This is a genomic window from Sphingomonas chungangi (assembly GCF_013778325.1).
Classification (GTDB): Bacteria; Pseudomonadota; Alphaproteobacteria; order Sphingomonadales; family Sphingomonadaceae; genus Solisphingomonas; species Solisphingomonas chungangi.
Genome location: NZ_JACEIB010000003.1, coordinates 1 through 54,208, shown reverse-complemented (window position 1 = coordinate 54,208; position 54,208 = coordinate 1). Strand labels below are relative to the sequence as shown.

Genomic DNA, 54,208 nt, shown 5'->3' with positions numbered 1-54,208 from the left:
CCCTGCGGGTTCGCCTGGGTCGGCTTGCGGTGGCGGGTGGCGACATTGACGCCGCCGACGATCACCTTGCTCTCGGCAGGCATCGCCTTGGTGACGGTCCCGGTCTTGCCCTTGTCCTTGCCGGACAGGACGACGACCTGGTCACCCTTCTTGATCTTCAGAGCCGACATTTCACAGCACCTCGGGCGCGAGCGAGATGATCTTCATGTGGTTCCGGGCGCGAAGCTCGCGAACGACCGGGCCGAAGATGCGGGTGCCGATCGGCTCCTCGTTCTTGTTGACGAGGACGGCGGCATTGCCGTCGAAGCGGATGGTCGAGCCGTCCGCGCGATGGATGTCCTTGGCGGTGCGGACGATGACGGCGCGGTGCACGTCACCCTTCTTCACCTTGCCGCGCGGGGCGGCTTCCTTGATGGACACGACGATGATGTCGCCGACCGTCGCGAAACGACGCTTCGAGCCGCCGAGCACCTTGATGCACTGGACGCGCTTGGCGCCCGAGTTGTCGGCGACGTCGAGGTTGGACTGCATCTGGATCATGGTTCAGCCCTTCCTTACGCTACGTCGGTGGGGACCGGGACGGCGATTTCCGCACCGATGCGGTCGATCACGGTCCAGGTCTTCAGCTTCGAGATCGGCTTGCACTCCTCGATGCGAACGGTCTCACCGGTGTGATACTGGTTCGTCTCGTCGTGAGCGTGATACTTCTTCGACCGCTTGATGATCTTGCCGTAGAGTTCGTGCTTCACACGACGCTCCACGGAGACGACCACGGTCTTGTCGGTCTTGTCGGAGACCACCGTTCCGGTCAGCACGCGCTTCGGCATGGCTGGCTACTCCTTACGACTTCGCCGCAGCGGCACGCTGCGTCTGGGCGGTCTTGATGCGGGCGATGTCCTTGCGGACCTCGCGCACGCGGCTCGGTTTCTCGAGCTGGCCGGTGGCGGCCTGGAAGCGCAGGTTGAACTGCTCGCGCTTCAGCTCGGACAGCTGGGTGCCCAGCTGGTCGTCGGTCTGGCCGACGGTATCGATCTTCTTCGCCATGGCTCAGTCTTCCCCAGCGAGGTGAGTGGTATCGCCGAGGCGGGCCACGACCTTGACCTTGATCGGCAGCTTCTCGGCCGCGCGGCTGAACGCCTCCGCCGCGAGCGGGCCGGCAACGCCTTCCAGCTCGAACAGGATGCGGCCCGGCTTGACGCGGGCGACCCAGAATTCCGGCGAGCCCTTGCCCGAGCCCATGCGGACTTCGGCCGGCTTCGACGAAACCGGCACGTCCGGGAAAATCCGGATGTGCAGGCGGCCCTGGCGCTTGATGTGGCGGGTGATCGCGCGGCGAGCCGCCTCGATCTGGCGAGCGGTGATCCGCTCGGGCTCCATGGCCTTCAGGCCATAGGCGCCCTGGTTCAGCGTGGTTCCGCTCTTGGCATCGCCGTGGATGCGGCCCTTGAAGGCCTTGCGGAACTTGGTGCGCTTCGGTTGCAGCATGTCTTACTTACCTTCTGACACCGTGACGACGGTCGATCAGGCAAGCTGAAAGGGGATGATCCCTATCAGCGCGCCGGACGAACTCCGGACGTCTGAGCTTCCATCATCAGCCGATCCTGCGCGAGCGGATCGTGGCCCAGGATCTCACCCTTGAAGATCCAGACCTTGATCCCGCAGACGCCATAGGCGGTGTGCGCCTCGGCCTCGGCATAGTCGATATTGGCGCGGAGCGTATGGAGCGGCACGCGGCCCTCACGATACCACTCGGTGCGCGCGATCTCCGCGCCGCCCAGACGGCCGGCGCAGGTGATGCGGATGCCCTCGGCGCCGAGGCGGAGAGCCGACTGCACCGCGCGCTTCATCGCGCGGCGGAACGCCACGCGGCGCTCCAGCTGGTCGGCGACCGACTGCGCCACGAGCTTCGAATCGATCTCCGGCTTGCGGATCTCGACGATGTTCAGCGAAACGTCGGCCGAGGTCATCTTGCCGAGCGCGCGGCGCAGCTTCTCGATGTCCGCGCCCTTCTTGCCGATGATCACACCGGGGCGGGCCGCGTAGATCGAGATGCGGCACAGCTTCGCCGGACGTTCGATCACCACCTTCGAGATCGCGGCCTGCGGCAGCGACTTGAAGATGTACTGGCGGATCCGGAGATCCTCCAGGAGCATGTTGCCGTAATCGGCGCCGTCAGCGTACCAGCGGCTATCCCAGGTACGGTTGATCTGCAGGCGCATGCCGATCGGATTGGACTTGTGACCCATTATTCGGCCTCCTGCTCGCGCACGACGATGCGCAGCCGCGAGAACGGCTTGATGATGCGGGCCGAGCGGCCACGGGCGCGGGTGGCGAAGCGCTTCATGACGAGGCCCTTGCCGACCGACGCTTCCTTCACGACCAGCGCGTCGACGTCGAGATTGTGGTTGTTCTCGGCATTGGCGATCGCGGAGGCGAGGCACTTGCGCACATCGACGGCCATCGCCTTGGTCGAGAACTGAAGGATGTTCAGCGCGTCGCCGGCCTTCTTGTTGCGGATCAGGCCCGCGACAAGATTGAGCTTCTGCGGCGAGCCGCGGACGGAGGTGGCGACCGCAAGGGCCTCCTTCTCACCGACCTTGCGGGGGGATGCAGGCTTCGACATCAGCGCTTGCCCTTCTTGTCGGCCGCGTGGCCGGGGAAGTAGCGCGTCGGCGCGAACTCACCCAGCTTGTGACCGACCATGTCCTCGTTGACGGTGATCGGCACGAACTTGCGGCCATTGTACAGGCTGAAGGTCAGGCCGACGAAATCCGGCAGGATCGTCGAGCGGCGCGACCAGGTCTTGATCGGCGCGCGCGTGGAATTCTCCTGCGCGGTCTGCGCCTTGCGGAGCAGGCTGAGGTCCACGAACGGACCCTTCCAGACGGAACGAGCCATCTCGATTACCTCTTCTTCTTCGCGTGACGCGAACGGATGATCATCTTGTCGGTCGACTTGTTGTGCCGGGTCTTGGCACCCTTCGTCGGCTTGCCCCACGGGGTCACCGGATGGCGGCCGCCCGAGGTCCGGCCTTCACCACCGCCGTGCGGGTGGTCGACCGGGTTCTTGGCGACGCCGCGGGTGAGCGGACGATAGCCGAGCCAGCGGTTGCGACCGGCCTTCGCCAGGTTGGTGTTGCCGTTGTCCGGGTTGGACACCGCACCGATGGTGGCCATGCAGTCCGAGCGGATGAAGCGCTGCTCGCCCGAGTTCAGGCGGACGATCACCATGCCGCGATCGCGACCCACCACCTGCACGTAGGTGCCGGCGGCGCGGGCGATCTGGCCGCCCTTGCCGGGCTTCAGCTCGACATTGTGGACGATCGTGCCGACCGGGGTCTGGCCGATTTCCATGGCGTTGCCCGGCTTCACGTCGGTCTTCTTGCCGGCGACGATGGAGTCGCCCGGCGCGAGACGCTGCGGCGCCAGGATATAGGCCAGCTCGCCGTCCTCATACTTCACCAGAGCGATGAATGCCGAACGGTTCGGATCGTATTCCAGACGCTCGACGGTCGCGGGCTGGTCCCACTTGCGGCGCTTGAAGTCGACGATGCGATACTTCTGCTTGTGGCCGCCCGCGATGCCGCGCGCGGTGGCGTGGCCCATGTTGTTGCGGCCGCCCGACTTGCGCAGGCCCTCGGTGAGCGCCTTGACCGGCTTGCCCTTGTGGAGCGCCGAGCGGTCCACGAGGATGAGGCCGCGCCGCGCCGGCGAGGTCGGGTTGTAATGCTTGAGTGCCATATCAGCGCACCCCTTCCGTCACGTCGATCGACTCGCCTTCGGCGAGACGGACGATTGCCTTCTTGAAGTCCGAACGCTCGTAGGGCGCACCCTTCCAGCGCTTGGTCTTGCCCTTGACGACGATCGTGTTCACGCTGAGCACCTTCTTGCCCCAGAGCGCCTCGACGGCGGCCCTGATGGCAGGCTTGGTGGCGTCCTTGGCGACCTTGAAAACAACGGCGTTGTTCTCGGACACCAGGGTGGCCTTCTCGGTGATGTGCGGGCCGACGATCACGTCATAGTGACGGATGTCGATCGCGCCCTGCTCCTGCTTCTTAGCCATGGAAGCGCGCCTCCAGCTTCTCGACAGCGGCGCGCGTCAGCACGAGCGTGTCATGGTTCAGGATGTCATAGACGTTGGCGCCGATCGCCGGCAGCAGGTTGACACCCTTCAGGTTGGACGAGGCATGCGCGAACGAGATGTTCAGCGCCTCGCCGTCGATCACCAGCGCCTTCTTGCCGAAGCCGAGACCAGCGAGCTGGCCAGCCAGCGTCTTGGTCTTGCCCTCGGCGACGTCGAGCGCCTCGACGATGATCAGCGAGCCGTCCTTGGCCTTGGCCGACAGCGCCATCTTCAGGCCCAGTGCGCGAACCTTCTTGTTCAGCGACGGGTTGAAGTCACGCAGGCGGGCACCGTGGGCCTTACCACCGCCGATGAAGACGGGGGCGCGGCGATCGCCGTGACGAGCGGTACCGCCGCCCTTCTGGTTGCCCAGCTTCTTGCCCGAACGCGCCACGTCGGCGCGCTCACGGGTCGGGCGGGCGGTGCCACGGCGCTTCTCGAGCTGCCAGGTCACCACGCGGTGGAGGATGTCGGCGCGCGGCTCGAGGCCGAACACCGCATCGTTGAGCTCGATGTCGCCGGCAGAGCTGGCGTCGAGCTTGAGAACCTTGATCTTCATGGTGCTCAGCCTTCCTTGCTCTCGTCGGCATCCTTGGCGGCATCCGCCTCGGAACCGATCTCGGCGTTGTTCGCCTCGGCCTGCGCCTCTTCGGCGGCATGCGCATCGGCCTCGGCCACCGCGGCCGCGACTTCCGCGTCGCTCGGCAGCGCGGGGATCTCGTGGATCGCGCCATCATCGACCATGCCGGCCGGCGCGTGCTCGACCACCGGGGCCTTGCGATCGATCAGGGCGGCGGGGAACGGCACGCCCTCGGGGAGCGCTTCCTTCACGGCGTCCTTCACGAACAGCCAGCCGCCCTTCGAGCCGGGCACCGAGCCCTTGACGAACAGCAGGCCGCGAGCGGCGTCGGTGCGCACGATCTCGAGGTTCTGCTGGGTGCGGTTGCGGTCGCCCATGTGGCCGGCCATCTTCTTGTTCTTGAAGACCTTGCCCGGATCCTGGCGGTTACCGGTCGAACCGTGCGAACGGTGCGAGACGGACACGCCGTGGGTGGCGCGCAGACCGCCGAAGCCCCAACGCTTCATGGCGCCGGCGAAGCCCTTGCCCTGCGTGCGGCCCTGGATGTCGACGAGCTGGCCCGCGACGTAATGGTCGGCCGAGATTTCGGCGCCCACGTCGAGCAGGTTGTCCTCGGTGACGCGGAATTCGCACACCACCGCCTTCGGCTCCACCTCGGCCTTGCCGAAATGGCCGCGCTGCGGCTTGGCGACGTTCTTCGCCTTGGCGGCGCCGGCACCGAGCTGGACGGCGGTGTAGCCGTCATTGTCGGCGGTGCGGCGCGCAATAACCTGAAGACCCTCGAGCTGCAGGACGGTGACGGGCACATGGCGCCCATCCTCCTGAAACAGCCGGGTCATCCCCATCTTCTTCGCGATCACGCCAGTGCGCATGACCAACTCCTCAAACAGAGGCTCCCCGATTGCCGCCGGGGAGCGTGCCAACGAAAAAGGCCTTCCGTCTCCGGAAGACCTCCAGCCCATGATAGCCTGCCCCCGCCCGGGCTCGGTTTTTCGCATCACTGCGAAAGGCGGGGACCAGGACAACGGCACCCCGGATAAATCCGGGGGGATACGCCGTTCGGTATCCCTTAGCTTTCCCGTCTCGACCGGCTGAATCAGCCGGGAAACGAATCTCTCAGACGACGATTCGACGTCTGCGAGGCCGGCCCTATACGGGGCTTTGCCCCGGATCGCAACACTTCCGTCACCCTTTTTGCGGGGCGACGGAAAGCAGGATCAGGCCAGCTTGATCTCGACCGCGACACCGGCCGCGAGATCGAGCTTCATCAGCGCGTCGACCGTCTGCGGGGTGGGCTGCACGATATCCAGGAGGCGCTTGTAGGTGCGCACCTCGAACTGCTCGCGCGACTTCTTGTCGATGTGGGGGCCACGGTTGACGGTGAACTTGTCGACGTGGGTGGGCAGCGGGATCGGACCGCGGATGAGCGCGCCGGTGCGGCGGGCGGTGTCGGCGATTTCGCCAGTGGCCTGGTCGAGCACTCGGTGATCGAAGCCTTTGAGACGAATGCGGATGTTCTGCGTGTCCATGATGTCCTGCCGTGTGAAAGAGCCAACCCCATGCCGTTTCCGGCGTTACGCGGGGCAAAAGGAAGCCGCCCGGTCCCTGTTGGGGGACCGGGCGGCCGGTAACGCGGATTACTTGGTGATCGTGCCGACGACGCCGGCGCCGACCGTACGGCCACCTTCGCGGATCGCGAAGCGCAGGCCCTGGTCCATGGCGATCGGCGCGATCAGCTTGACGCCGATCGAGACGTTGTCGCCGGGCATGACCATCTCGGTGCCCTCGGGCAGCTCGACGGTGCCAGTCACGTCCGTGGTGCGGAAGTAGAACTGCGGGCGATAGTTGGCGAAGAACGGCGTGTGACGGCCACCCTCGTCCTTCGACAGCACGTACACCTCGGCCTTGAACTCGGTGTGCGGCTTGATCGAGCCCGGCTTGCAGAGCACCTGGCCACGCTCGACCTCTTCACGGCCGACGCCGCGGATCAGCGCACCGATATTGTCGCCGGCCTGGCCCTGATCGAGCAGCTTGCGGAACATCTCGACGCCGGTGACGGTGGTCTTGCGGGTGTCGTTGATGCCGACGATCTCGACTTCCTCGCCCACCTTGACGATGCCGGTCTCGACGCGGCCGGTCACCACAGTGCCGCGGCCCGAGATCGAGAACACGTCTTCGATCGGCATCAGGAACGCCTTGTCGAGCGGACGCTCCGGCTGCGGGATCCAGCTGTCGACGGCCTGCATCAGCTTCAGGATCGCGTCATGGCCGATCTCGGGGGTCTTGTCCTCGAGCGCCGCCACGGCCGAGCCGGGGATGACGGGGATGTTGTCGCCGTCGAAGTCGTACTTCGAGAGCAGCTCGCGAATCTCCAGCTCGACGAGCTCGAGGATCTCGGCGTCGTCGACGAGGTCGACCTTGTTCATGAACACGACGAGCTGCGGCACGCCGACCTGGCGGGCGAGCAGGATGTGCTCGCGAGTCTGCGGCATCGGGCCGTCGGTGGCCGACACGACGAGGATCGCGCCGTCCATCTGCGCGGCGCCGGTGATCATGTTCTTCACATAATCGGCGTGGCCCGGGCAATCGACGTGCGCATAGTGGCGCGCTTCGGTCTCATACTCGACGTGCGCGGTCGAGATGGTGATGCCGCGCTCGCGCTCCTCGGGAGCCTTGTCGATGTTGGCATAGCTGGTGAAGGTCGCGCCGCCGGTCTCGGCCAGGACCTTGGTGATGGCGGCCGTCAGCGACGTCTTGCCATGGTCGACGTGGCCGATGGTGCCGATGTTGCAGTGCGGCTTGTTCCGCTCGAATTTCGCCTTCGCCATTAGTTCCTACCTTCTTTCGAATCTGTCCTGCGGGATTCGCCGCCCGGAAGCGGCGCCCCATAACGGAAGTTTTTTGGTTACGCCAGCTTCGCCTTGACCTCGTCCGCCACATTCTGCGGGACTTCGTCATAGTGCGAGAACTGCATGCTGTACTGTGCGCGGCCCTGGGTGAACGAGCGCAGCTGGTTCACGTAGCCGAACATGTTGGCCAGCGGCACCATCGCCTCGACCACCTGCGCGTTGCCGCGGCTGTCGGTGCCCTGGATCTGGCCACGGCGGCTGTTCATGTCGCCGATGACGTCGCCGAGATAATCTTCCGGCGTCACGACCTCGACCTTCATGATCGGCTCGAGGATCTTGATGCCGGACTTCTCGGCCACTTCGCGCATCGCGCCGCGGGCGCAGATCTCGAACGCCAGCGCCGACGAGTCGACGTCGTGGTAGGCGCCGTCCGTCAGGTGGACCTCGAAGTCCACGATCGGGAAGCCGATCAGCGCGCCGGTCTCGGCGGTCTCACGGAAGCCCTTCTCAACCGACGGGATATATTCCTTGGGAATATTGCCGCCCTTGACCTCGTCGAAGAACTGGTAGCCCGAGCCGCGCTCGCCGGGGATCACCGTCACCTTCACGCGGCCGAACTGGCCAGAGCCACCCGACTGCTTCTTGTGGGTGTAGTCCACGTCGACTTTCTTCGCGAGATATTCGCGATAGGCCACCTGCGGCGCGCCGACATTGGCCTCGACCTTGAACTCGCGACGCATGCGGTCGACGATGATCTCGAGGTGGAGCTCGCCCATCCCCTTGATGATCGTCTGGCCCGATTCGTGATCGGAGGTCACGCGGAACGACGGGTCCTCGCGGGCGAGACGGTTGAGCGCGACGCCCATCTTCTCCTGGTCGGCCTTGGTCTTCGGCTCGACCGAGAGCTCGATGACGGGCTCCGGGAATTCCATCCGCTCGAGGATGATCGGCGCGTTCTGCGCGCACAGCGTGTCGCCGGTCGTCGTGTCCTTGAGGCCTGCGAGCGCAACGATGTCGCCGGCGAAGGCCTCCTGGATGTCCTCACGCGAGTTCGCATGCATCAGCAGCATGCGACCGACCTTCTCCTTCTTCTCCTTGACGGAGTTCAGAACCTGGGTCGCGGCCTCGAGCTTGCCCGAATAGATGCGCGCGAAGGTGAGCGTGCCGACGAACGGATCGTTCATGATCTTGAACGCCAGCGCCGAGAAGGGCGCCGCGTCGTCGGACGGACGCGAATCCTCGTCGCCGTTCGGCAGGATGCCCTTGATCGCGGGCACGTCGAGCGGGCTCGGCAGGAAGTCGACCACCGCGTCGAGCAGAGGCTGCACGCCCTTGTTCTTGAAGGCCGAACCGCAGACGACCGGCACGAACGCCATGCCGAGGGTGCCCTTGCGGATCAGCTTCTTCAGCGTCGCGACGTCGGGCTCGTTGCCCTCCAGATACGCTTCCATCGCCTCGTCGTCCTGCTCGACGGCGAGCTCGATCAGCTCTTCACGCGCCTTGGCGGCCTTGTCGGCCATGTCCGCGGGGATGTCCTGATATTCGAACTTCGCGCCCAACGACTCTTCGAGCCAGATGATCGCGCGGTTCTCGACGAGATCGACCAGGCCCTTGAAGCCGCCCTCGATGCCGATCGGGAGATACAGCACGGCCGGCTTGGCGCCGAGACGCTCGATGATCGAGTTCACGCAGAACTCGAAGTTCGCGCCGGTGCGGTCGAGCTTGTTGATGAAGCACATGCGCGGCACGCCGTACTTGTCGGCCTGGCGCCACACGGTCTCGGACTGCGGCTCGACGCCGGCAACGCCGTCGAAGCAGGCGACCGCGCCGTCGAGCACGCGCAGCGAACGCTCGACCTCGATGGTGAAGTCGACGTGGCCCGGCGTATCGATGATGTTGATGAGGTGCTCTTCGCCCTTGCCTTCCTCGGCGCGCCACTTGCACGTCGTGGCGGCGGACGTGATCGTGATCCCGCGCTCCTGCTCCTGCTCCATCCAGTCCATCGTCGCGGTGCCCTCATGGACCTCGCCGATCTTGTAGGACTTGCCGGTGTAATAGAGGATGCGCTCGGTCGTCGTCGTCTTGCCGGCGTCGATGTGCGCCATGATGCCGATGTTGCGATAACGATTGAGCGGATGGCTGCGGGCCATGATCTTGAACTCCGCCCCTGACTGCCGAGGCGCGCAAATTTCCAGAACCGTTCGGGCTGAGCCCGTCGAAGCCCTGTCCTTCTTTTCTTACAGAAAGGAGACAGGGCAGCCCTTCGACAAGCTCAGGGCGAACGGTAATTTGGGGGCAGGCGCCGAAACGCCTGCCCCCATATAGGCATTACCAGCGATAATGCGAGAAGGCGCGGTTCGCTTCCGCCATGCGGTGCGTGTCTTCGCGCTTCTTCACCGCGTTGCCGCGATTGTTGGCGGCGTCCATCAGCTCGGCCGACAGGCGCGCATCCATGGTGTGCTCCGAACGGCCGCGCGCGGCGGTGATCAGCCAGCGGATCGCGAGCGCCTGGGCGCGCTCGGGGCGCACCTCGACCGGAACCTGGTAGGTCGCACCGCCGACGCGGCGCGAACGGACCTCGATGCCCGGCTTCACGTTGTTGAGCGCATCGTGGAACACGCCGATCGGGTCACGCTTGGCGCGCGCCTCGATGACGTCGAGCGCGGAGTAGATGATGCCTTCGGCGACGGCCTTCTTGCCGTCCAGCATCACGGAATTCATGAACTTCGAGAGGACGATATCACCGAACTTCGGGTCCGGCAGGATCTCGCGCTTCTCGGGGCGACGACGACGGGACATTGTTGTTTCCTTCTCACTTCAGCCTGGGTGGTCACACGCGATTGGGTGACCGGCTTACTTCGGACGCTTGGCGCCGTACTTGGAACGGGATTGCTTGCGGTCCTTGACACCCTGGGTATCGAGCACGCCGCGCAGGACGTGGTAGCGCACGCCGGGAAGATCGCGAACACGGCCGCCGCGGATGAGCACCACCGAGTGCTCCTGCAGATTGTGGCCTTCGCCCGGGATGTAGGAGATGACCTCGCGGCTGTTGGTCAGGCGGACCTTGGCCACCTTGCGAAGAGCCGAGTTCGGCTTCTTCGGGGTCGTGGTGTACACGCGGGTGCAGACGCCGCGCTTCTGCGGGTTCTGCTCCATCGCAGGGACCTTGGACTTGGCCTTCTGCGGGTCGCGGCCCTTGCGGACCAGCTGGTTGATCGTCGGCATTGAAGTCTTCACCTTGTCTGCGGTTACTTTGCCGTGCCCGGAATCGCTGAAATGCAAGAAGGCTCTGGCGGCGTTAAAGCCCACCCGAGCCTTTTTACGAGCATCGGCAATGTTCAAGCAGTCGCGAGCCGCTCGGGCCCGGACCGGCGCGCGCTATAGCGGGCGACTCAGACACGGTCAACCGGGTGCAGCTGTCGCTAGAGCGCCCCGCTCAATGCCTGGATCAGCGCGATCTGGAAGCGCGCCGGGTCCTCGATCTGCGGAACATGGCCCAGCCCCTGCAGCGGCACGAAGCGCGCATCCTTCATCCTCGCCGCCGCCTTGTCGCCCAGTGTCGAGGCTTCGGGCAGCTGGTTCGCCACTTCGGGCGGCGCCCAGTTCCTGCCGAACACATTATGGTCGAGCGTGCCGACCATCAGGATCGTCGGCACCGTGATCCGGCCGAACTCGTAGGCGGTCGGCTGCGTCTCGATCATCTCGGTGGTGCGCGCCTGCGCGTCGATCACGGCGTCGCGGCCGGGGCCCGCGTACATGCCCGCCATCATATCCACCCAGCGATCGTAATCGCGGCGCCAGACGCCGTGATAATAGCTGCTGAGCTGATAGGTCTTCATCGACGCCGGCGTCTTTCTCCGTTCCAGGTCCGCGGCCTTGTCGATGGTGATGTAGGGAACGCCCTGCGCCATCCGGTCTGCGAGGCCGAGCGGATCGACCAGGATCATCTGATCGACCAGCTGCGGTTGGGCGATGGCGAGTCGCTCGGCGATCATGCCGCCGAGCGAATGACCGACCAGCGTCGCCTTCGTCACACCGCGCGAGCGCAGCAGGTCGGCGGTCATCGTCGCCATGCCATAGAGGCTGTACTGGAAACCCGTCGGCTTGGACGATTTGCAGAAGCCGATCTGGTCCGGCACGATCACGCGATAGCCGGCCGCCGCCAGCACGCGCGCGGTGTCGCCCCAGGTCGCGCCGCAGAAATTCTTGCCGTGGAGCAGCACGACGGTACGGCCGTTCGACTTGGCGGGCGCGACCTCCATATAGGCCATCTCGACCGACTGGCCCTGCGCGACGGTGCGATATTCACGCACCGGGAAGGGATAGTCGAAGCCTTCGAGGCGCGGGCCGTAGGTGCGCGCGCCAATTGGCGAGGCCGACATAGCGACCTTCGCTGCGGCCGGAACCGGCTTGTCGGGAGCGGTCTTGGGGGCCGGCGGGGTCGCGGCGATGGAGAGAGCGAGGAGCGGGGCGGTGATCACGCGGCGCAAGGGGCTAGGCTCCGGTCAGGGTGTCGCGTTAACCATAGCTTTCGGTTTGATATAAAGCGACCCGATTTCGGGCCATTGCCTGCGCAAATCCGCCTCGATCTCCGCGATCATCCGCTCGACCGCGCCGGCCGGCACGGCATCGACGAAATCGACGTCGCAGCCCACGAAGACGGAGCGCGGGCCGAGATGGAGCGTCACTACATCCCCCACCCGCGTCACCTCCGCGCGGCGCGCGATGCCTGAGCGGATCGCCTCGATCAGTTCGGGCTCGGCCCGCTCGCCGATCAGCAGCTCCTTGCTCTCCCGCGCGAGCAGGATGGCGACCACGCCGAGGACGCCGCCGATCGCGATCGAGGCGACGCCGTCCCAGCGGCCGTCATGGGTGATGTGCGAGAGCCAGATGCCGATCCCCGCGATGATCAGGCCGGCCATCGCGGCGCTGTCCTCGAACAGCACGATGAAGGCGGGCGGATCCTTGGATTTGCGGATCGCCTCCCACCAGCCCTGGCTGCCCTTGGACTGGGAGAAGGCGCGCATCGCCGTCCACCAGCTGCCGCCTTCCAGCGCCATCGAGACGAGCAGGACGATATACGCCACCGTCGCATCCTGCGGCGGTTCGGGATCGCGCAGGTGGGTGATGCCCTCGTACATGGAAAGGCCGGCGCCGGTCGCGAAGATCAGGATCGCGACGACGAAGCTCCAGAAATAGAGCTCGCGGCCGTAGCCGGCGGGGTGCATCTCGTCGGCGGGGCGCGCGGCGCGCTTCTGGCCGTAGAGCAGCAGGATCTGGTTGAGGCTGTCGACGACCGAGTGAAAGCCCTCGGTCAGCATCGCAGCCGATCCGGTGATGCCGGCGGCGACGAACTTGGCGACGGCGATGCCGAGATTGGCCGCCAGCGCCATCAGGAGGACGAGCTTGCTCTCGCCGTGCGCAGAGTCCGCGCTCATTCGCCCCCTTCGGATAAGCGAAGGGCCGACGGTTGGTCTGCCGCCGGCCCTTCGGGAATTACATCGCGTTGGAGGCGTTGTCCGTCGGCGCCATGGCGCTGTTGTCCATCGCCATGTTGTCGGTGGCGCCCATCGCGTTCATGTCGCCCATCGACGCATTCTCGTCGGCCGGGATCAGCATGTTGTCTTCGGCCGACACGTTCGCCGAATTGGTGGTGTCGGACTTGTGGCAGGCGGCGGCGCCGAGCGCGAGAGCCGCAACCGCAGCGATCGTGATACCCTTCTTCATACGATATTCTCCTATCCGTTTCACACGCGGACGTTCGGCAACGCAACACGGCCGCAACCGGCCTGAGAGAGTCAGCAAAACGCCCGAACGTCAAGCCTTCATTTAGAAATGGAGCGCCCGGCCGTATGCCGAGAGCACGCTTTCATGCATCATCTCGCTGAGCGTCGGGTGCGGGAACACCGTCTCGATCAGCTCTGCCTCGGTGGTCTCCAATTGTTTCGCCACCGTGTAACCTTCGATCAATTCCGTCACTTCCGCGCCGATCATGTGCGCGCCGAGCAACTCGCCCGTCTTCGCGTCGAACACCGTTTTGACGAAGCCCTCGGCCTCGCCGAGCGCGATCGCCTTGCCGTTGCCGATGAAGGGGAACTTGCCGACCTTCACCTCATAGCCGGCCTCCTTGGCCTTGGCCTCGGTGAGGCCGACCGACGCGATCTGCGGGCGCGAATAGGTGCAGCCAGGGATATTGCGCACGTCCATGGCGTGCGGGTGCTTGCCGGCGATCGCCTCGGCGGCGATCACGCCCTCGTGGCTGGCCTTGTGGGCGAGCCACGGCGGCGCGGTGACGTCGCCGATCGCCCAGATGCCCGGCACGTTGGTGCGGCAGGCGCCGTCGGCGTCGATATGGCCCCTGGTGGTCTTCACGCCGAGCGCCTCCAGCCCGATATTCTCGGTGTTGGGCACGATGCCGACCGCGACGATGACGTGGCTGTAGTCATTGGTCTCGGTCTTGCCGTCGGCAAGCTTGATCGTCGCCTTCACGCCGGTCTTGGAGGCATCGAGCTTCTCGACGCCGGCCTTGGTCAGGATCTTGAGGCCCTGCTTGGTCAGCGCCTTGGTCATGAAGTCGGAGACCTCGGCATCCTCCACCGGCACGATCCGGTCGAGCATCTCGACGATCGTCACTTCGGCGCCCATGTCGCTGTAGAAGCTGGCGAACTCGACGCCGATCGCGCCCGATCCGATGACGAGCAGCTTGGTCGGCATCTCCTTGGGCGTCATCGCGTGGCGATAGGTCCAGATCCGCTCGCCATCCGCCTTGGCGAAGGGCAGCTCGCGGGCGCGGGCGCCGGTGGCGACGATGATGTCCTTCGCCGCAAGCTCGGTCTTCTTGCCGTCCTTCTCGACGGTGAGCTTGCCCTTCCCCGTGATCGTGCCGAAGCCTTCGACGACGGTGATCTTGTTCTTCTTCATCAGGTGGGTGACGCCCTGGTTCAGCTGCTTCGCGACCCCGCGCGAGCGCTTGACCACCGCCTCGATGTCGGCGCCGATCTTTTCCGCCGTGAGGCCGTAATCTTTGGCGTGCTGCATGTAGTGGTAGATCTCCGACGAGCGCAGCAGCGCCTTGGTCGGGATGCAGCCCCAGTTGAGGCAGATACCGCCGAGCAACTCGCGCTCGACGATCGCGGTCTTGAGGCCCAGCTGCGCGGCGCGGATCGCCGCGACATAGCCACCGGGGCCGGAGCCCAGCACGACGAGATCGTAGGTGTCAGCCATTCCAGTCCTTCCTGATGGTCATCGAGTGGGCGCGTGCGCCCCGCTATCTCGTTTCGGTCAATTTGAACGAGGCCCAGGCGATCAAGGTCACGATGCAGAAGATCAGCCAGCTCCAGTGCAGCTCGATCCCGCCGCCGATCGGAATGCGGACATATTCCCCGGAAAGCAGCCCGGCGACATCGACGCCCGTCCGTTCGGACATCCACGGGATGACCACCGCCGCGATCGCTCCCAGACCGACCGCGGTGGTGAGCGCCATGGTTCAGGCGGCCTCCTGTCCGTCGTTGGAGGTGGGCAGCGGCGGCACCCGGCGCGGCTGGCGATCCTCGCCCACCGCGACGAAGGTGAAGGTCGCCTGCGTCACCTTGTAGCTGTTCTCGTCGTGCCGGGCACGGCGCCACGCCTCGACCTCGATCTTCATCGAGGTGCGGCCCGTCGCGATCAGCGTGGCGTAAACCGACACCTCGTCGCCGACGAACACGGGACGCAGGAAGGCCATGCCGTCGACCGCGATGGTCACCGCCCGCCCGCTGCTGTGCCGCGACGCGACCGATCCGGCGGCCGAGTCCATCATCGAGAGCAGCCAGCCGCCGAAGATGTCGCCATAGGGATTGGTGTCGGCCGGCATGGCGACGACCCGGACGGTCGGCGCCTGCTCGGGCGGCTGATCCTCGAGCGGCTTCATCAGGCGAGCATGCCCAGCGGGCTCTCGACGAGACGCTTGAACGCCGCCATCAGCTTGGCGCCGTCCGCGCCGTCGATGGCGCGGTGATCGAAGCTGCCGGTCGCAGACATGACGGTGGCGACGGTCAGCTCGTCGTTGACCACGTAGGGCCGCTTCTCGCCGGCGCCGATCGCCAGGATCATGCCCTGCGGCGGGTTGATCACCGCCTCGAACTGCTTGATGCCGAACATGCCCATGTTGGAGAGCGAGGCGGTGCCACCCTGATACTCTTCGGGCTTCAGCTTGCCGTCCTTGGCGCGCGCGGCGAGATCCTTCATCTCGTTGGCGATGGCGGACAGGCTCTTGGTGTCGGCGCCGGTGATGATCGGCGTGATCAGGCCCGACGGGATCGAGACGGCCACCGAGATGTCGGCGCGGCCGAAGGTGACGAGCTGGTCGCCCGCCAGCATCACGTTGCAGCTCGGCACCTCGATCAGCGCGACCGCCAGCGCCTTGATCAGCATGTCGTTGACCGACAGCTTCACGCCGCGGCTCTCAAGACCCTTGTTGAGCTCGCCGCGCAGCTTGAGCAGCGCATCCAGCTGGATATCGACGGTGAGATAGATGTGCGGGACGGTCTGCTTCGATTCGGTGAGCCGGCGCGCGATCGTCTTGCGCATGTTCGAGAGCTTCACCGCCTCGTGCGGGATGTCGGGGATCTGCGCCGGAGCGGGTGTTGCGGCCGGCGCCGACGGCGCGGCGGCGGGCGCCTCGGCCTTCGCGGTGGAAGCCGCGCCACCGGCCTTGGCGCCGTCCAGATCGGCTTTCACCACCCGGCCGTTCGGGCCGGAGCCCTCGACGGAAGAGAGATCGACGCCCGTCTGCTCGGCGATGCGTCGCGCGAGCGGGCTCGCCTTGACGCGATCGCCCGACGAGGCCGCCGCCGCCTTCACCTCGGGCTCGGGCTTCGGCGCGGGCACCGGCTCGGCCTTCGTGATGGGAGCGGGCTCGGGGGCCTTGGCGGTTTCCTTGGGCGCCTCTTCCTTCTTCGCGGCCGGGGCGGCCTTGGCGGAGGCGGCATCCTCGCCCTCGCCGGCGATGATCGCGATCGGCGCGCCGACCTTCACGCCGTCCGTGCCTTCGGCGACGAGGATCCGGGCGATCGTGCCCTCGTCCACCGCCTCGAACTCCATCGTCGCCTTGTCCGTCTCGATCTCCGCCAGGATGTCGCCCGACTTGACCTCGTCGCCCTCCTTCACCAGCCACTTCGCCAGCGTGCCCTCCTCCATCGTCGGGGAAAGCGCGGGCATCTTGAGTTCGATCGGCATGTCGGCGCGGGCCTTTCTGGCTGAGGTCCTGTTTCTGCGCCCATTTCGGCCCGAAGACAGCGCCGGTCAAGGCTTACGCTTGCGTGAACCGCATGCATAGCGCACGCTGATGACCGATGGACGACGCAATCCTGCCCCGCACCTACCTCGTAGTCCTCGACGGCAGCGCCGAGGCGCGGGTGGCGCTACGCTTCGCCGCGCGCCGCGCCGCCAAGACGCAGGGACGCGTCGAGATGCTGGCGGTGGTGGAGCCGGCCGAGTTCGTCCAGTGGGGCGGCGTGCAGGACGCGCTGGAGGAGGAAGCACGGCTGGGGGCCGAGGCGCTGCTGCACCAGTCGGCCGGCGAGATCATCGAGGAACTGGGCGTGAAGCCGGAGATCACGATCCGCCAGGGCGATCCGGTGAAGGCCGTGCGCGCGCTGCTGGAGGAGCGGCCGAACACAGCGGCTTTGGTGCTGGGCGCGCAGGCATCGGGCGGACCGGGCCCGCTGGTCGCCTATTTCGCCGGTGCGGAGGCCGGGCACATGCCCTGCCCCGTGATGATCATTCCGGGTTCGTTGGGTGACGAGGCGCTGGACCGCCTGAGCTGAAGGGAACCGGCGGCCGGCACCGTCCGTAGTCCAATGATGCGGACGATCGCCCAGATTTCCGACCTGCATTTCGGCGCGCACGATCCGGCGATCGTGGCGCATCTCCACGCCGCACTATCCGCGATCCGGCCGGACCTGATCGTCGTCTCCGGCGATCTCACCCAGCGCGCGCGCAAGGAGCAATTCGCCGAGGCGGCGCTGTTCTTCGAGCGGCTGGAGACGGAGGGGCTGCGGCTGCTCGTCGTCCCCGGCAACCACGACGTACCGATGCACAAGCCGGTGCAACGCCTGTTCTGGCCGCTACGCCGCTACACCCGCTTCATCGCGCGAGGTCGATCGGGCTGGTATTGCGATGCCGAGCTGGCGGTGCTGGGCCTCGCGTCCGCGCACGGCCTCACCGTCAAGGACGGTCGGCTGACGCGGGTGCAGATCCGGTCGATCGGCGACCACTTCGCCGCTGTTCCGTCCAGTGCCGCGCGCATCCTCGTCACCCACCATCCGCTGGTGCCGTTGCCCGGTGAAGAGAAGGGCGAAATCGAGCCGGCGCTGCGCGGCGCCAGGCGGGCGCTCAAAGCCGTGAAGGCGGCGGACGTGCATCTCGTCCTCGCCGGCCATCATCACGTCCCCGGCGTCAGCCTGTCGGGGCCGACCCTCTCGATCGATCCGGGTGTGATGGTGGTTCAGGCCGGCACCGCCACCAGTTGGCGGCGGCGCCGTACCCCCAACAGCTTCAACCTGCTCATACTCGCCTCCCCAAGCGAGGTTCAGGTCGAAGAGTGGATCTCCGAAGGCGGGGCGTTCAGCTGCCCTGCACCGCGCAGGTCGTTTTCACGCAGCGCGGGTGATAGCGGCGGATGGGCTTCCACGCCCGCTGCCTGACCGCGACCTTGCGGTAGACCGTGCGATACTCGGTGGTGGTCGTCGTGGTGGTGACGGCCATGCCCGGCGTCACCGTCACGACCGCGCCGCCGCACGCGCCGCAGCCGCCGGTGGAATAGACCGCCGGCGCACCGAGCGGTGTCACCGTGGTGGTGACGGTGGTGTCCGGGCCGGCCTGGTAGGTGCGCGTGCCCGGCATCGGATAGCCCGGCGGCGGATAGGCGCCCGGAGGCGGACCATAGCCGTACCCATAGCCCGGGCCACCGGCATAGCCGCGCGCCTGATAGCCGCCGTCCCAGTTCACGCCGTAACGGCAATCGACCACGCGACCGTCACCATCGACCAGCAGCGCGTCGTCATAATAGCGGATCCAGGCCATGCCCGGCCCCGGCTGGCCGAAGCCCCAGCCGCGCCAGTCGGCCACGACATAGGAACGGTCGCGATAGTGGTGCGGCACCTTCCAGCCCGGCATCGGGCGATGATAGTCGCCGCCGCCATGCCACGCGCCCGGAGGCGGCCCCATGTGCGTCATCGGCGCCGGGGCATAGCCGGGACCGCCGGTCATCGGCGCGGGGGTGTAGGCGACGGGCGGCGGGGCGGCATGGCCCCAGGCGCTGCCCGCCTGCATCGGCACGCCGGCGGTCGCGCCCGCCTGCGCGGAGGCCGCCTGCGGCGCCAGCGCGAGGATCGCCGCTCCCGCCATGATGCCCAGTGCACGCATATCCTGTCCCCTTCTCGCCGCGCCGGAAGATGGCGCGCGGACCCATGATCGGGGAAAGTCTTATCATCCTCGCGGGTTGCGCAGGAAGCGCGGAGACTCGGGAGTGAGTCCCGTTATGGGTCAGGCGGCCAGACGCTCCGAAAGCAACGCGCAGAGCCGTTCGGCCCACACCGCATCCTCGGCGGTGAAGCGCGCGAGGGTTGGGCTGTCGAGATCGAGCACGGCTTCGACACGCCCCGCGATCACGATCGGCACCACCAGTTCGGAGGCAGATGCAGCATCGCAGGCGATGTGGCCGGGAAAGGCGTGGACGTCCTCGACCAGCTGCGTCCTGGCCGTAGCGGCGGCGCTGCCGCACACGCCCGAGCCCAGCGCGATGCGGATGCAGGCCGCGCGCCCTTGGAACGGTCCGAGCACCAGCTCGCCGCCCACCATGCGATAGAAGCCCGCCCAGTTGAGATCGGGCACCAGCTCCCACAGCAACGCCGCGACGTTCGCCATGTTGGCGATGGGGTCCGGCTCGCCTTGCGTCACGCCATCGACGGCGGAGAGCAGGTCTTCCCAGACGGTGGCGGCATCGGCGCCGGCCTGTTGCTTGAAATCGAACATAGGTCGCTCCGATCAGGGAGCGGCAGATAAGGCGGCGCCGGCAGAGCGGCAAGAAGGCCGAACGTGCGCCTCCGTCATTTGCCGTTCAGGCAGCGGGACCTAGAGGAGGATGCGCCGGCCGACCCCTGCCGGCACTCCCTGACCTTGGCCCCGCCGCGAGTTCGCTCCGGCGGGGTTTCTTTTACCGCGCCTGGGTCCAGAGCGCCTGCATGTTCCTGCCCACGAACAGCTGCGGCTCGGAAGGGGTCAGGTGATCCTTCCCCTCGCGCGCCGCAATCGCCTTGCGCGCCGCTTCGAACGCATCCCGAAGCGAGGCGCCCTTGGCCAGCGGACCGCGCAGGAAGGCCTCGCCGAAATAGGTGAGCGCCAGCGAATCGTCGCAGCCGAAGGAGGTGCGGTCCTTCCGCGCCGCGGTGATCACGATCGTGTCGTCATTGGCGAGCGCCGGGATCCAGCTGCCCGAGAAACAGGCCGAAATGACGATCACCCGCCGCCTGATCCCCGCCTGCCGCAGTGCATCGGAAACCGAGGCGGCCGAGATCGGGCTCAGATCGTCATAGGTCGGCAAATCGGTCTGAAGCTCCGCATCGCGCGAGCCGTGCGAGACGAGATAGACGAAGGCGAGGTCCTGCGCCGGGTCCATATGATCACCCACGCCGCGCGCCGCCGCCGCCATATTGTCCTGCGTCGCCAGCGGCTCGTGGAGGATGTCGGTGACGCCGTTGGAGAGCAGGATCCCGCCGCGATAGTCCGCGCCGAACCGGGCGGCGGCGACCTGCCGGGCGAGCCGGGCCTCCCGCGCGAAGAGTTGCTGCGAGCCGCCCGCCGCGACGGTGATGGCATAGACGTTGGGTCGCCCCGCGACGCGCGGCGACAACCTATCAACCGCCTTCGCCACCAACCCGGGCTGCGCGCCCCACAGCCGATCGACCGGGATGTCGCGGACCGCGTCGTAAGCCTTGTCCGCCGCGTCGTCCTTCTCGCCGATGCCGAGCATATCGCGCACCTGCGCCGAGGCGCGGTAGAACATCGCATCGGCTTGACTGAACCAGCCCGCTACCGCGATCGTGCCGACCAGCAGGCCGATCGCCGCCCACGCCCGCTTCGTGCTCCGTTGCGAGAAGCGCAGCCAGATCGCCAGGATCGCGAGCAGCACCATCGCGCCGCCGAGGAGGCCGAAGAACCCGTCCGACTGCACCGCCGGCCCGCTGGCCCGGATCAGCAGCCATTCCAGCTGGAAGACGATCGCGATGGCGAGGAAGATCGATGCCAGCCCCAGCGTCGACGCGCGCAGCCGCAGCACCCAGCCCGCCAGCAGCGCCGCGACGACGGGCGCGCCGGACAGGAAGAGGATCGCGCTGACCATCTCGCCGACATCCGCGAACACCACCGTGTCGACGATCGTGAGGAAGGCGAGAACGATCCACAGCAAAGCCACCCGGCCGGGGCTCGACCATGCCGCCATGCTCCACCACTTGCGCTGCGCCTTCTCGACGGAGACCTGCTTTGCCGCCGCCTGATCCTTGCTCGCGGACGCGCCCTGGCGGGGCAGCCCGCTCCGTACCAGCGTCCCTTCCAGATCGGCCCATTGCTCGTCGGTGAAGGCGCGGCGCGGGAATATGTGGCAGCTATAGTCGTTGATATAGATCAGAAATCCCATTTCGGCCTGCTTCCAGCCGTGGAAATCGGACCAGGGCATGCTGGCCGTCACCACCACGCTGCGCAGATCCAGCCCCACGTCGGTCCAGCTCGCCTGCATCTCCTCGCGCAGCGAGCGTTGCTGCCGGAAGAGGCGCCGGACCTGATAGCCGGTGAGACCATAGCCCAGCAGCATGAGCAGCGTGATCGGCCCGAGGATCATCGCGCAGAATAGCGACGCCGTGCGGGCCGCATCGCCCCAGCCGCCATCCGTCACCACGTTGATGCCGAAGATGGCCACCCAGATCACCACGAGCAGGATCGCGTAATAGGCCAGCGCCCAGCGCGAGCGCGTCCGGCGGCGGAACTGCGCGCGGCGCGCGGCGATCAGATCCTGCTCGGTCAGCGTGAAGGTGATCGTGCCTGCCATACGGACTCCCTGCACGATCCGGCTAGCGGGCAGAAGTTGACGAATCGTGGCCGTGCCGGCCGATCAGTCCAGCCGCACCTTGCCCCGCCCCGCCTTCACGCCGGATCGCGTCGCCTTGCCGGTCAGGCGGCGTTCCTTGGAGGCCTTGGTGGGCTTGGTCTTGATCCGCCGCTCGGGCTTGACCAGCGCCTGTTCCACCAGAGCCGTGATGCGGGCGCGGGCGGCCTCGCGATTGGCCTCGCGGGTGCGATGCTCGCGCGCGGTGACGAGGATCGCGCCGCCTTCCACCCAGCGCGATCCGGCCAGCGCCTTCAGCCGCTGGAATACGGAGGGCGGCAGGCGCAGCGCGTAGACGTCGACGCGCAGCTGTACGGCGGTCGCGACCTTGTTGACGTTCTGGCCGCCCGGCCCGGTCGAGGCCAGAAAGCGCTCCTCCAGCGCGTCCTCGGGCAGGACATAGGGTTCAGCCGCCGGCATGGTGCGCCCAGCGCGCGAAAGTCTCGGGGAGCGGCGCCTCCGCCTCGATCGCCGCCTTGGGATCGCGCGGGAGAGTGAGGCGGGCGGCGTGAAGCAACATGGCGGAACCGACTTGCCCATATACCGGATCGCCGACGATCGGCAGGCCCAACCCCTCGGCGGCATGGACGCGGAGTTGATGGGTGCGCCCGGTCTGCGGCCGGAACTCGACGAGCGTGCGTCCGTCCTCGACGCCGAGCAGGCGCCAGTCGGTCACAGCCGGCTTGCCTTTCTTGGGATCGCCGACCATCCGCCAGCCTTCGGCCTTCGTGGAGCGCTTCGACAGCGGCAGCTCGATCCGGCCGGCCGCAACCTCCGGCACGCCCTCCAGCACGGCGATATAGACCTTGGCGACCTTCCCCTCCTCGAACGCGGCGGCGAAGCGCTTGTGCGCCTTCGGGTTGCGCGCGAGCAGCAGGCAACCCGACGTGTCGCGATCCAGCCGATGCACCGCATGCGGCTCGCGCTGGAAACCGAAACGCAAGGATTCCAGCGCATCTTCGAGACTGTCCGATCCGTCGCGCGGTCGATCCACCGGCAATCCCGCCGGCTTGTCGAGCACGATCGCCTCGGCGTCGATGAACAGGATGCGGTCGGCCAGCATGTGGCCCCCGTGCCACGCATTTCGACCAATGTGCAACGGCCGATTCGACTCGGCGCGTAAACGATTCGTTTGGTCTTTACGCCCCGTTAACCTTTTTCCTTCATACCCGTAAATGTGAACGGAAGGCTTTGGGCGGAGCGCTCTGGCCGCACTGACGGGGATGGACGGACAATGCGCGTACTCCTGATCGAGGACGATCCCACGACCGCCAAGGCCATCGAGCTGATGCTGGGCGCCGAAGGGTTCAACACCTACACCACGGATCTGGGCGAGGAAGGCCTCGATCTCGGCAAGCTCTACGATTACGACATCATCTGCCTGGATCTCAACCTGCCGGACATGCACGGCTATGACGTGCTGAAGAAGCTGCGCGTCGCCAAGGTGCAGACCCCGGTGCTGATCCTCTCCGGCGTCTCCGAGATGGACAGCAAGGTCCGCGCGCTCGGCTTCGGCGCCGACGATTACGTCGTGAAGCCCTTCCACCGCGAGGAGCTGGTCGCCCGCATCCATGCGATCGTCCGCCGCTCGAAGGGGCACAGCCAGTCGGTCATCAAGACGGGCAAGCTGCAGGTCAACCTCGATGCCAAGACGGTCGAGGTCGACAGCGCCCGCGTGCACCTGACCGGCAAGGAATATGCGATGCTGGAGCTGCTCTCGCTCCGCAAGGGCACCACGCTCACCAAGGAGATGTTCCTGAACCATCTCTATGGCGGCATGGACGAGCCGGAACTCAAGATCATCGACGTGTTCATCTGCAAGCTGCGCAAGAAGCTGTCGCTGGCTTGCGAAGGCGAGAATTACATCGAGACCGTGTGGGGCCGCGGCTACGTGCTGCGCGATCCGCAGGAGGTCGGCGCCGCGCAGGTGGCGTAAGGTTTCGTCATGAGACTACCCGGAGGAGGGCCGTCGCCTAGGGGATAGGGGGCGGCCCTTCGCTTTTCTGAAATTCTCCCCGACACGGGAGAATCAAAAAAACCATTTTCCTACACGAACCTTTCTGGTTATATGATTCGGCTCGCTTCGATGGAGCCGAGCCATGAACCCCGCTTCCCTGATCGACGAACTCATCGCCCGCGAGGGCGGTTATGTCGCGCGCGCCGCCGACAAGGGCGGGCCGACCCGCTTCGGCATCACCCAGGCGGTCGCCCGCCAGCATGGTTATGCCGGCGACATGGCGAAGCTGCCGCGCGACACGGCGGTCGCCATCTACCGCGCCGATTACTGGACGAAGCCGCGCCTCGATGCGGTGGCGGCACTGGCGCCGAAGGTCGCGGCCGAGCTGTTCGATACCGGCGCGAACATGGGCACCGGCACCGCCGCCGGCTTTCTGCGCCGCGCGCTCAACGCGCTCAACCGCAACGGCGCCGATTATCGCGACGTAGCCGCCAAGGGCGCGGTGGATGACGCGGTACTTGGCGCACTCAAGGCGTTCGCGCGAGTACGGGGCGCGGCCGGCGAGGCGGTGCTGATCAAGGCGCTCGATGCGCTGCAGGGCGAGCGCTACCTCGCGCTCGCCGAGACGCGGCCGGCCGACGAGGCCTTCCTCTACGGCTGGCTGGCGAACCGGGTGGGATGATGGCCAACTCCCCGCTCGATATCGAGGACGCCTCGGCCGATCCCTTCACCAGCCGGGCGCGGCCTGCGTTCCTGTACGTGATGTACGCCTTGCTGCTTGGCGCCGTCCCGATGGCGGGGATCGCCGCGATCGGCCTTGCGACCGCCGCGACGATGACCCGCGCGATCGCCGCCTATCTCGATGCGATACCGGAGCCGCTCTACGCGCTCTTCGGAACCGGCTATCTGGGCTACACGGTGGTGCGCGAATGGGGCAAGGCGAAGAGCGGCAATACCCCTCCCCGTTCGCCCTGAGCTTGTCGAAGGGCTGTCCTTCACCTTTACGCGTGCGAGGGGAAAGGACAGGGCTTCGACAGGCTCAGCCCGAACGGAATGGAGTACGTTTATGACCGACCGCCCCATCGTCCTCGTCGTCCAGCCGCATCTGGCGCCGGTGATCGCGCTGCTCAGCCCCCATTACGACGTGCTGCGACTGTGGGAGCCCGGAGACGAGCCGCGCATCGCCGAGACGCAGGCGATGATCGCGGCCGGCGAGTTCTCGATCCCGCCGGAACTCGTCGATCGCATGCCGAAGCTTGGCCTGATCGCCTGCTTCACGGTCGGCTATGACGGGATCGACGTGGCGTGGGCGAAGGCGCGCGGCATCGCCGTCAGCCATGCGCACAACGTCAATGACGAGGATGTCGCCGATCATGCGATCGGGCTGATCGTCGGCCATCTCCGCGCGATCGTGACCGGGGACCGCAGGCTGCGCGGCGGCGGCTGGCATGCGCGCGAGAAACCGATGACCCGCTCGCTCGGCGGCATGAGGATCGGCATCGTCGGCCTCGGCAGCATCGGCGCGGCGATGGCGGTGCGGGCGGAGGCGATGCGGATGCGGGTCGGCTGGTGGGGGCCGAGCCCCAAGCCGGATGCCGCCTGGCCGCGCGCGGAAAGCCTCGTCGCGCTGGCGGAGGAGAGCGACATCCTCGTCGTCGCGGCGCGCGCGCATGGCGGCAATGTCGGGCTGATCTCGCGCGCGGTGATCGAGGCGCTGGGGCCGCAGGGCCTGCTCGTCAACGTCGCGCGCGGGCAATTGGTGGACGAGGATGCGCTGATCGTCGCGCTCAAGGACGGCCGCCTCGGCGGCGCCGCGCTGGATGTCTACGAAACCGAGCCGACCCCGGCGGAGCGCTGGGCCGACGTTCCCAACACCACCCTCACCCCGCACACCGCCGGCGCGACGCAGGAAGCGGTGCAGCAGATGGCGGCGATGCTGATGGCCAACCTGAAAGCCTTCTTCGCGGGCGAGGACTTGCCCAATCCGGCCCGATAGACGCACCTGGCCCGGCATGAATAGCAGATTAGGCATTTGTTAGATCGGGACGACTAACCGGAAACCGGGGGGATCAAGCGGAGTCGTCTCATGCTGGTGAAGGGTCTACCAGTAGAGGTCAGATTCACCGCCTTGATGGTTGCGGTTTGTCTTGGCTTCTCGCTGATCTATCGATTGCCTATTCGGTTCCCGGCCTCGGGCGCCGGTTTCGTCGGCGTCCATTATCTCCTGCCGCTGGCGGGCGTGCTGCTGTTCGGCCTGTGCGCGATGGCGTCGGGCCGCGCCTCCGGGATGCGGCATTTCCTGCTGGCGCTGCCCTGCTACACGATCGTCCTCTTCGTCCACTTCCACCTGAAATTGTGGGCGCCGGTGATCAACCCGCAGAATCACGATGCCTTCTATTGGTCGGTCGACCAGCAGTTGCGGCCTTTGGTGGACGCCTGCTTCGCGATCCGGAGGGCGCTGTTCCCGATCGTCTCCACCGACACCAATCTCTACATGATCGGCTTCATCCTGCTGTTCTATGGCAGCTTCTGCTATCACGCGCTGCGCACGCCGGCGCATTTCCGCACCCTATTCCTCGCGATCCTGTTCATGCAGGGGCTGGGCGCGCTCTTCTATCTGGCGGCGCCGGGCGTCGGGCCGTTCCTGTTCGAGCCCGGCCTCAACCCCCACATCACCGAAGCGCAGCATTACATGTACCAGGTGCACCAGCAGGTCGATGCCGGCGGGGCGGCGTGGCTAGCCGCGAACGAGCAGGATTATCTGATGACGGGGCTAGGCGCGATGCCGTCGCTCCATGTCGGATCGTCGTTCGTGTTCCTGTGGTTCGCGATCCGCCACGGCCGGGTGCTGCTGCCGACCTATGTGCCGCTGTTCGGCTATATCGTGATCAACGCCATCGCCAGCCGCTGGCATTATCTGATCGATCTGCCGGCGGGGCTGGCGCTGGCCGGAGTCTCGATCTGGCTCGCGCATCGCGTGCTGCGCAACGAGACGCGGGGCGAGAAGGCACAAGAAGCGCCGCGAGCCCGACGGGAGGGCGATCTCGTGCCCGCCTGACCGGGATCAGCCCCGGGCGGCGCGCGCCTTGTCGATCGCCGCCTTGAGCGCGTCATAGCCGACTGCGCCCGCCAAAAGCTGGTCGCCGACCACGAAGGTCGGGGTGCCGGACATGCGCAGCGCGCGGCCGGTGGTGAGGTTGGCGTTGATCTCGTTCACGATATCCGCGCTGTCGAGGCCCGCCGTGTCGAGACCGAGCTTCGCCGCCACGGCGTCGGTCTTGCCGTCGTCGAGCGGCGCGGGGACCTGATAGAGCGCGTGGTGGAAGGCGACGAACTTGCCCGCCTTGGCCGCGACCAGGCTCACCTGCGCGGCGCGGTCGCTGATCGCGCCGTCGAGCACCGGCAGTTCCTTGTAAACGACGCGCAGTTTAGGATCGTTCGCGATCAGCTTGTCCACATCGGCCACGCTCTGCCGGCAATAACCGCAGGCGTAATCGAAATATTCGACCAGCGTGACGTCTCCCTTGGGGTTGCCCGCCACGGCGCCGGCGAAGGGCGCCTCGATCTGGTCCCGGTTGGCGGAGATAGCCTGCGCGGTCTGCTTGTCCTGCAGCCGGTTCATCGCCTCCGGGATCAGCTCGGGATGGTCGAGGATGTAGCTGCGCACGATCGCGCCGGTGGCCCTCGCGTCAGGCGCGCCGCCGCCATGGCCCATGCCCGTCATCACGCCCACCGCCACGACGGCGCCCAGTGCGGCGGCGCCGAGGCCCGCGCCCGCTTCCTTCCAACCCACGCTCATTTTCGGCCGTACCTGCTGTCCATGTTGTTGCGCGCGGTCACCGCGATGTCCTCCGCGCGGAGATAATCGGGCGTGCCCTGCTTGAGCCCGATCAGCGCCCGCTCGGCATTGGAGCGGGCGAGTTCCTCGTTGCCGTCCATCGCGTATTTCTCGGCGCTGGCGAGCGCCGCGTGCGCGGTGTCGCCGCGCTGCGCATAGACCGCGCCCAGCGCATACCAGGCGAGCGGGTCCTCGCGATCCTTGTCGACCGAAATCTTCAGCACCTTCTCGGCCTCCGCGAAGTTGGCTGGATCGTCGGTGGCGATCAGCGCTTGGCCAAGCAGCGCGGAAATCAAAGGCGCACTGCCCGATTGCTGGACGGCGACGCGCAGAGGCGCGAGCGACTCCTTGGGGTGGCCGTTCTCGAGCAGAATCTGGCCCTTCAATTCGTTGAAATAGGGATCGAGCGGCGCCGTGCGGAGCAGCGCATCGGCCTCGGCATCGGCCTTGTCGGGATAGGCGGCGCGGTGCCAGGCGTAGGCGCGGGCATAATGCGCCGGCACCGACTGGTCGCTGTCGGGCATCTTCTTGAGCGTGACGTCCGGATCCTGCACGTAACCGGCGAGCTTGGCCCTGATGCGCAGGAAGCGCGCCTGCTGGGCCGGGTCCGGCGTCGCGTTCCACCAGGGCGATTTCTGGAGGTCGGCCTCCAGCGCCTGCTCGCGATCCGCCGTCATCGGGTGGGTCTGCGCATAGGGATCGATCGTGTAGTCGGCCGGGGTGAGGCGATATTCCTCCTGCTTCAGCTTGCCGAAGAAGCTGATCATGCCCTTGCCCGAATAATGCGCGTCGTTGAGGTGGCGCACGGCGGACGCGTCGGCGCTGCCCTCCTGCGCGCGGCTGAAGGCGAGAAACTTGCTCTGCGCGAGCGTGGTGCCGGCGCCCAGCGCCGCCATGCCGGCGCTGCCCGCACCGGCCGCGATCGCCGCGACGCCGAGCAGCAGCGAGAGAAGCGCGATGCGGCCGGCCGGTCGCGTGCCCTGGTTGGACAGCGGAATGTGCCCGCCCTCGATGTGGCCAAGCTCGTGGGCGATCACGCCCTCCACCTCGTTGGCATTGTCGGCGGCGAGGATCAGGCCGGAATTGATGTAGATGGTCTGCCCGCCCGCCACGAAGGCGTTGATCTCCGGATCGTTGATCAGCACCACCTGCAGCGCGCCCGGCGCGAGGCCGGCGGACTTCGCCATCGGCGCCGAGATGTCGGCGAGGAACCGCTCGGTCTCGGTATCGCGCAGGATCTGCGGCGAGTCGTCCTGCGCCAGCACGGGGCGACCCGCGACGAGGAAGCTGAGGAAGAGGAAGGTGAGGCAGCGGCCAAGACGCGCCAGCAATCCCTGTCGTGAGCTGGTCATGGTCTGTCCCCGAAGGCCATGCCGTTCCCTAGCGCCGTTCCATGAACGCCGGCTGACGCTCCCATGCGGGAGCGCCAGCCCGGTCGATCAGTTGCCGAAGGTGCGCTGCCACCAGCCGCGGCGCGGCGTCTCGTCGGTTTCGCCATTGGCGTCGTTGGCGGCCTGCTCCTCGGCGGGAGCCGGAGCGGCTTCCTCCTCGGCAGGCGTGCCGACCGCAGTTTCGGCGGCTTCCGGTTCGGCCTTCTTGCGCGTGCGGCGCTTGGGCTTCGCCGGAGTCTCCTCGGCGGATGCTTCCGGGACCGGCTCGGGCGCGGCTTCGGCAACAGGCGCCTCGGCGGCGGGTTCCGCCTCCACCTTCTTGCGTGAGCGGCGCTTCGGCTTGGCCGGCGCTTCCTCCGCCACGGCCTCGATCGCCTCGGCGACGGACGGCGCCTCCTCGACCGGAGCGGCAGGAACCTCCCCGGCTGCGCGCGCCTTCGGGCGGCGGCGCGTCTTCGGCTTGGCCGGGGCGGCCCCCGCCTCGGCATCGGGCGCGCCCACCGGGGTGGCGTCGATCGGCTCGGCCTCGGCCAGCACCTCGGGCGCGACCTCGGCCACGTCGGTCGCCATCGGGCCGACATCGCCGGCATCGACGATCAGCGTGTCCTCGCCACCCTCGCGACGACGACCACCGCGACGGCCGCGACGGCGACGGCGACGGGCGTTGCCGCCCTCCGCACCTTCCTCGCGTTCACCTTCGTCGCGCTCGCCATCCTCGGCGCCCGCCTCGGCGTCGGTCGCCTCGCCGGCCTCATCCTCGGCGTCCTCGCGCGCCTCTTGGGCCTCGCGATCGGCAGTCTCCTGCGGCGTCTCGTCCCGGCGACCGCCACGGCGACGACGGCGACGACGACGACGGCCATTACCCTCGCCCTCTTCGCGCGGCGCGCGCTCGGCACGCTCCTCGGCGGCCTCGGCCTCCTCTTCCTCGATCTCGTCCTCGTAATCGTCGACGATGTCGTCATCCGGCTCGGGCTCGGGGATCGGGGCGAGCTTGGGCATCTGCGCCGGCGGCGGGCCGGAAATGTCCACCGTCATCCGCGCGCCCTCGTCATGGTGATCGGGGATCACCTCGATCAGCACGCCGTAGCGATCCTCGATCTCGGCGATCTCGCCGCGCTTGCGATTGAGCACGTAGATGGTCGCCTCGCGGCTGGCGCGCAGCACGAGATGCGTGCCGCGACCGCGCGCGGCGGCCTCCTCCAGCATGCGCAGCGCCGACAGGCCCGCCGACGACGCGGTGCGCACGAAGCCGGTGCCCTCGCAATGCGGGCAGATGCGGGTGGAGGCTTCCAGCACGCCGGTGCGCAGGCGCTGGCGGCTCATCTCCATCAGGCCGAAGGACGAGATACGGCCGACCTGGATGCGGGCGCGATCGTTCTTCAGCGCCTCCTTCATCGCCTTCTCGACCTTACGGATGTTCGATCCGTTCTCCATGTCGATGAAGTCGATGACGACGAGGCCCGCCATGTCGCGCAGGCGCAGCTGGCGGGCGATCTCGTGCGCTGCTTCCAGATTGGTCGCAGTGGCGGTCTGCTCGATATTATGCTCGCGGGTGGAGCGGCCCGAGTTGATGTCGATCGAGACCAAGGCCTCGGTCGGGTTGATCACCAGATAGCCGCCCGATTTCAGCTGCACGACCGGCTGGTACATCGCGGTCAGCTGATCCTCGACGCCGAAGCGCTGGAAGAGCGGCACCGGATCGACATAGGGCCGGATCTTCTTGGCATGGCTCGGCATCAGCAGCTTCATATATTCGCGACTGGTGCGGTATCCCGCCTCACCCTCGACGATCACCTCGTCGATCTCGCGCGTGTATATGTCGCGGATGGCGCGCTTGATGAGGTTGGAATCCTCGTAGATCAAAGCCGGCGCCTCGGACTTCAGCGTCTCCTCGCGGATGCCGTCCCACAGGCGCGCGAGATAATCGAAGTCGCGCTTGATCTCGACCTTAGTGCGGCTGAGGCCGGCGGTGCGGACGATGCAGCCCATCGTGCGCGGCAGCTTCATCTCCGCCATGATCGACTTCAGGCGCTTGCGATCGGCGGCGTTCGAGATTTTCCGCGAGATGCCGCCGCCGTGCGACGTATTGGGCATCAGCACGCAATAACGGCCGGCCAGCGACAGATAGGTGGTCAGCGCCGCGCCCTTGTTGCCGCGCTCTTCCTTGACGACCTGGACCAGCAGCACCTGACGGCGGCGGATGACGTCCTGGATCTTGTAGCGGCGGCGCAGATTCTGGCGGCGCTTCCTCAGCGCCTCGACATGATCACCGTCACCACGACCGGCCGAGCGGGAGCGGCGCGGCTTGGCGGCGTCCTCGCCTTCTTCGTGCGGATGGTCTTCTGCAGCGTCGAGTTCCTCGGGACCGCCGTCGGTGTCCATACGCTCGATCGATTCGACGTCGATATCGTGATCGGAAGCCTCGGCATGATCGTGCTCGTCATGCTCGTCGTCGAAATGATCGTCGTCCTCGGCGGCGAGCGCCTCGGCCTCTTCCAGCTCCTCGCGCAGCAGCGCGTCGCGATCCTCCTTGGGGATCTGGTAGTAATCCGGGTGGATTTCCGAGAAGGCCAGGAATCCGTGGCGGTTGCCGCCGAATTCGATGAAGGCCGCCTGGAGCGAAGGCTCCACGCGCGTCACCTTGGCGAGGTAGATATTGCCCTTGAGCTGCTTGCGTTCGGCGGATTCGAAATCGAACTCTTCGATCCGGTTACCCTTGGCGACCGCGACCCTTGTCTCTTCCGGGTGGCGCGCGTCGATCAGCATGCGCATCGTCATTGAATAGTCTCCGGGCGCGCCGGCCGCCGATATGAGGCGGCAGCGGGTGCGCCGATAAGGTCATGTGAAAAAGCGGCCCTGCCGGCGCGAGGCGCACGGAGACCGCGGGATAAGAAACAGCATGATACGTGGCCGTCGCAGACGCATGCGGGGCTCGCAGGGCCCGGCGACCTTCCCAAGCAGCCGCATCGCTCTCGAAGCGATCGGTGCGGGGAAGGCAATGCGACATGTGCGACGTCAACCTGATTGCCGGCCGCCCGAAGCGACGCCGGTTTGGGGCGCATGGATATCGCGCCCATCCACGGTGCTAGCACCGGCCGACAAGCTCGGCAACCCACGGGCTCGCTCGAAATATCGGCGCGAATTCGTTAACATCAAGAGTTTGTACCTAAGTCTTCTCTCCCGTTCGGGCTGAGCTTGTCGAAGCCCAGCCCTTTTCTTGTGCGCATCGGGAAAGGGAAGGACAGCCCTTCGACAAGCTCAGGGCGAACGGGGATTGGTTCTTACCCGTTGTCGGTTTCCATGCTATGCGCGATCGCATCGTTCCAGCGAAGAAGGGAGGCCACCGATGACCGTATCGCGCTATCGCCGCCCTCATACGGGCATCGGGCTGATCTGAGCCCTCCCGGTGGAATTCTTCCGCCACCGCCTTTCCCGCTGACGATTACGGGGGCCCGAACGGGCCGAAATCCATCATGAACAAGTCGAAATCCCGCGACGGCGCGCAGGTGCTCCGCACCGTCCTCGCCTTCACCTTCCGCCACTGGAAGCGGCAATGGTGGCTCGCCGCCGCCGTCGCGATCGGCCAGAGCTGCGCCACGATCACCGAAATCTTCGTGCCGCTCTATGTCGGCCGTCTCGTCGACGCGCTGGGCCGCGGCGCGGCGGGTCACGAAGCCGCGATCGCCGCCTTCGTCGCGATCGCCGCGCTGGGACTGGCCATGGTCGTGCTGCGCCATGTCTCCTGGTGGGCGATCGTACCGCTGACGCTCAAGATCATGCGCGACATCGCCAACGAGGCCTTCCAGCGCGTCCAGCGCTTCTCGACCGACTGGCACGCCAACAGCTTCTCGGGCTCCACCGTGCGCAAGATCACGCGCGGCATGTGGGCGCTCGACACGCTCGACGACACGCTGCTGCTAATGCTGCTGCCGTCGCTGGTGGTGCTGGTCGGCACCGTGTTCCTGCTGGGCGCGCACTGGCCGGTCATGGGCCTGGTCATGGCCGTCGGCGCGATCGCCTACGTCACGCTGACGGTGACGCTGGCGACGCGCGTGATCGCGCCCGCCTCGCGCCTCTCCAACCAGTGGGACACCAGGATCGGCGGCGTGCTGGCCGATGCGATCGGCACCAACGCGGTGGTCAAGGCCTTCGGTGCCGAGGAGCGCGAGGAGGATCGCCTCCAGCGCATCGTCTCCAAGTGGAGCCGCCGCACGCGGCGGACGTGGATGCTGTTCACCTATGCCGGAACCGGCCAGCTCACCTTGCTCTGGACGGTGCGCACGGCGGTGACGGGAACGGCGCTGTGGCTGTGGTGGCGGGGCCGCGCGACGCCCGGCGACGTCGCCTATGTGCTCACTACCTACCTCGTGGTGCACGGCTATCTCCGCGAGATCGGCCAGTATGTCCACCAGCTCCAGCGCTCGGTGAACGAGATGGAGGAGCTGGTCGAGATCCACGACCAGCCGCTCGGCATCGAGGACCGGCCGGACGCGCGGACGATCCGCATCGAGGACGGCGCGATCCGGTTCGATCACGTCACCTTCCGCTATGGCGGGCACGCGACGCCGCTTTACCAGGCGCTCGACGTGGCGATCCCGGCCGGGCAGCGTGTGGGCCTCGTCGGCCCGTCGGGTTCGGGCAAGACCACCTTCGTCAAGCTGATCCAGCGGCTCTACGACGTGACCGAGGGCAGTGTGACGATCGACGGGCAGGAGGTGGCGCAGGCGACGCAGGCCTCGCTGCGCAGCCAGATCGCGATCGTGCCGCAGGAACCGATCCTGTTCCACCGCAGCCTCACCGAGAATATCGGCTACGCCCGGCCCGACGCGACGCAGGACGAGATCGAGCGGGCGGCCCGGCTCGCCAACGCGCATGACTTCATCACGCGATTGCCCAAGGGCTATCGCACGATGGTGGGCGAGCGTGGCGTGAAGCTATCGGGGGGTGAGCGGCAGCGGGTGGCACTGGCGCGCGCCTTCCTTGCCGATGCGCCGATCCTGATCCTCGACGAGGCGACCTCCAGTCTGGATTCGGAGTCGGAAGCGGCGATCACCGAGGCAATGGGGCGGCTGATGGTCGGGCGCACCACCGTCATCGTGGCGCATCGCCTGTCGACGGTGCGCGCGCTCGATCGCATTCTGGTGTTCGACAATGGCCGCATCGTCGAGGACGGCGATCGCGCCACCCTGCTGCGCATCGAAAACGGCCGCTACCGGCGGCTTTTCGAGCGGCAATCGGGTGAGGACGCGGCGTCGATCCTCAGCTGACGAGGATCGAAATCAGGCGAGGATCGTTGCCCGATCGAGATGATCCTGTATCAATTTCTCAAATAGGGTCGCGGCTATTCATCGCACAGCAAGGTAGCGACGGCTTATTCGTCAATCTCGCATGATATCCTGACTTGATCCCAAAATAGAAGTGCGTAGATACGCAAGATTATACGGCGCGAAAGTCAGTCGCAGCCGAAAACCGAATAGGAGCACCCGACCCGTGTCCGAAGAGTTGACCAACGAGCTGCTGAGCCTGACCGCTGACATCGTCGCGGCGCACGTCGCCAACAACAATGTCTCGACCAGCGAAGTGCCGCAGCTCATCGCGCAGGTCCACGCCGCGCTCACCGGTCTGACCGAGCCGAAGAAGACGGAAGAGCCCGAGCTCCAGCCGGCGGTTCCGGTGCGCTCCTCGGTGAAGCACGACTACATCGTCTGCCTGGAAGACGGCAAGAAGCTCAAGATGCTCAAGCGCTACCTGCGCACCAATTATGACATGACGCCGGAAGAATATCGCACCAAGTGGAAGCTGCCGCGCGACTATCCGATGGTCGCGCCGGCCTATGCCGAGCAGCGCCGCGGCCTCGCCAAGCAGATCGGCCTCGGCCGCAAGAAGGAAGAAGCGCCGGCCGTCAAGCCGGCCCGCGCCAAGGCCGCGCCGAAGGCCGCTCCTGCCGCTGCCGCCGCTCCTGCCACTCCGGCCAAGCGCGGTCGCAAGCCCAAGGCTGCGGCGCCCGTCGAGGCGTGATAAGCCTCCGGTCATGACGACCGGAGACATATCCAAGCGCAAGGCCGCCGAGGCCGCCATCGCCGAAGTGACCAGCGGGATGCTGGTCGGCCTCGGCACCGGCAGCACGGCGGCCTTCGCCATTTCCGGGCTCGGCCGGCGTATCGCCGAAGAGGGCCTGACGATCACCGCCGCCGGCACCTCGCTCGCCACCGAGGCGGCGGCGCGCGCGGCGGGCATCCCCTTCCTCGCCTTCGACGATCTCGCGGCGGTCGATCTGTGCATCGACGGGGCCGACGAGATCGATCCCCTGTTCCGCGCCATCAAGGGCGGCGGCGGAGCGATGCTGCGCGAGAAGATCGTCGCCAGCGCGGCGACACGGATGATCTGCATCGTCGACGCCTCCAAACCGGTCGAGACGTTGTCGCGCGCCCTCCCCATCGAAGTGTTGTCCTTCGCGCGCGCCTATGTGGAAGGCGCGATCCGCTGCCTCGGCGGCGATCCTGTCATTCGTCCCGCACCCAGCGATCAGGGCAACCTCCTCATCGACTGCGCCTTCGGCCCGATCGTTGATCCGGAAGGCCTCGCCCGCACGCTCGACGCGATTCCGGGGCTGCTCGGCCACGGCCTCTTTCTTTCCGAGATCGATGCGCTCTATATCGGCGACGAAACGAGTGTGGCGCGCCGCGAACGGCACGACTGACACCCAAGTATCTACGGAACCGGTGCTTGCGCCCGGCCGTTCTCGGCGGCAGAGCGCGCGCATCTTTGCGAACCCCGGGGACTCGACCCAATGACCGACACCGATACCGCCACCCGACCTTCCACGCACGTCGTCGAGGACGGCTCGATCGACCGGCTGGCGATCGACACGATCCGCTGCCTCGCCATGGACGCGGTGCAAAAAGCGAATAGCGGCCACCCCGGTACGCCGATGTCGCTGGCGCCGATCGCCGAGACGCTGTGGACGAAGTTCCTGCGGTACGATCCGAAGGCGCCGCTCTGGCCGAACCGTGACCGGTTCATTCTCTCGGTCGGCCATGCCTCGATGCTGCTCTACTCGCTGCTGCACCTCTCGGGCACGATCGAGGTGGACGAGCATGGCAAACCGACCGGCAACCCCGCCGTCAGCCTCGACGACATCAAGAATTTCCGCCAGATCGGCTCGAAGACGCCGGGGCATCCCGAATATCACGACACCACCGGCGTCGAGACCACGACCGGCCCGCTGGGCGCCGGCTGCGGCAACTCGGTCGGCTTCGCGATCGCCGAGCGCTGGCTCGCCAGCCACTTCAACCGCGACGGCTTCGAGATCTTCAACCACGACACCTACGTCTTCTCGTCGGACGGCGACATGATGGAGGGCGTGGCCTCGGAGGCGGCGTCGATCGCTGGCCACCTCAAGCTGTCGAACCTCTGCTGGGTCTATGATTCGAATGACATCACGATCGAGGGCAGCACGCAGCTCGCCTTCGACGAGAATGTCATCGAGCGCTTCAAGGCCTATGGCTGGAACACCATCCTGATCGACGACGCCGAGGACACCGTCGCGTTCGCCAAGGCGATCGAGACGTTCAAGGCGACCACCGACAAGCCGACCTTCATCGAGGTCCGCTCGGTGATCGGCATCGGCTTCCCGACCCGCGCCGGCACCCACAAGGCCCACTCCGACGCGCCGGGCGAGGAAGAGATCCGCGGCGCCAAGAAGAGCTATGGCTGGCCCGAGGACGAGAGCTTCCGCGTGCCGCCGGAAGCCAAGCAGCATTTTGAAGATGCCATGGCGAAGAACGCGCCGACCCGCGAAAAGTGGGAGGCGATGGTCGCCAAGTATCGCGAGGCGCACCCCGATCTCGGCAAGGAGCTCGACACGATGCTCGCCGGCAAGCTGCCGGAGGGCTGGGACAAGGCGCTTCCCCATTTCGACGCCGACGAGAAGGGCATGGCCAGCCGCGAGGCGGGCGGCAAGGTGCTGAACGCGATCGCGCCGTCGGTGCCATGGCTGGTCGGCGGCGCCGCCGATCTCGCGCCCTCGACCAAGACCGACATCAAGGATGCCGGTTCGTTCGAGGCGCACAGCTATGGCGGCCGCAACCTCCATTTCGGCATCCGCGAGCACGGCATGGGCGCCGCCGCCAACGGCATGGCGCTCAGCTACCTGCGCGCCTACACCGGCACCTTCTTCGTCTTCTCCGATTACATGCGCCCGACGCTGCGCCTCGCCGCGATCATGCGCATTCCGACGATCTTCGTCTTCACGCATGACTCGATCGGCGTCGGCGAGGACGGCCCGACCCACCAGCCGATCGAGCACCTCGCTTCGCTGCGCGCGATGCCCAACCTCGACACGATCCGCCCCGGCGACGCCAACGAGGTGGCCTATGCGTGGAAGGCGGCGCTGGAGAGCGTCCACACGCCGACCGTGCTGGTCTTCTCGCGCCAGGCGATGCCGACGCTCGATCGCTCGCGCTACAATTCGGCCGAGGGCACGCTCAAGGGCGGCTATGTGCTGACCAAGGAGGATGGCGGCAAGCCCGACCTCATCCTGATCGCCACCGGCACCGAACTGGGCCTCGCCGCGAAGGCGGCCGAGGCGCTGTCCGAAGGCGGCAAGAAGGTTCGCGTCGTGTCGATGCCGAGCTTCCACCTCTTCGAGAAGCAGGACCAGGCCTACAAGGACAGCGTGCTGCCCCCGTCGGTCGAGGCGCGCGTCGCGATCGAGCAGGGCGCCGAATTCGGCTGGGATCGCTATGTCGGCTTGAAGGGCAAGACGGTGACGATGGCGACCTTCGGCGCCTCCGCCCCGCTCGCCGACCTGCAGAAGAAATTCGGCTTCACCCTCGACAATGTCGTCAAGGTGGCGCGCGAAGTGATGGGATGAACATGGCCTCACCGATCCCTCCCCGTTCGTCCTGAGCGAAGTCGAAGGACGGGCAGCAGGCGCCGCGCTTGAGGCCCGCACTTCGACTACGCTCAGTGCGAACGGAGTGGGGTCGAGTGGAGAATTGAGGAGATCGACATGTCCGACGATCAGCTCGAAGCCGTCCGCGAACAGGAAGCAGGAACCATGAACCGACTGCAGACACTCGAAGCCGCCGGACAGGCCGTGTGGCTCGATTTCATCGACCGCAAGTTCATGGCCGAGGGCGGCCTCAAGAAATTGGTCGAGGAGGATGGCCTCACCGGCGTCACCTCCAACCCCTCGATCTTCGAGAAGGCGATGGGCCATGGCGACGCCTATGACGCGCAGCTGAAGGCCGAGGTCGAGGGCGATCCCCGCACCGTCGAGGGCACCTACGAGGCGCTGGCGATCAAGGACATCCAGGATGCCTGCGATACCCTGAGGCCGGTCTATGATCGCCTCGACGCGAAGGACGGCTACGTCTCGATGGAGGTGTCGCCCTACCTCGCGATGGAGACCGAAACGACGCTCGCCGCCGCCAAGCGGCTGTGGGGCGAGGTGAACCGGCCCAACCTGATGATCAAGATCCCCGGCACCGATCCGGGCGTCCCCGCCATCCACGATGCGATCGAGGCGGGCGTGAACATCAACGTCACCCTGCTCTTCTCGCTCGATGCCTACAAGAAGGTGCTGGAGGCCTATATTTCGGGACTGGAGGCGCGTGTCGCCAAGGGCGAGGCGATCGACCGCATCGCCTCGGTCGCCAGCTTCTTCGTCAGCCGCATCGACGGCATGATCGACAAGAAGATCGACGCGCTCGGCACCGACGAGGCCAAGGCGATCCGCGGCAAGGTCGCCATCGCCAACGCCAAGCTGGCCTACCAGCATTATCTGGAAGTGTCGGGCTCGGCCCGCTGGCGCGCGCTCGCCGAGAAGGGCGCGCAGCCGCAGCGCCTGCTCTGGGCGTCGACCGGCACCAAGGACAAGGCCTATTCGGACGTCCTCTATGTCGAGACGTTGATCGGCCGCGACACGGTCAACACCATGCCGCCCGCAACGATGGACGCCTTCCGCGATCATGGCGAGACGTCGAACAGCCTCGTCGCCGATATCGACGATGCCGAGAAGGTGTTGGCGACGGCGGAGAAACTGGGTCTCGATCTCGACGGCGTCACCGCGCAGTTGGTGAAGGACGGCGTGAAGTCCTTCGCCGATGCAGCCGATGCGCTCTACGGCGCGATCGCCGCGAAGCGCGGCAAGCTGCTCGAAGGCAAGCTGGATACGATCCAGGCCGACCTGCCCGCCGATCTCGATGCGAACGTGAAGGACGCGATCGAGAAAGCGCGCTCCGAAGGCTGGGCGCGCAAGCTCTGGGCGCACGACGCCTCGATGTGGACCGGCGGCGACGAGGGCAAGTGGCTCGGCTGGCTGCCCGCCGCCGAGGGCAAGCAGGTGGACATCGCCGCGCTGCAATCGCTCACGCAGGAAGCCAAGAAATACAAGGATGTCGTGCTGCTCGGCATGGGCGGTTCCAGCCTCGGGCCAGAGGTGATGGGGCTGATCCTGGGCGGCGGTTCGCCGAGGCTGCACGCGCTCGACAGCACCGATCCGGGGCAGGTCGCGACCGTCGCGGATTCGATCGATCCGGCCAACACGCTCTTCATCGTCTCCTCCAAATCGGGCTCGACGATGGAGCCCGAGCTGCTGCGCGCTTACTTCTTCGCGCGCTGCGAGCAGGCGGTCGGCGAGGGCAAGGCGGGCGGGCGCTTCGTCGCCGTGACCGATCCCGGCTCGAAGCTGGAGGCGGCGGCCAAGAAGGACGGCTTCGCCCACATCTTCTACGGCGATCCGACGATCGGCGGGCGCTATTCGGTGCTCTCCGTGTTCGGCATGGTGCCGTCGGCCGCGATCGGCATCGACGTCGCCGGCTTCTTCGATGTCGTGAAGGTGATGACACACTCCGTCGGCCCCGACGCGCCGCCCGCCGCGAACCCCGGCTTCGAGCTGGGCGCGATCATAGGCGCCGCCGCCGTCGCCGGCCGCGACAAGCTGACTTTGGTCCCCTCGCCCTCGCTCAAGCCGTTCGGCAGCTGGCTGGAGCAGCTGATCGCCGAGAGCACCGGCAAGCAGGGCAAGGGCATCGTGCCGGTCGATCTGGAGCCGCTCGGCGAGCCGGCCGACTATGGCGACGATCGCCTGTTCGTGCATCTCCACCTCGATGGTGACGAGATGTCGGCGGATCATGCGAAGCTGGATGCGCTGCAGGCGAGCGGCCAGCCGATCGTGACGATCAAGCTCGCGAAGAAGGAGGATATCGGGCAGGAGTTCGTCCGCTGGGAGGTCGCGACCGCCGTCGCCGGCGCGATCATCGGCATCGATCCGTTCGACCAGCCCGATGTCGAGGACGCCAAGATCCAGACGCGCGAGCTGATCGGCGAGTATGAGAAATCGGGTAGCCTCAAGCCCGAGACGGCCTTCTTCAAGGATAATGATTTCGCTTTCTACGCGCCCGCCAAGATCGAGGGCGGCGATGCGGCGGCGATCCTCAAGGCGCATCTCTCGACCGCGAACGCCGGCGATTATTTCGGCTTCCTCGCCTATATCGAGCGCAACGAGGCCCACGAGGCGGCGATCGAGGCGATGCGCGTCGATGTGCGCGACGCCAAGACGATCGCGACCGTCGCCGGCTTCGGCCCGCGCTTCCTCCACTCGACCGGCCAGGCGTACAAGGGCGGCCCGAAGGAAGGCATCTTCCTGACGATCACGCGCGAGCCGTCGCAGGATATCGCCATCCCCGGCAACCGCGCCTCGTTCGGCACCGTTCAGCTCGCGCAGGCGCGCGGCGACATGGACGTGCTGGCCAGCCGCGGCCAGCGCGTGCTGCGCGTCCACCTGAAGGACGAGAAATCCGGCCCCGAGGCGCTTGCCCGCGCGTTGGAGGCGGCAACCAAGGCGTAATGGCCAAGCTTAACCTGGAGTAATCCCCAAATGCAGATCGGCATCGTCGGCCTCGGCCGGATGGGCGGCGGCATCGCCAAGCGCCTGATGGAACATGGCCACAAAACCGTGGTCTACGATCAGGCTGAGAAGGCGGTCGCCGATATCGTCAGCGCCGGGGCCAAGGGCAGCTCCTCGCTGCAGGACATGGTGTCCAAGCTCGACAAGCCCCGCGCCGTTTGGGTGATGCTGCCCGCCGGCAAGATCACCGAGGATACGATCGAAACGCTCTCCGGCCTGCTGGAGCAGGGCGACACGATCATCGACGGCGGCAACACCTTCTATAAGGACGACATGCGCCGCGCCAAAACGCTGGAACCCAAAGGCATCCACTATGTCGACGTCGGCACCTCGGGCGGCGTGTGGGGTCTGGAGCGCGGCTTCTGCATGATGATCGGCGGGCCGAAGCAGCAGGTCGATCGGCTGGATCCGATCTTCGAAGCACTGGCGCCCGGAGTCGGCACGATCACCCGCACCACCGGCCGCGACGGCGAGCCGACCCGCCCCGAAAAGGGCTATATCCACGCCGGGCCGGCGGGCGCGGGCCACTTCGTCAAGATGGTCCACAACGGCATCGAATACGGCATCATGGCCGCCTATGCCGAGGGCTTCGACGTGCTGAAGACCAAGAATGGCGATCACCTGCCCGAGGACCAGCGCTTCGAACTCAACATGCCCGACATCGCCGAGGTGTGGCGGCGCGGATCGGTGATCTCTTCCTGGCTGCTCGATCTGGCGGCGGACGCGCTCTACGAGAATCACGACCTCACCGAATATACCGGCAAGGTCGCCGACAGCGGCGAAGGCCAGTGGACGATCGACGCGGCGATGGAAGAGGCTGTGCCCGCCTACGTCCTTTCGGCCGCGCTCTTCGCCCGCTACCGCTCGCGCAGCGACAATACGTTCGGCGACAAGCTGCTTTCGGCCATGCGGCATGGTTTCGGCGGCCACGTCGAAATGCCGCAATAATGCTGAAAGCGCGGAAGAAGGCGCCCAAGACGGTCAAGGCCGGCGAGCCGGCGCCGGCGGCCACCCTCGTGATCTTCGGCGGCGTCGGCGATCTGTCGCGCCGCCTGCTGACGCCGGCGCTGGTCAACCTGACGCGCGACGGGCTGATCGGCGCCGATCTCTCGATCGTGGTCGTCAGCCGGGGTCCGGACGCGCAGTTCGAGAAGGAGCTCGAAGAGCATCTCGATCTTGCCGACAAGCCCACCAAGACGGCGTGGGCGACGCGCTGCAAGAAACTCAGTTATTATCAGGGCGAATTCGACGATCCCGCCACCTTCGAGGGGCTGGCGAAGCAGCTCTCCGGCAATGTCGCCTTCTACCTCGCCACCGCCGCCAGCTTCTTCGGACCCGTAGCGCAGAGCCTCGCGAAAGCAGGGCTGCTCAAGGAAACCGAGGGCTTCCGCCGCGTCGTCGTCGAGAAGCCGTTCGGCCATGATCTGGCCTCCGCCAAGGCGCTCAACAAGACCTTGCTGTCGGTGATGGACGAGACGCAGATCTTCCGCATCGACCATTTCCTCGGCAAGGAAACGGTGCAGAACATCATGGTCGCGCGCTTCGGCAACGCCTTCCTCGAGGCGGTGTGGAACGCGCGCTACATCGATCATGTCGAGATCACCGCCGCCGAGACGGTGGATGTCGGCACGCGCGGCGCCTTCTACGATGCCACCGGCGCGATGCGAGACATGGTGCCCAACCACCTCTTCCAGCTGCTCGCCATGGTCGGCATGGAGCCGCCCAACAGCTTCGACGCGGAAGCCGTGCGCAACGAGAAGGTGAAGTTGCTGCAGGCGGTCCGCGTTCCCACGCCGAAGGAAGCGAAGGTCGATGCGGTGCGCGGCCGCTACGCCGGCGGCACGATCGCCGGCAAGAAGGTGGTGCCCTATCTCAAGGCGGCCGACGTCGCGAAGGGCAGCACCACCGAGACCTATGTCGCGATGAAGCTGATGGTCGACAGCTGGCGCTGGGCGGGCGTGCCCTTCTACCTGCGCACCGGCAAGGCGTTGGCGGCTCGGGACACCGAGATCGTGATCCAGTTCAAGCCGATCGCGCTCGCCATGTTCCGCAACACCGACATCTCCAAGATCCCGCCCAACAAGCTGGTCATCCAGATCCAGCCCAACGAGGGGCTGGATCTGCATTTCAACGCCAAGGTGCCCGGCCCCGTGGTCGACACCAAGGAGGTCTGCATGGCCTTCCGCTATGCCGACAATTTCGATCTCGGCCACCGCACAGGCTACGAGACCCTGCTCTACGACGTGCTGATCGGCGACCAGTCGCTGTTCCAGCGCGCCGATCAGGTGGAGCGTGGCTGGCAGATCGTCCAGCCGATCCTCAACGCATGGGACAAAGGCGGCGAGCCGGAGGATTACGAGGCCGGTTCGGAGGGGCCGGCGGGCGCGGACGCGCTGCTCGAGCGCGACGGCCGCACATGGCATCCGGTCGCATGAGTGACCGCCTTATCCGTCTGTTGGTTTCCGACGTCGACGGCACGCTGGTCCGCCACGACAAGACGCTCGCCGAGGCCACGATCGATGCGGCGAAGCGGCTGGAACATGCCACGGTCCACATGACGCTGATCAGCGCGCGGCCGCCATCGGGTATCCTGCCGCTGGCCAAGGCGCTCGGGCTGACGGCGCCGCTCGGGGCGTTCAACGGCGGGACGCTGGTGATGCCCTCGGGCGACATCCTCACCGCGCGCCATCTCTCGGCGGATGCCAGCCGCAAGGCCTACGAGGTCATCCGTGCGAGCGGCGCCTCGCTGTGGGTGTTCGCGGACGGGAAATGGTTCGCGGACGACGCGACCAACCCGCACGTGCCGCACGAGGTGAAGTCGGCGATGGTCGATCCGGTGCTGGACGGCGACTGGGAGTCGCTCCACGGACGGATCGACAAGATCGTCGGCGTCAGCGACGACAAGGGCCTGATCGCCAAGCTGGAGGCGGACAGCAAGGCCGCGATCGGCGGCGATGCTGAGATCTCCTGCTCGCAGACCTATTATTGCGACATCACCCACCCGCTCGCCAACAAGGGCGACGGCATCGTCGCGCTGTGCGCCGCGATCGGCGTGTCGCTGGAGGAAACGGCGGCGATCGGCGACATGCCCAACGACATCCCGATGCTCAAGCGCGCCGGCATCGCGATAGCGATGGGCCAGGCGCCGGTGGCAGTGACCACCGAAGCGGATTGGGTCAGCGCATCGAACGACGAGGATGGCGTGGCCAAGGCGATTGAGCGGATCCTGCTGCCGGAGGTGGCGCGGCACCGGCTGTAGCCCCTACCTCCCCGTTCCGGGGAGGTGTTTTGGGGTTACCCCGCCAGCGGCAGGCTCAGCCTCACCAGCAGCCCGCCGAGATCCTCGCTCTCCTCCAGCGCCACCGTGCCGCCGTATATCTCCGCCACGTCGCGCACGATGGCGAGGCCCAGCCCCGTGCCCGGCTTGCCCGTATCCAGCCGCGCGCCGCGCCCGAAGATCTTCTCGCGCTCGGCCTCGGGGATACCGCGGCCGTCATCCTCGATCATGACCTCGACCATCGGGGCCTTGGCTGTGACCGTCGCGAACACACGCCCGCCGCCATATTTCGCCGCATTCTCCATCAGGTTGCCGAGCAGCTCGTCGAGGTCCTGCCGCTCGACGCGGACCGCCAGCCCCTTCTCGCCGTCGAGGTCGATCACCGCCTCGGGGAACAGCCGGTCCACGGCGCGCTCCACCGCCTGCAGCGAGGCCCAGACATCCGCCCGGCTCTGCGCCGACCCGCGCCGTCCGACGGCGCGGGCGCGGGCGAGGTGGTGGTCGACCTGCCGCCGCATCGTCCGCGCCTCGCGCATCACCGTGGCGTTGAGATCGGGCGAGCGCGCAGTCGCCTCGTTCATGATCACCGTCAGCGGCGTCTTGAGCGCATGGGCGAGGTTGCCGGCATGGGTGCGCGCCTCCTCCGCCTGTCGCTCGTTGTGGGCGAGCAGATCGTTCAGCTCTTCCACCATCGGCCGGATTTCGACCGGCAGCTTCACGTCCACCCGGCTGAACCGCCCCGACCGCACGCCGGCGATGGCGAGCCGAACCCGCCGCAGCGGCCACAGGCCGTAGATGGTCTGCAGCGCCGACATCAGGATCAGGCCCAGCCCGAGGATCGCGAAGCTGCGCACCATCGTCTTGCGCAGCACGCCGATCTGGTCGTCCAGCGTGTCGCGGCTTTCGGCCACCTGGAAGCGCCACGTCGTCTTCGAACCCGGCAGCTTCACGTCGCGCTCCAGCACGCGCAACGGCTCGTCCTTGAACTGCTTGTTGTCATAGGAGGCCTCGACCGGCACCGACTTGTCGAGGTTCACGTCGAGCGTCTGGTCCCACAGCGATCGCGACGGAAAGGGATCATGCCCCTTGCCGGAGACCTGCCAGTAGAGGCCGGAATAGGGCTCCAGGAAACGCTGGTCGGCGAGCGGGCGGTTGAAGCGCACTTCCTGATCCGGGCCAATCTCGGCCTGCACGATCATTGCCTTGAGGACGTAATCGAGGTTGGAATCGAAGTTCCGGGTGAGCGCGTCCACCAGCAGCCGATTGAGCGCGAACGCGCCACCGGACAGCAGCACCAGGATCCACAGCGCCGCGACGCCGATCATGCGCCGCGTCAGCGAGCCGGAGGTGCGCCCGTCCCGCCCCCATTCGCGCCCGTGCGGTCGGAGGAAAGCCATGATCCGCAGGACGTTCACCACGGCCCGCCACCAGCGCTCGCGCCGATCCTCGGCGGGCGCGGGTGTGGGAGGTGGCTCCTCAGGCGGTTGCTGCGTCGGGCTCTTCAAGGCTGTAGCCCAGGCCCCGGATGGTGGTGATGATGTCCTGCCCGAGCTTCTTGCGGATGCGGGTGACGAACACCTCGATCGTGTTGGAGTCGCGATCGAAATCCTGATCGTAGATATGCTCGATCAGCTCGGTGCGGCTCACCACCTTGCCCTTGTGGTGCATCAGGTAGCTGAGCAGCTTATATTCCTGCGCGGTCAGCTTCACCGGCTCGCCGGCGCGGGTGACCTTGCCGGAGCGGGTATCGAGCCGCACGTCGCCGGCGATCAGCTCGGACGAGGCGTTGCCCGAAGCCCGGCGGATCAGCGCGCGCAGGCGAGCGATCAGCTCCTCGGTCTGGAAGGGCTTGGCGAGATAGTCGTCGGCGCCGGCATCGAGGCCCGCCACCTTGTCCGACCAGCTGTCTCGCGCGGTGAGCACGAGGACGGGCATGTCCTTGCCGTCCTTGCGCCAGCGATCGAGGACGGTCAGCCCGTCGACCTCGGGAAGCCCCAGATCGAGGATGATCGCGTCATAGGTTTCGGTGGAGCCGAGATAATGGCCGTCCTCGCCATCGGTGGCGAGATCGACGGCATAGCCCGCGCCCTCCAGCGTGGCGCGCAGCTGGCGGCCCAGCGTGGGTTCGTCTTCGACGACGAGAATGCGCATGGCGGTTCGGCCCTTTCTGTGATCCTTCGCCCCTATGTGGCGCGGGGAAGCTGAACGGGCAAGCAACGGAACGGTTGCGATATATTCAGCTTACACCAGTCCGTTCGCCCTGAGGAGGGACTGAGCGGAGCGAAGCGGAGGCGAAGGTCCGTCTCGAAGGGCATGTGCAAGGTGCTTCGAGACGCCGCTTCGACAGGCTCAGCGGCTCCTCAGCATGAACGGAATGGCCTGTTTAGCGCGGCGAACGCCGGACCTCGCGGCCCGTGCGGCCGTCGACGTCCACCCAGGACACCGAGCCATCGCGCATATATTTCAGCCGGTAGCTGCCCTGGTCCGGATCGTAATCCGATCCCAGATAGTCGTAGCCCGGCATCCGCCCCTGCCACTGGCGCTGGATGTCGCGCAGCGGCGGGCCGCCCTCGCGGCGCATCTCGCGCGCCCGGAACTGCTCCATCGACCGGCGCGGCCACGCATCGGCAGCCGTGGAGACGGCTCCGATCAGCGACAGGCACAGGACGAAACGCTTCATCGACATGATGGCTGGCATAGCTTCGGGGCGTTGAACAACCCGTGAATAGGGCTTCGTTGCGCGGCGCGGCGATCTGTGGCGGATTTGCATCGCCCAGGGTTACATTCCGGCCGCATATCGCCTAGCTGCGCGAGCATGGCTGCTCCCGTCCTTTCCTATGAGAATCTCGGCGTCATTCAGGGCTCCGGCTGGCTGTTCCGGCATCTCGACATCCATGTGGGCCAACGCGACCGGCTGGCGCTGATCGGCCGCAATGGTGCTGGCAAGACGACCTTGCTCAAGCTGATCGCCGGCGCGATCGATTCGGACGAGGGCCGCCGCACGATCCAACCCGGCACGCGGGTGATCCTGCTGGAGCAGGAGCCGCGCATGGAAGGCTGCGCGACGCTGCGCGATTACGCGCTGGCCGCCCCCGATGCGCCCGCGCCCCACGAGGTGGAGGCGATCGCACAGCAGATCGGGCTCGATCTCGATCGTCCGGCGGATACGGCGTCCGGCGGCGAGCGCCGCCGCGCCGCCATCGCCCGCGCGCTGGCGCAGGACCCGGACGTGCTGCTGCTCGACGAGCCGACCAACCATCTCGATCTCGCCGCGATCGAGTGGCTGGAGGAGTGGCTGAGCCGCTTCACCGGCGCCTTCATCGCGATCAGCCACGATCGCGCCTTCCTCACCCGCCTGACGCGGCAGACTTTGTGGCTCGATCGCGGCGGCATCCGCCGCGCCGAGATCGGCTATGGCGGCTTCGAGGCGTGGACCGAGCAGGTCTATGCCGAGGAGGAGCGCAACGCCCAGAAGCTCGACGCCAAGCTCAAGATCGAGGAGCATTGGCTGCAGCGCGGCGTCACCGGGCGGCGGCGGCGCAACCAGGGGCGCCTCGCCAAGCTCAAGGAGATGCGCGCCACGCGTGCCGCGATGATGGGGCCGCAAGGCACCGCCGCGCTCGCCACCGCGACCGACGATGCGCGCTCGAAGACGGTGATCGACGTGAAGTGCGTCACCAAGCGCTACGGCGAGCGGACGATCATCAAGGATTTCACCTTCCGCGTCACCCGCGGCGACCGGATCGGCATCGTCGGCGCCAACGGCGCGGGCAAGACCACCCTGCTCAAGCTGCTGACCGGCGAGATCCAGCCCGACGAAGGCACGATCACCCAGGCGAAGACGCTGAACGGCGTGATCATCGACCAGCAGCGCAAATTGATGGCACCTGAGAAGCGGGTGCGTGACGTGCTGGCCGACGGCGGCGACTGGATCGATGTGCTCGGCACCAAGAAGCATGTGCAGGGCTATCTGAAGGAGTTCCTGTTCGATCCCTCGATCGCGGAAGCCCGGATAGCGTCGCTCTCCGGCGGCGAGCGATCGCGCCTGCTGCTGGCGCGCGAGTTCGCCCGCGCATCGAACCTGCTGGTGCTCGACGAGCCGACCAACGATCTCGACATGGAGACGCTCGATCTCCTGCAGGAGGTGATCGCCGACTATGAAGGCACCGTCCTGCTGGTCAGCCACGATCGCGACTTCCTCGATCGCACCGTGACGGTGACGCTCGGCCTCGACGGATCGGGCAAGGTCGACATCGTCGCGGGCGGATACGACGACTGGGCGAAGCGCCGCGCGCCGAAGGTGGAGGCGAAGAAGGCCTCTGCTCCCAAGGCGGATGTGCCCGCCGTCCCGCCGCCGCCGAAGAAGCCCAAGCTCTCCTACAAGGACCAGCGCGATCTCGATCTTCTGCCGAAGGAGATCGAGACGCTGGAGGCGCAGATCCTGCGCGACGAGGCAGCGCTCGCCGACCCGGACTTGTTCGCGAAGGATCCCAGGCGATTCGACACGCTGATGAAGGCGATCGAGACGGCGCGGGACAAGAAGGACGCCGCCGAGATGCGCTGGCTGGAACTGGCGGAGATGGCGGAAACGATGGGCTGAGCCGAATCCCGTTCTTCCTCGCAACATACGGTTTCGACGGGAGAATCGGATCAAATCCGATTTTTCGGTCGACCAACGTCCAAGCCCGCCTGCGACATTGGTGGAAGCACCCCCGCCGCCGGGCCTCGCGGTAAGATTTCGATAACCGCGTCCGCCCATCCCGGTCCCATCACCAAAGGGGGTCGGGTGTGACGCTGCAAGCCTTCACCGAATATCGCGATCGGATGCTCTCGATCATGGACGAGGCCGAGACCAAGCTCGGCCACGCCGTGCCGGCAGACAGCCTGATGCTCGATCTCGCGCGCAACCGCATGGCGCGCATCCTCACCGCCTATCACCTGTTCGCCGATCGCGAGCTGTTCGGCCCCTGCGCCGCGCCCGATCCGGCGAGCAGCGCGCGGCTGAAGATCGTGGCCGCCGAATGCGCCGCCCTCGCGCAGGATTTCCGCGCCTTCTCCCGCGATTGCACGATCAATCCGGTGATCGAACGCTGGGCCGGCTACCGGCTCGACGCGCTGGCGATGATGGCGCGCATCCGCAAGCATCTGGCGGCTGCCGAAGTGGAAGCGCGCTACTGCGCCGGCGCACAGCAGCCCCCGCCCACAAGCTACCGCAGCGCCGCGTGAAATCTGGAAATATCCGTTCGCCCTGAGGAGGGACTGAGCGTAGTCGAATGCCCGTCTCGAAGGGCATGCGCTGCTGCCGTGCTTCGAGACGCTGCTTCGACAAGCTCAGCGGCTCCTCAGCACGAACGGGACGGGTTTATACCCTATCCGTCCGCGCCCGCCGAGAAGGTGTCGCACTGGTTGGGATCGCCGCTGTCGATCCCGCGCTTGAGCCACTTCATCCGCTCGGCCGAGGTGCCGTGGGTGAAGCTGTCCGGCACCACCCGTCCCTGCGCCTCCTGCTGAAGCGTGTCGTCGCCGATCGCGTGCGCGGCGTTGAGGCCGCTCTCGACGTCGCCCGGCTCGATCCGGTCGCGGTTGTGCGCCGCCCACACGCCGGCGAAGCAATCCGCCTGCAGCTCGATCAGCACCTGGATGGCGTTGGACTGCTTCGTCGAGGCCGACTGCTGCTTCTGATTCTCCTCGCCTAGGATGCCGAGCTCGTCCTGCACGTGGTGGCCCACCTCGTGCGCGATCACATAGGCCTGGGCGAAATTGCCGTTCACCTTGAAGCGGTTCTGCAGCTCGTCGTAGAATTCGGTGTCGAGATAGATGCGCTTGTCGTTGGGGCAGTAGAACGGCCCCATCGCCGATTGCGCGGCGCCGCAGCCGGACTGGCCGTTGCGGCTGTAGAAGATCAAGGCGGTCGGGGTGTATTCCTTGCCCTGCTGGGCGAAGATCGGCCCCCACGTATCCTCGGTACTGGCAAGCACCTGGCAGGAGAATTTGCTCAGCGCGTTGGCCGAGCAGGCCTTGGCCGCGCCCTCGTGGCTGATCGTCGGGCCGCCGCCGGCCGGCAACGCATTCTGGCCGCCACCCATCAGCCCGAGCGGGTTCACGCCGAACAGCATCGCGCCGATCACCAGGACGACGATGCCGCCGATGCCGAAGCGGCTGCCGACGATCCCGAACAGCAGCGGCAGCAATCCGCCACCGCCGCCGAAGCCGCCGCCTCCACCATAATCCTGGCCGCGCTCGTCGCCGACATTGTCGCTGGTCCGGTAGTCGTCGAGCCGCATCGTCCACCCCTCGGGAGAATCACCCGCCAACCATAATGCGCGCCGTCGCGAACCGTTGCAAAATCGTCATGATCCTGTGCTTGATGCAATGCAGCAAAAGGATCATCTTGCCGCCATGTCCGAAGCCGATCCTCAGCGGCGCAGGTCGCTCGCACCGATGCCTCTGCCACCCAAGGTGGCGCTCGTCCTGCAGGGGGGCGGCGCTCTCGGCTCCTTCCAGGGCGGCATCTTCGAGGCGCTCGACGAGGCGCATATCCCCATCGACTGGGTGGCGGGCATCTCGATCGGCGCGGTCAACGCCGCGATCATCGCGGGCAATCCGCCCGAGCGGCGCGTCGCCCGACTGAAGGAAATGTGGGCGATCCTGACTTCGGCGCTGCCGAGCTTCCCGATCCCGCTCGTCACCGACCAGATGCGCGAGCTGCTCAACGAATGGTCCGCCGGCATGGTCGCCACCGCCGGCGTGCCGGGCTTCTTCTCGCCGCGCCCCTGGCCGCCGATCATGGCGATCCCCGGCACGATCGAGGCGCTCAGCTTCTACGACACCACGCCGCTGATCGAGACGCTGAACGGGCTGGTCGACTGGGATCTGCTCAACGACGGCCCGGTGCGGCTGTCGGTGGGCGCGGTGGAGATCGAGAGCGGCAATTTCCGCTTCTTCGATACGAAGCACGATCGCATCGACCATCGCCACATCATGGCCTCGGGCGCGCTGCCGCCCGGCCTGCCGCCGGTCGAGATCGAGGGCAAATGGTATTGGGACGGCGGCGTGGTCTCCAACACGCCCTTGAGCCACGTCCTCGACAACCAGACCGATGACATGCTGATCTTCCAGGTGGATCTCTTCTCGTCCAAGGGCGCGATGCCCAGGACGATGATGGACGTGAACGCGCGCGCCAAGGAGATCCAGTATTCCAGCCGCACCCGCACCATCTCGGATCAGTTGATGCAGGGCCGCAAGAAGCGCGAAGTGGCGCAGCGCGTGCTCGCCAAGCTGCCGCCCGAGCTGCACGACGATCCCGACGTGAAGGAGCTCACCGCGATCGCTCACGACCATGCCGTCGCGCTCGTCCAGATGATCTACCGTGCCAATGCCTGGGAGGGCGGATCGCGCGACTACGAGTTTTCCGAGCGCACCCGGCTGGAGCATTGGCAGGCCGGACGTGATGCGGTGGCGCGGACGATCAGGAATTCGGCGGTGCTCGCCAAGGATATTTCCGGCCGCAAGACGATGGCCTTCGATCTCAACCGCCCCTGATCCCCCTCAGCCAAGGAGTCTCCCCCCATGTTCCTCAAAGGCAAGACCGCGCTCGTCACCGGCTCCACCTCGGGCATCGGGCTCGCTTACGCTAAGGCGCTGGCGGCCGAGGGCGCGCAGGTGATGATCAACGGCTTCGGCGACGCCGACGCGATCGAGAAAGAGCGCGCCGGCCTCGAGGCGACCTCCAGCAAGGCGCTTTACGACGGCGCCGACATGACCAAGCCCGACGAGGTCGCGGCGATGGTCAAGCGCTGCCACGACGAGCTGGGCGGGCCGGACATCGTCATCGCCAATGCCGGCATCCAGCATGTCGAGCCGATCGAGAGCTTCCCGATCGACAAGTGGAACCAGATCATCGCGATCAACCTGACCTCGGCCTTCCTGCTGCTGCGGGCGTCTATCCCATACTTCAAGGAAAAGAAGTGGGGCCGCTTCATCTCCACGGCCTCGGCGCACTCGCTGGTCGCCTCGCCGTTCAAGTCGGCCTACGTCACCGCCAAGCACGGCATCGCCGGCCTCACCAAGACGGCGGCGCTGGAGCTCGCCACCTTCGGCACGACGGTGAACTGCATCTCGCCGGGCTATGTCTGGACGCCGCTGGTCGAGAACCAGATCCCGGACACGATGAAGGCGCGCAACTTGACGCGCGATCAGGTGATCAACGACGTGCTGCTGGACGGCCAGCCGACCAAGCAGTTCGTCACCGCCGAGCAGGTGGCGGCGCTGGCGGTGTTCCTGTGCCGCGACGAGGCGGCGCAGATCACCGGCTCCAACTACTCGATCGACGGCGGCTGGACGGCGGAGTGATCTTGAAGCCCTCTTCCGCTCTTCGCGGGAGAGGGCTTTACGCTTACCGCCCACCCGCTAAGACTTCGCGCATGACGCTTTCGCCAGCCCGCCTGCTCGCTCTCTTCCTGTGCGCGGGCCTCGCGGCGTGCGCGCACAACCAGGCGCCCTGCCCGCCGGTCGCGCCGGGTTCGGCAGGCGCGGATGGCCTGCCGGACTGGCACGACGTTATCACCGATCCCGATCACGTCCGCCTGAGGGACTGGCGCAAGGCCTTCGTAGCCGGGCTCGATCAGGCGCGGCAGGGCGGCCATGGTGCCGAGATCGACGCCGAGGGCAGGCTGCTCGATCCCGACGCGGGGACGGACGGCGCGACGCTCCCGGTCGGCCATTATCGCTGCCGGACGATCAAGGTTGGCGCGAAGGATACGGCACGCACCAGCTACATCGCCTATCCCGCGCACCACTGCCAGGTGCGTCCATCAGACAAGCTCACGCGGCTGGTGGAACTCGATGGGCTGCAGAAGCCGTCGGGCCGCCTCTATCCAGACGGGCCTTCGCGCACCGTCTTCCTCGGCACGATGATCCTCGGCGACGAGCAGAAGCCGATCGCCTACGGCCGCGACGCCGATCGCGACATGGTGGGCGCGGTGCAGCGCATCGGCGACAAGCAGTGGCGGATGCTGATCCCCGATCCCGCCTGGGAATCGAAGATCGACGTGATGGAGCTGGTGCCGGAGAACTGACGGCTATGCCGCGGCCCGGCTCTTCTCGTTCAGCACCCTCAGCTGCGTCTCACTCAGCGTCAGTTCCATCGCACCCAGCAGATCCTCGAGCTGTTTGACGCTGGTCGCGCTGGCGATCGGCGCCGCGATGCCCGGCTGGGCGGCGATCCAGGCGAGCGCGATCTGCGCGTGGGTGGCCCCCGTCTCCTCGACCACCGCATCGAGTCCGGCCAGCACCGCAGGGCCGTTGCTCTCCATATATTTGCGGGCGTTGCGGCTGCGCGTACCCTTCAGATCGTCCTGCGTCCGGTACTTGCCTGTCAGATAACCCGACGCCAGGCCATAATAGGGCGTCATGCCGATGCCGTGCTCGACGCAATATTCCTGCACCGCGCCCTCATAATCGGCGCGCTCCAGCAGGTTGTACTGGTTCTGGAGCGCCTGATAGCGCGCCAGGTCCTTGCGCTCCTGCGCGTCGATCGCCGAGGCGAGGCGAGCCGCATCGAAATTGGAGGCGCCGACCGTCCGCACCTTGCCGGCCTTCACCAGCGCGCCGAATGTCTCCGCCACTTCGCCCTGATCCGCCCGGGCATCGTCCTGATGCGCGAGATACAGGTCGACATAATCGGTGCCGAGCCGCGCGAGCGACGCGTCGATCGCCTTGTGGATATGCGCCGGCGCCAGCCCCTTCACCCCGTCTATCTCCAGCATGCCGACCTTGGTCGTGATCAGCACGTCGTCACGCCGACCACGCCGTTTCAGCCACTTGCCGATGATGGTTTCAGATTCACCGCCGACATTGCCGGGCGCGAAAGCCATATAGACGTCGGCGGTGTCGATCATTCGCCCGCCACCCGCGACGAAAGCGTCGAGCACGGCGAAGCTGGTCGCCTCGTCGATCGTCCAGCCGAACACGTTGCCGCCGAGGATCAGCGGCGGCGTCTCCAGATCCGATCGTCCGATCCTGCGCAGCTCCGCCATGATGTCTCTCCTCGCTGATGTCCTAGAACGGTTTGTCCAGGGTGATATGTCCGTCGCGCTTGAGCGCCTCGACCGCGCGTTTGACCTGCTGGCTGTCGCCGCG

57 protein-coding genes (1 of these 57 cut by a window edge) are annotated in these 54,208 nt (G+C 66.7%); 20 read left to right on the top strand and 37 right to left on the bottom strand.

Annotated features, from left to right (window positions below; translation table 11 throughout):
- The 24 genes from rplX to HZF05_RS04440 all read right to left on the bottom strand — a co-directional run.
- A protein-coding gene (gene rplX, locus HZF05_RS04555) for a 50S ribosomal protein L24 (RefSeq protein ID WP_160363211.1) crosses the window boundary here: on the bottom strand, positions 1–170 show its 5' portion. It extends 148 nt beyond the left edge of the window; the window shows 170 of its 318 coding nt (coding positions 1–170); the start codon lies at positions 168–170; its stop codon lies off the left edge, out of view.
- Between the two features lies 1 nt (position 171).
- Positions 172–540 carry a 50S ribosomal protein L14 gene (gene rplN / locus HZF05_RS04550; RefSeq protein WP_019831572.1) on the bottom strand — a complete coding sequence of 123 codons (369 nt, stop codon included), beginning with the start codon at positions 538–540 and terminating at the stop codon, positions 172–174.
- 14 nt (positions 541–554) lie between these two features.
- Positions 555–827, bottom strand: coding sequence for a 30S ribosomal protein S17 (gene rpsQ, locus HZF05_RS04545; RefSeq protein ID WP_160363210.1), 273 nt, complete (start codon positions 825–827; stop codon positions 555–557).
- A 13-nt stretch (positions 828–840) separates the two neighbouring features.
- Positions 841–1,044, bottom strand: coding sequence for a 50S ribosomal protein L29 (gene rpmC, locus HZF05_RS04540; RefSeq protein ID WP_160363209.1), 204 nt, complete (start codon positions 1,042–1,044; stop codon positions 841–843).
- Between the two features lie 3 nt (positions 1,045–1,047).
- The gene (gene rplP, locus HZF05_RS04535; protein ID WP_022688616.1) at positions 1,048–1,485 is read right to left on the bottom strand and encodes a 50S ribosomal protein L16; all 438 of its coding nucleotides are present in this window, start codon (positions 1,483–1,485) and stop codon (positions 1,048–1,050) included.
- A 65-nt stretch (positions 1,486–1,550) separates the two neighbouring features.
- Positions 1,551–2,246, bottom strand: coding sequence for a 30S ribosomal protein S3 (gene rpsC / locus HZF05_RS04530; RefSeq protein WP_160363208.1), 696 nt, complete (start codon positions 2,244–2,246; stop codon positions 1,551–1,553).
- The gene (rplV, locus tag HZF05_RS04525) at positions 2,246–2,623 is read right to left on the bottom strand and encodes a 50S ribosomal protein L22 (RefSeq protein ID WP_160363207.1); all 378 of its coding nucleotides are present in this window, start codon (positions 2,621–2,623) and stop codon (positions 2,246–2,248) included. The genes rpsC and rplV overlap by 1 nt, the downstream gene beginning before the upstream one ends.
- The gene (gene rpsS, locus HZF05_RS04520) at positions 2,623–2,898 is read right to left on the bottom strand and encodes a 30S ribosomal protein S19 (RefSeq protein ID WP_160363206.1); all 276 of its coding nucleotides are present in this window, start codon (positions 2,896–2,898) and stop codon (positions 2,623–2,625) included. Before rpsS ends, rplV begins: the two co-directional genes overlap by 1 nt.
- Before the next feature lie 5 nt (positions 2,899–2,903).
- Positions 2,904–3,740 carry a 50S ribosomal protein L2 gene (gene rplB, locus HZF05_RS04515; RefSeq protein ID WP_160363205.1) on the bottom strand — a complete coding sequence of 279 codons (837 nt, stop codon included), beginning with the start codon at positions 3,738–3,740 and terminating at the stop codon, positions 2,904–2,906.
- Position 3,741: 1 nt separating this feature from the next.
- Entirely contained in the window at positions 3,742–4,062 is a 321-nt protein-coding gene (locus tag HZF05_RS04510) for a 50S ribosomal protein L23 (RefSeq protein ID WP_160363204.1), read from the bottom strand.
- Positions 4,055–4,681, bottom strand: coding sequence for a 50S ribosomal protein L4 (gene rplD, locus HZF05_RS04505; protein ID WP_160363203.1), 627 nt, complete (start codon positions 4,679–4,681; stop codon positions 4,055–4,057). Before rplD ends, HZF05_RS04510 begins: the two co-directional genes overlap by 8 nt.
- A gap of 5 nt (positions 4,682–4,686) precedes the next feature.
- On the bottom strand, positions 4,687–5,574 hold the full coding sequence (gene rplC / locus HZF05_RS04500) for a 50S ribosomal protein L3 (protein ID WP_160363202.1): 888 nt from the start codon (positions 5,572–5,574) through the stop codon (positions 4,687–4,689).
- 345 nt (positions 5,575–5,919) lie between these two features.
- Positions 5,920–6,231 (bottom strand): 30S ribosomal protein S10, encoded by a 312-nt coding sequence (gene rpsJ, locus HZF05_RS04495; RefSeq protein ID WP_022691831.1) that lies wholly within the window; start codon positions 6,229–6,231, stop codon positions 5,920–5,922.
- A gap of 108 nt (positions 6,232–6,339) precedes the next feature.
- Entirely contained in the window at positions 6,340–7,530 is a 1,191-nt protein-coding gene (gene tuf / locus HZF05_RS04490; protein WP_160363201.1) for an elongation factor Tu, read from the bottom strand.
- 77 nt (positions 7,531–7,607) lie between these two features.
- Positions 7,608–9,701 carry an elongation factor G gene (gene fusA / locus HZF05_RS04485; protein ID WP_160363200.1) on the bottom strand — a complete coding sequence of 698 codons (2,094 nt, stop codon included), beginning with the start codon at positions 9,699–9,701 and terminating at the stop codon, positions 7,608–7,610.
- 178 nt (positions 9,702–9,879) lie between these two features.
- Positions 9,880–10,350, bottom strand: coding sequence for a 30S ribosomal protein S7 (gene rpsG / locus HZF05_RS04480; RefSeq protein WP_022691829.1), 471 nt, complete (start codon positions 10,348–10,350; stop codon positions 9,880–9,882).
- Between the two features lie 54 nt (positions 10,351–10,404).
- On the bottom strand, positions 10,405–10,776 hold the full coding sequence (rpsL, locus tag HZF05_RS04475) for a 30S ribosomal protein S12 (RefSeq protein WP_022687071.1): 372 nt from the start codon (positions 10,774–10,776) through the stop codon (positions 10,405–10,407).
- A 197-nt stretch (positions 10,777–10,973) separates the two neighbouring features.
- Positions 10,974–12,032: an alpha/beta fold hydrolase gene (locus HZF05_RS04470; RefSeq protein ID WP_343046845.1), complete on the bottom strand. Its 1,059-nt coding sequence runs from the start codon at positions 12,030–12,032 to the stop codon at positions 10,974–10,976.
- 24 nt (positions 12,033–12,056) lie between these two features.
- Positions 12,057–12,989 carry a cation diffusion facilitator family transporter gene (locus HZF05_RS04465; RefSeq protein WP_160363198.1) on the bottom strand — a complete coding sequence of 311 codons (933 nt, stop codon included), beginning with the start codon at positions 12,987–12,989 and terminating at the stop codon, positions 12,057–12,059.
- A 58-nt stretch (positions 12,990–13,047) separates the two neighbouring features.
- Positions 13,048–13,278 (bottom strand): hypothetical protein, encoded by a 231-nt coding sequence (locus HZF05_RS04460; protein WP_160363197.1) that lies wholly within the window; start codon positions 13,276–13,278, stop codon positions 13,048–13,050.
- 102 nt (positions 13,279–13,380) lie between these two features.
- Positions 13,381–14,775, bottom strand: coding sequence for a dihydrolipoyl dehydrogenase (lpdA, locus tag HZF05_RS04455; RefSeq protein ID WP_160363196.1), 1,395 nt, complete (start codon positions 14,773–14,775; stop codon positions 13,381–13,383).
- Between the two features lie 43 nt (positions 14,776–14,818).
- Complete coding sequence (locus HZF05_RS04450) at positions 14,819–15,034, bottom strand: hypothetical protein (protein WP_160363195.1); 216 nt, start codon at positions 15,032–15,034, stop codon at positions 14,819–14,821.
- Between the two features lie 3 nt (positions 15,035–15,037).
- On the bottom strand, positions 15,038–15,460 hold the full coding sequence (locus HZF05_RS04445; RefSeq protein WP_160363194.1) for an acyl-CoA thioesterase: 423 nt from the start codon (positions 15,458–15,460) through the stop codon (positions 15,038–15,040).
- Positions 15,460–16,767, bottom strand: coding sequence for a pyruvate dehydrogenase complex dihydrolipoamide acetyltransferase (locus HZF05_RS04440; protein ID WP_160363193.1), 1,308 nt, complete (start codon positions 16,765–16,767; stop codon positions 15,460–15,462). Before HZF05_RS04440 ends, HZF05_RS04445 begins: the two co-directional genes overlap by 1 nt.
- Positions 16,768–16,883: 116 nt before the next feature.
- Here HZF05_RS04440 and HZF05_RS04435 point away from each other — a divergent pair, with 116 nt between their 5' ends.
- Positions 16,884–17,357: a universal stress protein gene (locus HZF05_RS04435; RefSeq protein ID WP_160363192.1), complete on the top strand. Its 474-nt coding sequence runs from the start codon at positions 16,884–16,886 to the stop codon at positions 17,355–17,357.
- A 36-nt stretch (positions 17,358–17,393) separates the two neighbouring features.
- Positions 17,394–18,236 carry a metallophosphoesterase family protein gene (locus HZF05_RS04430; RefSeq protein WP_160363191.1) on the top strand — a complete coding sequence of 281 codons (843 nt, stop codon included), beginning with the start codon at positions 17,394–17,396 and terminating at the stop codon, positions 18,234–18,236.
- On the opposite strand, the gene HZF05_RS04425 is transcribed toward HZF05_RS04430, so the two are convergent.
- The 5 genes from HZF05_RS04425 to HZF05_RS04405 all read right to left on the bottom strand — a co-directional run bounded on the left by HZF05_RS04425 (position 18,157) and on the right by HZF05_RS04405 (position 22,754).
- A complete protein-coding gene (locus HZF05_RS04425; protein ID WP_160363190.1) occupies positions 18,157–18,957 on the bottom strand; it encodes an RcnB family protein in 801 nt (266 codons plus the stop codon). The genes HZF05_RS04430 and HZF05_RS04425 overlap by 80 nt on opposite strands.
- Positions 18,958–19,077: 120 nt before the next feature.
- The gene (locus HZF05_RS04420; RefSeq protein ID WP_160363189.1) at positions 19,078–19,566 is read right to left on the bottom strand and encodes a GAF domain-containing protein; all 489 of its coding nucleotides are present in this window, start codon (positions 19,564–19,566) and stop codon (positions 19,078–19,080) included.
- Between the two features lie 181 nt (positions 19,567–19,747).
- Positions 19,748–21,634 carry a C13 family peptidase gene (locus HZF05_RS04415; protein ID WP_160363188.1) on the bottom strand — a complete coding sequence of 629 codons (1,887 nt, stop codon included), beginning with the start codon at positions 21,632–21,634 and terminating at the stop codon, positions 19,748–19,750.
- Positions 21,635–21,697: 63 nt separating this feature from the next.
- On the bottom strand, positions 21,698–22,111 hold the full coding sequence (gene arfB, locus HZF05_RS04410) for an alternative ribosome rescue aminoacyl-tRNA hydrolase ArfB (protein ID WP_160363187.1): 414 nt from the start codon (positions 22,109–22,111) through the stop codon (positions 21,698–21,700).
- Positions 22,098–22,754, bottom strand: coding sequence for an RluA family pseudouridine synthase (locus tag HZF05_RS04405; RefSeq protein WP_160363186.1), 657 nt, complete (start codon positions 22,752–22,754; stop codon positions 22,098–22,100). The genes arfB and HZF05_RS04405 overlap by 14 nt, the downstream gene beginning before the upstream one ends.
- Positions 22,755–22,925: 171 nt before the next feature.
- Here HZF05_RS04405 and ctrA point away from each other — a divergent pair, with 171 nt between their 5' ends.
- The 5 genes from ctrA (at position 22,926) to HZF05_RS04380 (ending at position 26,706) form a co-directional block, all read left to right on the top strand.
- Entirely contained in the window at positions 22,926–23,627 is a 702-nt protein-coding gene (ctrA, locus tag HZF05_RS04400) for a response regulator transcription factor CtrA (protein ID WP_160363185.1), read from the top strand.
- A 163-nt stretch (positions 23,628–23,790) separates the two neighbouring features.
- Positions 23,791–24,330, top strand: a complete 540-nt coding sequence (locus HZF05_RS04395; protein WP_160363184.1) for a glycoside hydrolase family 108 protein — start codon at positions 23,791–23,793, stop codon at positions 24,328–24,330.
- Positions 24,330–24,623, top strand: a complete 294-nt coding sequence (locus tag HZF05_RS04390) for a 3TM-type holin (RefSeq protein WP_160363183.1) — start codon at positions 24,330–24,332, stop codon at positions 24,621–24,623. The genes HZF05_RS04395 and HZF05_RS04390 overlap by 1 nt, the downstream gene beginning before the upstream one ends.
- A gap of 91 nt (positions 24,624–24,714) precedes the next feature.
- Positions 24,715–25,644 (top strand): 2-hydroxyacid dehydrogenase, encoded by a 930-nt coding sequence (locus HZF05_RS04385; RefSeq protein ID WP_160363182.1) that lies wholly within the window; start codon positions 24,715–24,717, stop codon positions 25,642–25,644.
- A 90-nt stretch (positions 25,645–25,734) separates the two neighbouring features.
- A complete protein-coding gene (locus HZF05_RS04380; protein ID WP_181638797.1) occupies positions 25,735–26,706 on the top strand; it encodes a phosphatase PAP2 family protein in 972 nt (323 codons plus the stop codon).
- A gap of 6 nt (positions 26,707–26,712) precedes the next feature.
- On the opposite strand, the gene HZF05_RS04375 is transcribed toward HZF05_RS04380, so the two are convergent.
- The 3 genes from HZF05_RS04375 to HZF05_RS04365 form a co-directional block, all read right to left on the bottom strand.
- The gene (locus HZF05_RS04375) at positions 26,713–27,447 is read right to left on the bottom strand and encodes a DsbA family protein (protein ID WP_181638796.1); all 735 of its coding nucleotides are present in this window, start codon (positions 27,445–27,447) and stop codon (positions 26,713–26,715) included.
- On the bottom strand, positions 27,444–28,838 hold the full coding sequence (locus HZF05_RS04370; protein ID WP_160363180.1) for a M48 family metalloprotease: 1,395 nt from the start codon (positions 28,836–28,838) through the stop codon (positions 27,444–27,446). The genes HZF05_RS04375 and HZF05_RS04370 overlap by 4 nt, the downstream gene beginning before the upstream one ends.
- An 87-nt stretch (positions 28,839–28,925) precedes the next feature.
- A complete protein-coding gene (locus HZF05_RS04365; protein ID WP_181638795.1) occupies positions 28,926–31,655 on the bottom strand; it encodes an Rne/Rng family ribonuclease in 2,730 nt (909 codons plus the stop codon).
- 695 nt (positions 31,656–32,350) lie between these two features.
- Between HZF05_RS04365 and HZF05_RS04360 the strand changes: the two genes are divergently transcribed.
- From HZF05_RS04360 to HZF05_RS04325, 8 genes are all read left to right on the top strand, one after another.
- Positions 32,351–34,144 carry an ABC transporter ATP-binding protein gene (locus tag HZF05_RS04360; protein ID WP_160363179.1) on the top strand — a complete coding sequence of 598 codons (1,794 nt, stop codon included), beginning with the start codon at positions 32,351–32,353 and terminating at the stop codon, positions 34,142–34,144.
- 223 nt (positions 34,145–34,367) lie between these two features.
- Positions 34,368–34,895: a MucR family transcriptional regulator gene (locus HZF05_RS04355; protein WP_160363178.1), complete on the top strand. Its 528-nt coding sequence runs from the start codon at positions 34,368–34,370 to the stop codon at positions 34,893–34,895.
- 13 nt (positions 34,896–34,908) lie between these two features.
- Positions 34,909–35,577 (top strand): ribose-5-phosphate isomerase RpiA, encoded by a 669-nt coding sequence (gene rpiA / locus HZF05_RS04350; RefSeq protein ID WP_160363177.1) that lies wholly within the window; start codon positions 34,909–34,911, stop codon positions 35,575–35,577.
- A gap of 90 nt (positions 35,578–35,667) precedes the next feature.
- The gene (tkt, locus tag HZF05_RS04345; protein WP_160363176.1) at positions 35,668–37,752 is read left to right on the top strand and encodes a transketolase; all 2,085 of its coding nucleotides are present in this window, start codon (positions 35,668–35,670) and stop codon (positions 37,750–37,752) included.
- Positions 37,753–37,890: 138 nt separating this feature from the next.
- Entirely contained in the window at positions 37,891–40,731 is a 2,841-nt protein-coding gene (locus HZF05_RS04340; protein ID WP_246331584.1) for a bifunctional transaldolase/phosoglucose isomerase, read from the top strand.
- 30 nt (positions 40,732–40,761) lie between these two features.
- Complete coding sequence (gnd, locus tag HZF05_RS04335) at positions 40,762–41,739, top strand: phosphogluconate dehydrogenase (NAD(+)-dependent, decarboxylating) (RefSeq protein WP_160363175.1); 978 nt, start codon at positions 40,762–40,764, stop codon at positions 41,737–41,739.
- A complete protein-coding gene (gene zwf, locus HZF05_RS04330; RefSeq protein WP_160363174.1) occupies positions 41,739–43,226 on the top strand; it encodes a glucose-6-phosphate dehydrogenase in 1,488 nt (495 codons plus the stop codon). The genes gnd and zwf overlap by 1 nt, the downstream gene beginning before the upstream one ends.
- Entirely contained in the window at positions 43,223–44,050 is an 828-nt protein-coding gene (locus HZF05_RS04325) for an HAD family hydrolase (protein ID WP_160363173.1), read from the top strand. Before zwf ends, HZF05_RS04325 begins: the two co-directional genes overlap by 4 nt.
- Positions 44,051–44,085: 35 nt before the next feature.
- Here HZF05_RS04325 and HZF05_RS04320 read toward each other — a convergent pair whose 3' ends face one another.
- The 3 genes from HZF05_RS04320 to HZF05_RS04310 form a co-directional block, all read right to left on the bottom strand.
- Positions 44,086–45,393, bottom strand: coding sequence for an ATP-binding protein (locus HZF05_RS04320; RefSeq protein WP_160363705.1), 1,308 nt, complete (start codon positions 45,391–45,393; stop codon positions 44,086–44,088).
- A gap of 151 nt (positions 45,394–45,544) precedes the next feature.
- Positions 45,545–46,219 (bottom strand): response regulator transcription factor, encoded by a 675-nt coding sequence (locus HZF05_RS04315; protein ID WP_110155760.1) that lies wholly within the window; start codon positions 46,217–46,219, stop codon positions 45,545–45,547.
- A 232-nt stretch (positions 46,220–46,451) separates the two neighbouring features.
- Positions 46,452–46,748, bottom strand: a complete 297-nt coding sequence (locus HZF05_RS04310; RefSeq protein WP_181638794.1) for a hypothetical protein — start codon at positions 46,746–46,748, stop codon at positions 46,452–46,454.
- A gap of 135 nt (positions 46,749–46,883) precedes the next feature.
- On the opposite strand from HZF05_RS04310, the gene HZF05_RS04305 reads away from it, so the two are divergent.
- On the top strand, positions 46,884–48,668 hold the full coding sequence (locus tag HZF05_RS04305; RefSeq protein ID WP_160363171.1) for an ABC-F family ATP-binding cassette domain-containing protein: 1,785 nt from the start codon (positions 46,884–46,886) through the stop codon (positions 48,666–48,668).
- A 188-nt stretch (positions 48,669–48,856) separates the two neighbouring features.
- Positions 48,857–49,294, top strand: a complete 438-nt coding sequence (locus tag HZF05_RS04300; protein ID WP_160363170.1) for a hypothetical protein — start codon at positions 48,857–48,859, stop codon at positions 49,292–49,294.
- Positions 49,295–49,437: 143 nt separating this feature from the next.
- On the opposite strand, the gene ypfJ is transcribed toward HZF05_RS04300, so the two are convergent.
- Positions 49,438–50,352 (bottom strand): KPN_02809 family neutral zinc metallopeptidase, encoded by a 915-nt coding sequence (gene ypfJ / locus HZF05_RS04295; protein WP_160363169.1) that lies wholly within the window; start codon positions 50,350–50,352, stop codon positions 49,438–49,440.
- 115 nt (positions 50,353–50,467) lie between these two features.
- On the opposite strand from ypfJ, the gene HZF05_RS04290 reads away from it, so the two are divergent.
- From HZF05_RS04290 to HZF05_RS04280, 3 genes are all read left to right on the top strand, one after another.
- On the top strand, positions 50,468–51,610 hold the full coding sequence (locus HZF05_RS04290) for a patatin-like phospholipase family protein (protein ID WP_160363168.1): 1,143 nt from the start codon (positions 50,468–50,470) through the stop codon (positions 51,608–51,610).
- Positions 51,611–51,637: 27 nt separating this feature from the next.
- A complete protein-coding gene (locus HZF05_RS04285; protein WP_160363167.1) occupies positions 51,638–52,420 on the top strand; it encodes a 3-hydroxybutyrate dehydrogenase in 783 nt (260 codons plus the stop codon).
- A gap of 71 nt (positions 52,421–52,491) precedes the next feature.
- On the top strand, positions 52,492–53,145 hold the full coding sequence (locus HZF05_RS04280; protein WP_160363166.1) for a DUF4893 domain-containing protein: 654 nt from the start codon (positions 52,492–52,494) through the stop codon (positions 53,143–53,145).
- Positions 53,146–53,148: 3 nt separating this feature from the next.
- Here HZF05_RS04280 and HZF05_RS04275 read toward each other — a convergent pair whose 3' ends face one another.
- Positions 53,149–54,105, bottom strand: a complete 957-nt coding sequence (locus tag HZF05_RS04275; protein WP_160363165.1) for an aldo/keto reductase — start codon at positions 54,103–54,105, stop codon at positions 53,149–53,151.
- Positions 54,106–54,208 lie beyond the last annotated feature (103 nt).

What these genes read in the sequence shown, in the direction of transcription:
- HZF05_RS04325 (WP_160363173.1), top strand. Translation starts at nt 43,223, where the DNA reads ATGAGTGACCGCCTTATCCGTCTGTTGGTTTCCGACGTCGACGGCACG.
- rpsJ (WP_022691831.1), bottom strand. Translation starts at nt 6,231, where the DNA reads ATGGACACGCAGAACATCCGCATTCGTCTCAAAGGCTTCGATCACCGA.
- fusA (WP_160363200.1), bottom strand. Translation starts at nt 9,701, where the DNA reads ATGGCCCGCAGCCATCCGCTCAATCGTTATCGCAACATCGGCATCATG.
- rpsC (WP_160363208.1), bottom strand. Translation starts at nt 2,246, where the DNA reads ATGGGTCACAAGTCCAATCCGATCGGCATGCGCCTGCAGATCAACCGT.
- HZF05_RS04435 (WP_160363192.1), top strand. Translation starts at nt 16,884, where the DNA reads ATGGACGACGCAATCCTGCCCCGCACCTACCTCGTAGTCCTCGACGGC.
- rpmC (WP_160363209.1), bottom strand. Translation starts at nt 1,044, where the DNA reads ATGGCGAAGAAGATCGATACCGTCGGCCAGACCGACGACCAGCTGGGC.
- HZF05_RS04425 (WP_160363190.1), bottom strand. Translation starts at nt 18,957, where the DNA reads ATGCGTGCACTGGGCATCATGGCGGGAGCGGCGATCCTCGCGCTGGCG.
- HZF05_RS04365 (WP_181638795.1), bottom strand. Translation starts at nt 31,655, where the DNA reads ATGACGATGCGCATGCTGATCGACGCGCGCCACCCGGAAGAGACAAGG.
- HZF05_RS04375 (WP_181638796.1), bottom strand. Translation starts at nt 27,447, where the DNA reads ATGAGCGTGGGTTGGAAGGAAGCGGGCGCGGGCCTCGGCGCCGCCGCA.
- HZF05_RS04285 (WP_160363167.1), top strand. Translation starts at nt 51,638, where the DNA reads ATGTTCCTCAAAGGCAAGACCGCGCTCGTCACCGGCTCCACCTCGGGC.
- gnd (WP_160363175.1), top strand. Translation starts at nt 40,762, where the DNA reads ATGCAGATCGGCATCGTCGGCCTCGGCCGGATGGGCGGCGGCATCGCC.
- tkt (WP_160363176.1), top strand. Translation starts at nt 35,668, where the DNA reads ATGACCGACACCGATACCGCCACCCGACCTTCCACGCACGTCGTCGAG.
- HZF05_RS04415 (WP_160363188.1), bottom strand. Translation starts at nt 21,634, where the DNA reads ATGGCAGGCACGATCACCTTCACGCTGACCGAGCAGGATCTGATCGCC.
- tuf (WP_160363201.1), bottom strand. Translation starts at nt 7,530, where the DNA reads ATGGCGAAGGCGAAATTCGAGCGGAACAAGCCGCACTGCAACATCGGC.
- rplV (WP_160363207.1), bottom strand. Translation starts at nt 2,623, where the DNA reads ATGTCGAAGCCTGCATCCCCCCGCAAGGTCGGTGAGAAGGAGGCCCTT.
- HZF05_RS04440 (WP_160363193.1), bottom strand. Translation starts at nt 16,767, where the DNA reads ATGCCGATCGAACTCAAGATGCCCGCGCTTTCCCCGACGATGGAGGAG.
- HZF05_RS04340 (WP_246331584.1), top strand. Translation starts at nt 37,891, where the DNA reads ATGTCCGACGATCAGCTCGAAGCCGTCCGCGAACAGGAAGCAGGAACC.
- ctrA (WP_160363185.1), top strand. Translation starts at nt 22,926, where the DNA reads ATGCGCGTACTCCTGATCGAGGACGATCCCACGACCGCCAAGGCCATC.
- HZF05_RS04395 (WP_160363184.1), top strand. Translation starts at nt 23,791, where the DNA reads ATGAACCCCGCTTCCCTGATCGACGAACTCATCGCCCGCGAGGGCGGT.
- rplP (WP_022688616.1), bottom strand. Translation starts at nt 1,485, where the DNA reads ATGCTGCAACCGAAGCGCACCAAGTTCCGCAAGGCCTTCAAGGGCCGC.
- HZF05_RS04385 (WP_160363182.1), top strand. Translation starts at nt 24,715, where the DNA reads ATGACCGACCGCCCCATCGTCCTCGTCGTCCAGCCGCATCTGGCGCCG.
- rplB (WP_160363205.1), bottom strand. Translation starts at nt 3,740, where the DNA reads ATGGCACTCAAGCATTACAACCCGACCTCGCCGGCGCGGCGCGGCCTC.
- lpdA (WP_160363196.1), bottom strand. Translation starts at nt 14,775, where the DNA reads ATGGCTGACACCTACGATCTCGTCGTGCTGGGCTCCGGCCCCGGTGGC.
- HZF05_RS04275 (WP_160363165.1), bottom strand. Translation starts at nt 54,105, where the DNA reads ATGGCGGAGCTGCGCAGGATCGGACGATCGGATCTGGAGACGCCGCCG.
- HZF05_RS04510 (WP_160363204.1), bottom strand. Translation starts at nt 4,062, where the DNA reads ATGGCTAAGAAGCAGGAGCAGGGCGCGATCGACATCCGTCACTATGAC.
- arfB (WP_160363187.1), bottom strand. Translation starts at nt 22,111, where the DNA reads ATGCCGGCGGCTGAACCCTATGTCCTGCCCGAGGACGCGCTGGAGGAG.
- HZF05_RS04280 (WP_160363166.1), top strand. Translation starts at nt 52,492, where the DNA reads ATGACGCTTTCGCCAGCCCGCCTGCTCGCTCTCTTCCTGTGCGCGGGC.
- HZF05_RS04305 (WP_160363171.1), top strand. Translation starts at nt 46,884, where the DNA reads ATGGCTGCTCCCGTCCTTTCCTATGAGAATCTCGGCGTCATTCAGGGC.
- rplC (WP_160363202.1), bottom strand. Translation starts at nt 5,574, where the DNA reads ATGCGCACTGGCGTGATCGCGAAGAAGATGGGGATGACCCGGCTGTTT.
- HZF05_RS04450 (WP_160363195.1), bottom strand. Translation starts at nt 15,034, where the DNA reads ATGGCGCTCACCACCGCGGTCGGTCTGGGAGCGATCGCGGCGGTGGTC.
- HZF05_RS04370 (WP_160363180.1), bottom strand. Translation starts at nt 28,838, where the DNA reads ATGACCAGCTCACGACAGGGATTGCTGGCGCGTCTTGGCCGCTGCCTC.
- rpiA (WP_160363177.1), top strand. Translation starts at nt 34,909, where the DNA reads ATGACGACCGGAGACATATCCAAGCGCAAGGCCGCCGAGGCCGCCATC.
- HZF05_RS04315 (WP_110155760.1), bottom strand. Translation starts at nt 46,219, where the DNA reads ATGCGCATTCTCGTCGTCGAAGACGAACCCACGCTGGGCCGCCAGCTG.
- HZF05_RS04360 (WP_160363179.1), top strand. Translation starts at nt 32,351, where the DNA reads ATGAACAAGTCGAAATCCCGCGACGGCGCGCAGGTGCTCCGCACCGTC.
- rpsQ (WP_160363210.1), bottom strand. Translation starts at nt 827, where the DNA reads ATGCCGAAGCGCGTGCTGACCGGAACGGTGGTCTCCGACAAGACCGAC.
- HZF05_RS04290 (WP_160363168.1), top strand. Translation starts at nt 50,468, where the DNA reads ATGTCCGAAGCCGATCCTCAGCGGCGCAGGTCGCTCGCACCGATGCCT.
- HZF05_RS04460 (WP_160363197.1), bottom strand. Translation starts at nt 13,278, where the DNA reads ATGAAGAAGGGTATCACGATCGCTGCGGTTGCGGCTCTCGCGCTCGGC.
- HZF05_RS04430 (WP_160363191.1), top strand. Translation starts at nt 17,394, where the DNA reads ATGCGGACGATCGCCCAGATTTCCGACCTGCATTTCGGCGCGCACGAT.
- rplD (WP_160363203.1), bottom strand. Translation starts at nt 4,681, where the DNA reads ATGAAGATCAAGGTTCTCAAGCTCGACGCCAGCTCTGCCGGCGACATC.
- ypfJ (WP_160363169.1), bottom strand. Translation starts at nt 50,352, where the DNA reads ATGCGGCTCGACGACTACCGGACCAGCGACAATGTCGGCGACGAGCGC.
- HZF05_RS04390 (WP_160363183.1), top strand. Translation starts at nt 24,330, where the DNA reads ATGGCCAACTCCCCGCTCGATATCGAGGACGCCTCGGCCGATCCCTTC.
- HZF05_RS04465 (WP_160363198.1), bottom strand. Translation starts at nt 12,989, where the DNA reads ATGAGCGCGGACTCTGCGCACGGCGAGAGCAAGCTCGTCCTCCTGATG.
- HZF05_RS04405 (WP_160363186.1), bottom strand. Translation starts at nt 22,754, where the DNA reads ATGCTGGCCGACCGCATCCTGTTCATCGACGCCGAGGCGATCGTGCTC.
- rplN (WP_019831572.1), bottom strand. Translation starts at nt 540, where the DNA reads ATGATCCAGATGCAGTCCAACCTCGACGTCGCCGACAACTCGGGCGCC.
- HZF05_RS04445 (WP_160363194.1), bottom strand. Translation starts at nt 15,460, where the DNA reads ATGAAGCCGCTCGAGGATCAGCCGCCCGAGCAGGCGCCGACCGTCCGG.
- zwf (WP_160363174.1), top strand. Translation starts at nt 41,739, where the DNA reads ATGCTGAAAGCGCGGAAGAAGGCGCCCAAGACGGTCAAGGCCGGCGAG.
- HZF05_RS04320 (WP_160363705.1), bottom strand. Translation starts at nt 45,393, where the DNA reads ATGATCGGCGTCGCGGCGCTGTGGATCCTGGTGCTGCTGTCCGGTGGC.
- HZF05_RS04380 (WP_181638797.1), top strand. Translation starts at nt 25,735, where the DNA reads ATGCTGGTGAAGGGTCTACCAGTAGAGGTCAGATTCACCGCCTTGATG.
- HZF05_RS04310 (WP_181638794.1), bottom strand. Translation starts at nt 46,748, where the DNA reads ATGAAGCGTTTCGTCCTGTGCCTGTCGCTGATCGGAGCCGTCTCCACG.
- rpsS (WP_160363206.1), bottom strand. Translation starts at nt 2,898, where the DNA reads ATGGCTCGTTCCGTCTGGAAGGGTCCGTTCGTGGACCTCAGCCTGCTC.
- rpsG (WP_022691829.1), bottom strand. Translation starts at nt 10,350, where the DNA reads ATGTCCCGTCGTCGTCGCCCCGAGAAGCGCGAGATCCTGCCGGACCCG.
- HZF05_RS04420 (WP_160363189.1), bottom strand. Translation starts at nt 19,566, where the DNA reads ATGTTCGATTTCAAGCAACAGGCCGGCGCCGATGCCGCCACCGTCTGG.
- rpsL (WP_022687071.1), bottom strand. Translation starts at nt 10,776, where the DNA reads ATGCCGACGATCAACCAGCTGGTCCGCAAGGGCCGCGACCCGCAGAAG.